The 51898-nt window shown below is 65.8% G+C and carries 51 protein-coding genes; 26 read left to right on the top strand and 25 right to left on the bottom strand.

Features of this window, described 5'->3' with window-relative positions:
* The first annotated feature begins 1 nt into the window (after nucleotide 1).
* Both VHL31_RS27105 and VHL31_RS25125 read left to right on the top strand, forming a co-directional pair.
* A complete protein-coding gene (locus VHL31_RS27105; protein WP_414653824.1) occupies nucleotides 2-172 on the top strand; it encodes a choice-of-anchor P family protein in 171 nt (56 codons plus the stop codon).
* Nucleotides 173-248: 76 nt separating this feature from the next.
* On the top strand, nucleotides 249-695 hold the full coding sequence (locus tag VHL31_RS25125; protein ID WP_329663998.1) for a hypothetical protein: 447 nt from the start codon (nucleotides 249-251) through the stop codon (nucleotides 693-695).
* On the opposite strand, the gene VHL31_RS25120 is transcribed toward VHL31_RS25125, so the two are convergent.
* The 5 genes from VHL31_RS25120 to VHL31_RS25100 all read right to left on the bottom strand — a co-directional run bounded on the left by VHL31_RS25120 (nucleotide 622) and on the right by VHL31_RS25100 (nucleotide 6744).
* The gene (locus VHL31_RS25120; RefSeq protein ID WP_329663997.1) at nucleotides 622-861 is read right to left on the bottom strand and encodes a sulfurtransferase TusA family protein; all 240 of its coding nucleotides are present in this window, start codon (nucleotides 859-861) and stop codon (nucleotides 622-624) included. The genes VHL31_RS25125 and VHL31_RS25120 overlap by 74 nt on opposite strands.
* 78 nt (nucleotides 862-939) lie before the next feature.
* Nucleotides 940-1347 (bottom strand): GFA family protein, encoded by a 408-nt coding sequence (locus VHL31_RS25115; RefSeq protein ID WP_329663996.1) that lies wholly within the window; start codon nucleotides 1345-1347, stop codon nucleotides 940-942.
* Nucleotides 1348-1519: 172 nt separating this feature from the next.
* Entirely contained in the window at nucleotides 1520-2395 is an 876-nt protein-coding gene (locus tag VHL31_RS25110; RefSeq protein WP_329663995.1) for an oxygenase MpaB family protein, read from the bottom strand.
* Between the two features lie 72 nt (nucleotides 2396-2467).
* Nucleotides 2468-5953, bottom strand: a complete 3486-nt coding sequence (locus tag VHL31_RS25105) for a PAS domain S-box protein (RefSeq protein ID WP_329663994.1) — start codon at nucleotides 5951-5953, stop codon at nucleotides 2468-2470.
* A gap of 65 nt (nucleotides 5954-6018) precedes the next feature.
* Nucleotides 6019-6744, bottom strand: coding sequence for a response regulator (locus VHL31_RS25100; protein ID WP_329663993.1), 726 nt, complete (start codon nucleotides 6742-6744; stop codon nucleotides 6019-6021).
* 370 nt (nucleotides 6745-7114) lie between these two features.
* Here VHL31_RS25100 and VHL31_RS25095 point away from each other — a divergent pair, with 370 nt between their 5' ends.
* The 11 genes from VHL31_RS25095 to VHL31_RS25045 all read left to right on the top strand — a co-directional run bounded on the left by VHL31_RS25095 (nucleotide 7115) and on the right by VHL31_RS25045 (nucleotide 20723).
* The gene (locus VHL31_RS25095; protein ID WP_329663992.1) at nucleotides 7115-9571 is read left to right on the top strand and encodes a PAS domain S-box protein; all 2457 of its coding nucleotides are present in this window, start codon (nucleotides 7115-7117) and stop codon (nucleotides 9569-9571) included.
* A gap of 3 nt (nucleotides 9572-9574) precedes the next feature.
* Nucleotides 9575-10312 (top strand): ATP-binding protein, encoded by a 738-nt coding sequence (locus tag VHL31_RS25090; protein WP_329663991.1) that lies wholly within the window; start codon nucleotides 9575-9577, stop codon nucleotides 10310-10312.
* A 151-nt stretch (nucleotides 10313-10463) separates the two neighbouring features.
* The gene (locus VHL31_RS25085; protein WP_329663990.1) at nucleotides 10464-11642 is read left to right on the top strand and encodes an ABC transporter substrate-binding protein; all 1179 of its coding nucleotides are present in this window, start codon (nucleotides 10464-10466) and stop codon (nucleotides 11640-11642) included.
* 47 nt (nucleotides 11643-11689) lie between these two features.
* A complete protein-coding gene (locus VHL31_RS25080) occupies nucleotides 11690-12781 on the top strand; it encodes an ABC transporter ATP-binding protein (protein ID WP_329663989.1) in 1092 nt (363 codons plus the stop codon).
* A gap of 5 nt (nucleotides 12782-12786) precedes the next feature.
* Nucleotides 12787-13677: an ABC transporter permease gene (locus VHL31_RS25075; RefSeq protein ID WP_329663988.1), complete on the top strand. Its 891-nt coding sequence runs from the start codon at nucleotides 12787-12789 to the stop codon at nucleotides 13675-13677.
* Nucleotides 13677-14492, top strand: coding sequence for a hypothetical protein (locus VHL31_RS25070; RefSeq protein WP_329663987.1), 816 nt, complete (start codon nucleotides 13677-13679; stop codon nucleotides 14490-14492). Before VHL31_RS25075 ends, VHL31_RS25070 begins: the two co-directional genes overlap by 1 nt.
* A gap of 48 nt (nucleotides 14493-14540) precedes the next feature.
* Complete coding sequence (locus VHL31_RS25065; protein ID WP_329663986.1) at nucleotides 14541-16052, top strand: GMC family oxidoreductase; 1512 nt, start codon at nucleotides 14541-14543, stop codon at nucleotides 16050-16052.
* Nucleotides 16053-16175: 123 nt separating this feature from the next.
* On the top strand, nucleotides 16176-17282 hold the full coding sequence (locus VHL31_RS25060) for a hypothetical protein (RefSeq protein WP_329663985.1): 1107 nt from the start codon (nucleotides 16176-16178) through the stop codon (nucleotides 17280-17282).
* 47 nt (nucleotides 17283-17329) lie between these two features.
* On the top strand, nucleotides 17330-18187 hold the full coding sequence (locus tag VHL31_RS25055; protein WP_329663984.1) for an SDR family NAD(P)-dependent oxidoreductase: 858 nt from the start codon (nucleotides 17330-17332) through the stop codon (nucleotides 18185-18187).
* Between the two features lie 15 nt (nucleotides 18188-18202).
* Entirely contained in the window at nucleotides 18203-19180 is a 978-nt protein-coding gene (locus tag VHL31_RS25050) for an aldo/keto reductase (RefSeq protein ID WP_329663983.1), read from the top strand.
* A gap of 109 nt (nucleotides 19181-19289) precedes the next feature.
* On the top strand, nucleotides 19290-20723 hold the full coding sequence (locus VHL31_RS25045; protein ID WP_329663982.1) for a radical SAM protein: 1434 nt from the start codon (nucleotides 19290-19292) through the stop codon (nucleotides 20721-20723).
* A gap of 14 nt (nucleotides 20724-20737) precedes the next feature.
* On the opposite strand, the gene VHL31_RS25040 is transcribed toward VHL31_RS25045, so the two are convergent.
* Both VHL31_RS25040 and VHL31_RS25035 read right to left on the bottom strand, forming a co-directional pair.
* A complete protein-coding gene (locus VHL31_RS25040; RefSeq protein WP_329663981.1) occupies nucleotides 20738-21019 on the bottom strand; it encodes a hypothetical protein in 282 nt (93 codons plus the stop codon).
* 57 nt (nucleotides 21020-21076) lie between these two features.
* Nucleotides 21077-21385, bottom strand: a complete 309-nt coding sequence (locus tag VHL31_RS25035; protein WP_329663980.1) for a DUF1127 domain-containing protein — start codon at nucleotides 21383-21385, stop codon at nucleotides 21077-21079.
* 375 nt (nucleotides 21386-21760) lie between these two features.
* Here VHL31_RS25035 and VHL31_RS25030 point away from each other — a divergent pair, with 375 nt between their 5' ends.
* From VHL31_RS25030 to VHL31_RS25015, 4 genes are read left to right on the top strand one after another with little or no spacing between them, the layout of a single operon-like run.
* Nucleotides 21761-22519 carry an ABC transporter ATP-binding protein gene (locus tag VHL31_RS25030; protein WP_329663979.1) on the top strand — a complete coding sequence of 253 codons (759 nt, stop codon included), beginning with the start codon at nucleotides 21761-21763 and terminating at the stop codon, nucleotides 22517-22519.
* Nucleotides 22516-23232 (top strand): ABC transporter ATP-binding protein, encoded by a 717-nt coding sequence (locus VHL31_RS25025; protein WP_329663978.1) that lies wholly within the window; start codon nucleotides 22516-22518, stop codon nucleotides 23230-23232. The genes VHL31_RS25030 and VHL31_RS25025 overlap by 4 nt, the downstream gene beginning before the upstream one ends.
* Nucleotides 23229-24143 carry a branched-chain amino acid ABC transporter permease gene (locus VHL31_RS25020; RefSeq protein WP_329663977.1) on the top strand — a complete coding sequence of 305 codons (915 nt, stop codon included), beginning with the start codon at nucleotides 23229-23231 and terminating at the stop codon, nucleotides 24141-24143. The genes VHL31_RS25025 and VHL31_RS25020 overlap by 4 nt, the downstream gene beginning before the upstream one ends.
* Nucleotides 24143-25090, top strand: a complete 948-nt coding sequence (locus tag VHL31_RS25015; protein ID WP_329663976.1) for a branched-chain amino acid ABC transporter permease — start codon at nucleotides 24143-24145, stop codon at nucleotides 25088-25090. The genes VHL31_RS25020 and VHL31_RS25015 overlap by 1 nt, the downstream gene beginning before the upstream one ends.
* Here the strand turns inward: VHL31_RS25015 and VHL31_RS25010 are convergent.
* The 7 genes from VHL31_RS25010 to rfbF form a co-directional block, all read right to left on the bottom strand.
* Nucleotides 25082-27223 carry a M10 family metallopeptidase gene (locus VHL31_RS25010; protein ID WP_329663975.1) on the bottom strand — a complete coding sequence of 714 codons (2142 nt, stop codon included), beginning with the start codon at nucleotides 27221-27223 and terminating at the stop codon, nucleotides 25082-25084. The two genes, VHL31_RS25015 and VHL31_RS25010, sit on opposite strands and share 9 nt — an antisense overlap.
* A gap of 63 nt (nucleotides 27224-27286) precedes the next feature.
* On the bottom strand, nucleotides 27287-28486 hold the full coding sequence (locus tag VHL31_RS25005; protein ID WP_329663974.1) for a glycosyltransferase family 4 protein: 1200 nt from the start codon (nucleotides 28484-28486) through the stop codon (nucleotides 27287-27289).
* A gap of 579 nt (nucleotides 28487-29065) precedes the next feature.
* Complete coding sequence (locus tag VHL31_RS25000; protein WP_349262546.1) at nucleotides 29066-30442, bottom strand: homospermidine synthase; 1377 nt, start codon at nucleotides 30440-30442, stop codon at nucleotides 29066-29068.
* Nucleotides 30443-30604: 162 nt separating this feature from the next.
* Nucleotides 30605-31786, bottom strand: a complete 1182-nt coding sequence (locus VHL31_RS24995) for a class I SAM-dependent methyltransferase (protein ID WP_329663972.1) — start codon at nucleotides 31784-31786, stop codon at nucleotides 30605-30607.
* Nucleotides 31787-31799: 13 nt separating this feature from the next.
* Nucleotides 31800-33026 carry a class I SAM-dependent methyltransferase gene (locus tag VHL31_RS24990; RefSeq protein WP_329663971.1) on the bottom strand — a complete coding sequence of 409 codons (1227 nt, stop codon included), beginning with the start codon at nucleotides 33024-33026 and terminating at the stop codon, nucleotides 31800-31802.
* Between the two features lie 2 nt (nucleotides 33027-33028).
* Nucleotides 33029-34066: an NAD(P)-dependent oxidoreductase gene (locus tag VHL31_RS24985; RefSeq protein WP_329663970.1), complete on the bottom strand. Its 1038-nt coding sequence runs from the start codon at nucleotides 34064-34066 to the stop codon at nucleotides 33029-33031.
* Between the two features lie 10 nt (nucleotides 34067-34076).
* Nucleotides 34077-34850: a glucose-1-phosphate cytidylyltransferase gene (rfbF, locus tag VHL31_RS24980; RefSeq protein WP_329663969.1), complete on the bottom strand. Its 774-nt coding sequence runs from the start codon at nucleotides 34848-34850 to the stop codon at nucleotides 34077-34079.
* A 399-nt stretch (nucleotides 34851-35249) separates the two neighbouring features.
* Here rfbF and VHL31_RS24975 point away from each other — a divergent pair, with 399 nt between their 5' ends.
* Complete coding sequence (locus VHL31_RS24975; RefSeq protein ID WP_329663968.1) at nucleotides 35250-35783, top strand: hypothetical protein; 534 nt, start codon at nucleotides 35250-35252, stop codon at nucleotides 35781-35783.
* 56 nt (nucleotides 35784-35839) lie between these two features.
* The gene (locus tag VHL31_RS24970) at nucleotides 35840-36382 is read left to right on the top strand and encodes an isochorismatase family protein (protein ID WP_329663967.1); all 543 of its coding nucleotides are present in this window, start codon (nucleotides 35840-35842) and stop codon (nucleotides 36380-36382) included.
* On the opposite strand, the gene VHL31_RS24965 is transcribed toward VHL31_RS24970, so the two are convergent.
* The 7 genes from VHL31_RS24965 to VHL31_RS24935 form a co-directional block, all read right to left on the bottom strand.
* Nucleotides 36354-36758 (bottom strand): hypothetical protein, encoded by a 405-nt coding sequence (locus tag VHL31_RS24965; protein WP_329663966.1) that lies wholly within the window; start codon nucleotides 36756-36758, stop codon nucleotides 36354-36356. The genes VHL31_RS24970 and VHL31_RS24965 overlap by 29 nt on opposite strands.
* Nucleotides 36759-37032: 274 nt before the next feature.
* The gene (flhB, locus tag VHL31_RS24960; RefSeq protein WP_329663965.1) at nucleotides 37033-38118 is read right to left on the bottom strand and encodes a flagellar biosynthesis protein FlhB; all 1086 of its coding nucleotides are present in this window, start codon (nucleotides 38116-38118) and stop codon (nucleotides 37033-37035) included.
* A 3-nt stretch (nucleotides 38119-38121) separates the two neighbouring features.
* A complete protein-coding gene (locus tag VHL31_RS24955) occupies nucleotides 38122-38892 on the bottom strand; it encodes a flagellar biosynthetic protein FliR (protein ID WP_329663964.1) in 771 nt (256 codons plus the stop codon).
* Between the two features lie 6 nt (nucleotides 38893-38898).
* On the bottom strand, nucleotides 38899-39171 hold the full coding sequence (gene fliQ, locus VHL31_RS24950; protein WP_329663963.1) for a flagellar biosynthesis protein FliQ: 273 nt from the start codon (nucleotides 39169-39171) through the stop codon (nucleotides 38899-38901).
* A 10-nt stretch (nucleotides 39172-39181) separates the two neighbouring features.
* Entirely contained in the window at nucleotides 39182-39493 is a 312-nt protein-coding gene (locus VHL31_RS24945) for a flagellar hook-basal body complex protein FliE (protein ID WP_329663962.1), read from the bottom strand.
* Nucleotides 39494-39534: 41 nt separating this feature from the next.
* A complete protein-coding gene (flgC, locus tag VHL31_RS24940) occupies nucleotides 39535-39942 on the bottom strand; it encodes a flagellar basal body rod protein FlgC (protein WP_329663961.1) in 408 nt (135 codons plus the stop codon).
* 44 nt (nucleotides 39943-39986) lie between these two features.
* Nucleotides 39987-40385: a hypothetical protein gene (locus VHL31_RS24935; RefSeq protein ID WP_329663960.1), complete on the bottom strand. Its 399-nt coding sequence runs from the start codon at nucleotides 40383-40385 to the stop codon at nucleotides 39987-39989.
* Between the two features lie 130 nt (nucleotides 40386-40515).
* On the opposite strand from VHL31_RS24935, the gene VHL31_RS24930 reads away from it, so the two are divergent.
* From VHL31_RS24930 to VHL31_RS24920, 3 genes are read left to right on the top strand one after another with little or no spacing between them, the layout of a single operon-like run.
* Complete coding sequence (locus tag VHL31_RS24930) at nucleotides 40516-40746, top strand: carbon storage regulator (RefSeq protein ID WP_329663959.1); 231 nt, start codon at nucleotides 40516-40518, stop codon at nucleotides 40744-40746.
* Nucleotides 40743-41246, top strand: a complete 504-nt coding sequence (gene purE / locus VHL31_RS24925; RefSeq protein ID WP_329663958.1) for a 5-(carboxyamino)imidazole ribonucleotide mutase — start codon at nucleotides 40743-40745, stop codon at nucleotides 41244-41246. The genes VHL31_RS24930 and purE overlap by 4 nt, the downstream gene beginning before the upstream one ends.
* 30 nt (nucleotides 41247-41276) lie before the next feature.
* Nucleotides 41277-42365 (top strand): 5-(carboxyamino)imidazole ribonucleotide synthase, encoded by a 1089-nt coding sequence (locus VHL31_RS24920; protein ID WP_329663957.1) that lies wholly within the window; start codon nucleotides 41277-41279, stop codon nucleotides 42363-42365.
* Between the two features lie 25 nt (nucleotides 42366-42390).
* Here the strand turns inward: VHL31_RS24920 and VHL31_RS24915 are convergent, their stop codons facing one another.
* The 4 genes from VHL31_RS24915 to VHL31_RS24900 all read right to left on the bottom strand — a co-directional run bounded on the left by VHL31_RS24915 (nucleotide 42391) and on the right by VHL31_RS24900 (nucleotide 46265).
* Nucleotides 42391-42600, bottom strand: a complete 210-nt coding sequence (locus tag VHL31_RS24915) for a YdcH family protein (RefSeq protein ID WP_329663956.1) — start codon at nucleotides 42598-42600, stop codon at nucleotides 42391-42393.
* A gap of 101 nt (nucleotides 42601-42701) precedes the next feature.
* Complete coding sequence (locus VHL31_RS24910; protein ID WP_329663955.1) at nucleotides 42702-43109, bottom strand: hypothetical protein; 408 nt, start codon at nucleotides 43107-43109, stop codon at nucleotides 42702-42704.
* Nucleotides 43081-44394, bottom strand: coding sequence for a M10 family metallopeptidase (locus tag VHL31_RS24905; RefSeq protein ID WP_329663954.1), 1314 nt, complete (start codon nucleotides 44392-44394; stop codon nucleotides 43081-43083). The genes VHL31_RS24910 and VHL31_RS24905 overlap by 29 nt, the downstream gene beginning before the upstream one ends.
* A gap of 185 nt (nucleotides 44395-44579) precedes the next feature.
* The gene (locus VHL31_RS24900) at nucleotides 44580-46265 is read right to left on the bottom strand and encodes a formate--tetrahydrofolate ligase (protein ID WP_329663953.1); all 1686 of its coding nucleotides are present in this window, start codon (nucleotides 46263-46265) and stop codon (nucleotides 44580-44582) included.
* A gap of 271 nt (nucleotides 46266-46536) precedes the next feature.
* On the opposite strand from VHL31_RS24900, the gene VHL31_RS24895 reads away from it, so the two are divergent.
* The 4 genes from VHL31_RS24895 to VHL31_RS24880 form a co-directional block, all read left to right on the top strand.
* Nucleotides 46537-47754, top strand: a complete 1218-nt coding sequence (locus tag VHL31_RS24895) for an efflux RND transporter periplasmic adaptor subunit (protein WP_329663952.1) — start codon at nucleotides 46537-46539, stop codon at nucleotides 47752-47754.
* Nucleotides 47751-49736, top strand: coding sequence for a MacB family efflux pump subunit (locus VHL31_RS24890; RefSeq protein WP_329663951.1), 1986 nt, complete (start codon nucleotides 47751-47753; stop codon nucleotides 49734-49736). Before VHL31_RS24895 ends, VHL31_RS24890 begins: the two co-directional genes overlap by 4 nt.
* A complete protein-coding gene (locus VHL31_RS24885; RefSeq protein WP_329663950.1) occupies nucleotides 49733-51121 on the top strand; it encodes an efflux transporter outer membrane subunit in 1389 nt (462 codons plus the stop codon). The genes VHL31_RS24890 and VHL31_RS24885 overlap by 4 nt, the downstream gene beginning before the upstream one ends.
* Before the next feature lie 212 nt (nucleotides 51122-51333).
* Nucleotides 51334-51898 (top strand): PAS domain S-box protein (locus VHL31_RS24880; protein WP_329663949.1); only part of this gene is annotated, 565 nt, incomplete at its 3' end.

Genomic DNA, 51898 nt, shown 5'->3' with positions numbered 1-51898 from the left:
CTTGCCGGGCCTGGGCTACGTGATCCTCAACGAGCAGATCATCCCCACCACCACCAGCGGCTATCCGCAGGTCAACGGCATCCACATCAAGGTCAGCACGCTCGGCAGCCTGAAGCTGCCGGTCAACTCCGAGATCATCGTCGCGCACGCGCATGCCTACGTGAAGAAGTAGGCGTAGTTCCTCTATCGATCGTCGGCGGGCTGGTCCAAGAAGGACCGGCCCGTCGCATCGTTGAGGATCCGCCGTCATGCCGCAGGCTTGGCCAAGCTGGCCAGACAACGAACAGCGCGCAGAGCGCATCGCCATCGATCCGGCCCGGCTGGAGCGGATCCTGGTCCAGGCTGCGGTCGAGCGGCATGCAGTCAGCTACCGCCAGGTGCTGGACATGTTCGGCCACAGGCTGGGCTCCGGCACCGTCGGCAATCTCTGCCGGATCCTGGGTGCCATCGACCGCGCTCGGCAGGAGGCTGGACTTCCCGAGCTTGCCTGCCTGGTCGTTCGCGAGGCTGACCGGCAGCCGGGCGCGGGCTATTTCTCGGCTGATGACCCGCAGGACCCGGATGCCCGTACGGCCCTGGTCGCAAAGCGGCAGGCTGCCGCCTTTGCGTGGGCGGCAGGTCTCAACCCTTCTTCCGCAGGACGATCAAGAACACGTCCTTCTCCCGGTCGCTCCGTTCCAGGGCATGGCCGCTGATCTCGACGAACTCTTCGAAGTCGCCTGGGGCAGCCGGATCGGTGGCGAGGATGCAGACGGTGGCGCCAGGGTCCATCACCATCAGGGCTTGGCGTGCCTTCACCAGGGGCATTGGGCACGCAAGGCCGCGGGCATCTACCAGCACGTCGTAGCGTCGATCGGACAATGGCGGCTCCATGCGGGATCGCCTCGGCGCACTACCCTGGATCGCGCAGGCAGGGAAGCCACGGCCTGTTCACGAAGCTCAAGTCGCAGAGGCTTGCTCGTGACGGGGCAGGTCGTCGCTCGTCTCGAACCAGGGCAACCGGCTGGACACCCAGGCATGATAGGTCGGCGCGGCGCGGGCAGGATCGTCCAGAGACGCGATCGTAAGGTCAATCTGATCCGGCTCGTCGTCCGCCTGGAAGGCCAAGGGCGAGCCGCATGCCGCGCAAAAGAAGCGCCGCGCCGACGCGCTGGACTGGTAGGAGGCGGGTGGCCTGCCGGTCCATTGCAGCCCGGACGTGGAGAGGGTCATCCATGCCACCACCGGCGTGCCCCCGGCACGCTGGCACATGCGACAATGGCAGTAGAGCAGTTCCCGCAGTTCCCCGGTGAAACGGTAACGTACCGCTCCGCAAAGGCATCCACCTTCCCAAGTCCCGGACGTCATCTCGGCCCTCGCCATCGCCTGCATGTTCAATGGTGGGACGCGCGCCGGGTTCCAGCTACTCGTCGGACACTGCTGGAACGGCGCTCTGACCAGCATGACACCGGCCTAAGATCTCCCTCCGGCACGATCCTCGTCGCCTCGCTTCATGGCATTCGCGCCTTCGGCGATGCCTTCAGCTGAATGCCCAGCGCAGCGTCCGGGCAATGCCCAGCGTGCCGGCGCGCACCAATGGACGGCTGGTGGGCGGCGCATAGAGCCTGTGCATCCGGATTGCCCAATCCGGCAGCAGGTCGGTCGCGGCATCCATCGTCAGAGTCATGAACCGGCCTGTAAGCGTTGTATGCGCTGGCCGCGTCAGGATCAGGCGCGACACGGCGCGGGTCCGCGAATCGCAGCGCAGTTGCGGCCGCATCGCCTCGATGAGCGCCTGCGCTTCGGAACGGCTCCGTGGTACGGGATGCGCGCCCAGTGCCTCGCCCACCTGCGCCATCTCGTCGAAATAGCGATCCTGGTCGGCGTCCGACATGTCGGGCTCGCTGTAGCGGATCCAGGCGTCGAGGAAGCTGATCGTCTCCGTCACGTGCACCCATGCCAGCAGTGCCGGATCGTTCGCCGCATACGCGGTGCCGTCGGGCAGGACACCCTGGACCCTGTCGTGAATGCCCCGGATGCGCGCGATCACCGCCATGGCCTCACTGCGCTCGCCGTAGGTGGTCAGCGCGATGAACCTGGCCGTCCGCCGCAGTCGGCCATGCATATCGGCCCGGAAGTTGGAGTGATCCCACACCCCCGCCAGCACGGCCGGGTGGAGCATCTGCAGCAGCAGGCTGGCAATGCCCCCGACCATCATGGAGGTGATGTCGCCATGAACCCGCCATGCCACCGAGTGCGGACCGAACAGGCTGTCCGGATGCCGTCCGACGGGCTGTTCCTGCCGCGACCTGTCGTTGAACAGAGCGACGACCCTTGCGGCGATCGCCTTCTTGATCGGCTGCGCGACGGCCTCCGGCAGGAGCGGAAGCGGTGTCGTTGCGGAAGCAGTGGTCATGGAGAACAAATAGGATCGATTGGGACGGGGGCAACTCCTGCACCCCTGTTCGTTCGCGCGACCAGCGACGTCTCAAGCGGTTTCGGCGGACAGCTCCCGGGCTACCGCGGAGCGCACATCCGCGGGCCGCAACGGCTTCTCGATGAGGGGCGACGGCAGCTCGCCGTTCGGGTGCTTGCCGGCCGACAGCGTATCGCCGGTCATGAACAGGAAGGGCGGCGGGTCGGGAAGCTGGGCTGCCAGCGACTGCAGCCGCTGGCCGTCGATCTCCGGCAGGCGCAGGTCGGTCAGCACCAGATCGACCCGCTGCCGCTTGAGGACCTCCAGGGCTTCGCGGCCGTTCGGCGCTACCAGGATCCGGTGACCGTCCAGGGCCAGCGCCTCGCTCAGAAGTTCGACGATCTCGGGCTCGTCATCGACGATCAGCACGACCGCCTGCGTAGCGTCCGGCCAGCCTTCGCTCGCCGGTGGGGCCTCGGCTGCCGCTTGCGCGCCAGCGGGCAAACGGATGACGAACCGAGCACCGCCGCCCGCCACATTCTCCACTGCAATCGTTCCGCCATGGCTGGTGATGATCGCATGGCACAGCGCCAGGCCAAGGCCCGTTCCCACCCCTATCGGCTTGGTCGTGAAGAACGGCTCGAAGATGCGGCTGCGGTTGGCTTCCGGCACGCCCGGACCATTGTCCTCGATCGTCAGCACGACCGCGGCAGCTTCCGCCTGCGCCGTGATGACGAGCCGCTTCGGGCCTTCCTGGTCACGCAGCGCCTGCTGGGCGTTGACCAGAATGTTGGTCAGCACCTGGTGCATCTGGTCCTCGTCGACCAGCACCGCCGGAAGATCGGGCGCGACCTCCTGGACCACCTCGACGCCATCGGCCTTGAAGCCATAGGCAGCCAAGCCGATGGCACCCTCGACCAGGCCCTCCACCGCGACGAGCTTGCGGTCGCGACTCTTCTGGCGGGCAATGGCCAGGAAAGTCCTAACGATGCGGGCACAGCGGTCTGCGTTGCGCTGGATGCGCTCCGCGCGCCGCTTGACCACGCCGTCCGTCGCCTCCTCGAGCAGCATCTCCGCCTGCCCGATCACGACCGACAGCGGGTTGTTCAGTTCATGGGCGACACCGGCCAGCAGCGAGCCCATCGCGGTGAGCTTTTCGGACTGGTAGAGGGCGTCCCGCTGCCGCTCCATCTCCTCCTCTAGGCGCTTCTGGTCGGTGAGATCGACGAAGCTGGACAGGACCACGTCGCGCCCGCCCAGCGTCGTCACCCGGCAACGCATCAGCGCCGGGAAGGTCGTCCCGTCGCTGCGGCGCAAGGTCACCTCGATGGCCTCGATCCCCCTCTCGGCCCGCAGGCGCGCATAGATGCGGGCACGCTCCTCGGGATCCGCGTAGAAGCGGCGGATGTCGCCCGTCCGCATGTCAGCGAGCGAGATGCCGAGGGCTCCCAGGAACGAGGCGCTGGCGAAAAGCGGCTGGCCCGTATCCATGCGCATCACGGCCAGCGGCATCGGGTGGGCCTCGACCAGTTCGCGAAAGCCTCGCTCGCTGCGGCGCAGTTCAGCCTCGGCGCGTCGCTCGGCGGTCACGTCTCGGCCCACCGACTGAAAGCCGACCAGGTTGCCGGTCTCGTCGAAGATCACCCGGTCCGTCCACTGCTCGTGGGCGGTGCTCCCGTCGGGCTTGGCGATGACGACCTCGGTGCTGACCGTCGGTTGGTCAGTCGTCAGGCTGGCGAGCCGGGCCCGATAGGCGTCGCGGTCGGCTGGAGCGATCAGATCCAGCATCCGGCGCGCCACGATCGCTTCGCGCGCCTCGCCCCGCTTGCGGGCGAACGCGGCGTTGACGAAGGTGATGGTCAGATTCGGGTCGAGGCGGATGATGTACTCGCTCTGGTCCTCGACGATCGAGCGAAAGAACGCCTCACTCGCGGCCATGCGCTCCTGCGCCATCTTCTGGGCGGTGATGTCGACGTCGAAGCCGGCGATCTCCATTGTCCGGCCGGCATGATCCTTGATCGGAAAGCGCAGGACCAGCGACCACGCATAGTCGGATACGTCCGGCAGGAACTCCTCCTTCGAGGACGTCTCGCCGGACTGGATCACTTCCTGGTCGTACTGCGCGATGAACTCGGCCTCGTGCGGGCCGAACACCTCGGCGGCCGTCCTGCCCAGCACGTTCGCCAGCGGCATCCCGAACACCCGCTCCATCTCCGGGTTGGCCATGAGGTAGCGGCCTTCCAGCGACTTCACGTACATGCCCACCGGCGCGTTCAGCATGAAGGCGGCCAGCCGCGCCTGGCTCTCGGCCAGCGCCGCCCGGGTTTCCACCTCGCGGGTGACGTCGCGCTTGATCGCGAGCGAGTGCGTAAGCCTGCCCGTGTCATCGAACAGCGGCGAGATGGTCGCTTCCTGGTGGATCAGCCGGCCCTCGCGGTGGCGGCTGACGATCCGGCCGTTCCAGGTCCGTCCCGCTTCCACCGTCCGCTCGATATCCTCATAGAAGGCACGGTCGTGCGCATCGGAGCGCAGCAGCGAAGCTGGCGTGCAGCCCAACGCTTCCTCGCTGGTCCAGCCGGTGAGACGGCTGAACGCGGGATTGACGTAGATCAGACGGTAGTCCTGGTCGCAGATCTCCACCGAATCCCCTGCCTGCTCGACGGCGGTGGCCAAAAGGCGCAGGCGCTGTTCGCGCCGCTGGTCCTCGGTGACGTCGGTCGTGAGGATCACGCGGCCGCCATCGGCCATGCGTCCTTCCTTGATCAGCACCCAATGGTCGTCGGCGTAGCGGACCAGAACCTCGCCCGACGCGGCCTCGTGCATGGCGAGGCGCCGGCTGACGAAGTCGCCGCCCATGTCCGCGTGATACACGGGCCCGGTGGCTTCCACCTCCTCCACCATCTCCCGGAATGTGCGGCCCAACTTCAGGGCGCTGCGGGCGTGCTCTGGAAGGAGGGCTACATGCCGATCATTGAAGAAGGTCAGGCGATCTTCGACATTGAAGATGGCCAGCCCTTCCTGCAGGGCCTGGGCAGCCGCGAGGAAGCGGCTCTCGGCTTCCTCCGCCCTTGCCAGCGCCGCCTCGAGAGCGGCAGTCCGCTCCGCCACCTTCCGTTCGAGCGTCTCGTTTGCCTCGCGGAGAACGCTCTCGATCTGCTTGTGCGGGGTCTCGTCGATCACGCAGCCCACCATCAACAGGTGGCCGGTCGACGGATCGACATAGGTTTCCGCAGCCTCGACCACATGGACGTAGCGGCCGCTCCTGATCCGCCCGCGATAGCTGATGCGGTAGGAGCCCTTCGATTCCATGACGCTCTGGATCAGCGCCACGTAGCGATCGACGTCGTCAGGATGGATGTGGGAGACGATCTGAGGATCCGTGCCCATCTCGCGCAGATAATCTTCGACGGTCCCCTCGTAGATCTGAGCGAGCTGTTCGGAGCACCACAGGCATTGTTGTGCCGTCAGGTCCCAGGTGAACGCACCTACGCCGGCCGTCGATGTCACCTGCCGATAGATCGCCTCCCGCTCGGCAAGGCTGGGTTCGCGATAGAGCATGCTGCTTTCCGGGTTGGAACGCGCCCATTGTGGCATCTTGGCGGGACCAGCCAAGCTTCCGCCGGTCAATCCGGCGATGCCTTCAGCTCGAAGACATAGCCGACGCCGCGCACGGTCTTGATGTGGGCTGGGCGGGCCGGGTCCACTTCGATCTTGCGGCGCAGCCGGGTGACGCGGATGTCGATGCTCCGGTCCAGCGGCTCCTCGTCCTTGTTGTGAGCAAGGTCGAGGATCTGGTCCCGGGAAAGGACCCGGCCCGGCCTGGTCGCGAACAGGCTGAGCAGGTCGAACTCCATCGCGGTGAGCGGGATATCGGTTCCGTCCAGCCGCCGCAGCCGTCGGGCCACCATGTCGATGACGAAGTCGCCGAAGCGGATCCGCTCCTTGCTCTTCGTGTCCGGGGCCGCCGGCTCCGAGGCCGCGGCGCGCCGGCGCAGCACGCTACGTACCCTTGCCAGCAACTCGCGCAGGTCGAAGGGCTTGGCCACGTAATCGTCGGCGCCTAGCTCCAGGCCGAGCACGCGGTCGGCAGGCTCCGCGATGGCCGTCACCATGATGATTCCGGCATCGCAGGTTTCGCGGACATGGCGTGCCAGGCTCAGCCCATCCTCGCCGGGCATGCGGAGGTCGAGCAGCGCCACGTCGACCTTGCTCTTGCCCAGCAGCTCACGCAGCTGGGCCGCGTTCTCCAGGGCGGTGACACGCAGGCCGCGACTCACGAGATAGTCGGTCACCGTCTCCCGGACATCGACCTCGTCGTCCACCACTACGATATGAGCGTCGTCATCCATGTTGTCGTCCGAGCAGACGAACCACCTGCCGTTGAGCTGTAGGAGCACTCGGCCCTGTATGCCACTACCGTGGTAGGATTTTTCTACAGCAACACGGTATCGGCCGTACATCGCAGCTTGAAGCTTCCTGAAGGCGCGCTGCGCTGGTCCGTGCCCGTTCCCGGCTGCTATCCGCCCCACCGCTTCACGACGATCCAGCCTCGTTGCCTCGCCGCCGTCACGGTCATGGCCCTGCTGAAGTAATGAAATGACGGAACAGCCCTCCGTTTCTCGACACGGACCGGCAATCGCGTGATGTGGAAGTCTTGACCTTCCTTTTCCCGGATGTCCTCAGTCGAGCACTTTTCGCCAGTGCCTGGAGACGACGCCGATGGCGGCGCAGCGAGGAGCGCATCTGGAGCGGCGATATCTCGTTCTGATGGCCCTGATCGGCATCCCGCTGCTGGCCCTGGTGGTGGCGGTGGGGCTGACGCAGTTCCATGCGCAGCGCACGGCGATCCTGGCCGAGCTGGCGCAGGCCCAGGACGAGCAGCGGATGGAGCTGGACATCCGGATCAAGTCGGCGAACGACCATGTCACGACGCTGCGCCAGATGGCAGAAACCAGACTTACCGGTGCCGTGACGCTCCAGCCGTCTCCACTTCGCGCTTATCTTGCGCCGGGAACACTGCAAACAACTGACGGGAAGCTGAGCGCGTTCGTGATGAACCCGGCCGAGGGAATGGCGGGGGCCGGCGCCATCGGCAACATCATCGTGACGAACGAAGCCATGGCCAGCGCCCCGCCCGGCGAGCTCGACATGACGATGGACCTGTTCGAGCCGATGCGGCTGGAGCACCTCGTCACGCCCTATCTGCGTTGGAGCTACTATTTCGCTGCCTCCGGCAATTTCATCTCGATCTTTCCGTTCGAGCCAGCGGATACGGTCATGGCGTCCGTGCGCAGCCGCGACCTGCGAAGTGCCATCCAGGAATGGCTCAGCTATGACGTGTTCGTGCTCGGCACGCCGGTCCGCAACGCCGCGCGGCAAGCCTACTGGACCACGGCCTACGAAGATGCAGCAGGGGCGGGCTGGATGGTCAGCCATGCGGCGCCCGTCTATGCTGGAGACCGTTTCAGCGGCGTCGTCGGCACGGACATCCTGCTGCATTTCCTGACCGAGACGCTGGAGCAGCTGCCGCTCCCGGCCGGGCGGGCCTACGTCGTCGACGAGTACGGGAACGTCCTGGCTGCGACACGTTCTGAGAACCCTGCGGACATGGGTGTGCGGCCACTAGCGGAGCAGGTGCCCAAAGAACTGGGCGTGCCTGCGAGCGATCTTCTGCGCTCCGGCATCGGCTTTCGCAGCTTCGGCGGCTTCGAGGCAAGAACCGAACGGCTGCGCAATGCTCCCTGGAAGATTCTTGTCCTCGTCCCCGGAGAGGAACTCACCGCACTGCTGTTGCCCCGTTTTGTACCCTACGCCGCGGTCATCGGCGCGGTGGTGCTGGCCTTTGCGATCATCCATCTGCTGCTGCGACAACAGTTCATCCGGCCGGCCATCGGTTTGGTCGACCATATCGAGAAGACCGCTTTCGGAGAGGCTTCCGATGCATCGCGCCTGCCAATGATGTGGCGGCCTTGGGCGGAGGAGGTGACACGTTCGTTCGACCGCGAACGCCGCTATCGGCAGCGCCTGGAGCGTTCGGAAGTGCAGTTCCTGGCTGCGGCGAACAGCATGCCGGACGGGCTGCTGATCACCGACGCGGAGGACAGGATCCGATTCTTCAACAAGCGCTATCCCGAGCACTTGGCGGACCCTTTGCGCAGCGTGCTGGCCCTGGGCAAACGGTTCGACGACTGGATCAAGGAAGGGGTCGCACGCGGGCCGGTCTATCATCCGGACATGGGACAGGACTTCGCCCAGCGCCGGCTGGCGCTGCGATCCTCGGACCAGAGCGATCATGAGTACCACCTGGCTGATGGGCGCTGGATGCGGCTGCGGGAGCACCGCATGGCTGACGGGGGCCGTGTGCTCGTGACGACCGACATCAGCGCACGCAAGCGCGCGGAACTGGCACTGCAGGAGAGCGAAGCTCGCCTCCGGGCAATCGTCGAGGATCAGACCGAGGCGATTGCCCGGTTCGATGCCGATTTCAGGATGGTGTTCTGCAACGAGGCGAGCGCCCGCATCTTCGGGGTCACGCCGGACGAGTTGATCGGCACAGATCTGTTTGCGAGTGTACCGGAAGAGGACCGTGAGAAGCTGCGCTCGGACCTGCTCGGGCTGACGCCGGACCTGCCTATCGTGAACGGCGAGGGATACAAGATCCTGCCGGACGGCAGCATGCGCTGGTACTTCTGGACCAATCGCGCCCTGTTCGACCGCGCTGGCAAGCTGCTCGGCTACCAGACCGTCGGCAGCGATATCACCGAGCGCCGAAGGACCGAGGAGGAGCTGGCGCGCCAGCGGAATGCGCTGCATCAGGCCGAGAAGCTGGGCGCGCTGGGATCGCTCCTTGCCGGCGTGGCCCATGAGCTGAACAACCCGCTCTCGATCGTCGTCGGTCACGCCGAGATGATCCGCGAGTTGGCGCTGGACGAGCGCACGCGTGTACGGGCCGAGAAGATCCATGTCGCCGCCGAACGCTGTGCCAGGATCGTGCGGACCTTCCTCTCAATGGCACGCAGCGAGCCCCGCAAGCCGGGGGCCGTGCAGCTGAACGACATCGTCGCCGCAGCCTTGGGCATCGTCGCCTATGCGCTCCGTACCGCCGAGGTAATGGTCGACGAGCATCTCGAGCCCGACCTTCCTGCGATTTGGGGCGACGCAGATCAGCTCCACTAGGTCGTGACCAACCTACTGGTGAACGCGCAGCAGGCCATGCAGGACATGCCGCCTCCACGGATCATCAGGATCTCCACGCGGCAGGCGCACGGTCGCATCGAGCTGGAAGTGGCCGACACCGGCCCAGGCATTCCACCGGAGATCCGGGCGCGGGTCTTCGAACCGTTCTTCACGACCAAGCCGGTCGGGCTCGGAACAGGGATCGGCTTGTCGGTTTCGCGCGGCATCATCCTAGCCCACCAGGGCAGCATGGAGATCCTGGATCGCCCGGGACCGGGCGCATCCATCCTGATCTCGCTGCCGCCGGCACCTGTGGACATGAAGGAGGGTCTGCCCGGAGAGCTTCCGGCAGTATCCCGAGGCAGTGTCCGGATTCTCGTGGTCGATGACGAGGAGGACATCCTGGAGATGCTGGTCGAGACGCTGGAGCGGGACGGGCATGAGGCGGTCGCGGTGACGAGCGGGCGGCAGGCATTGGAGCGGCTGAGGACCGAAAGCTTCGACCTGATCCTCAGCGACCTCCGCATGCCCGACCTGGATGGCGCCGCCCTCTTGCGCGAACTGGAGGAGCACCGGCCGGAACTCGTCCAGCGGTTGATCCTGATGACCGGCGACGTGCTGGGTGCCCGCCTGAGCGGCCCGGCCGCCGGCGGGGACGTGCCGATCCTGGAGAAGCCGGTGCAGCGTGATGTCCTGCGACGCGAGATGGCAGCGCGCCATGCCCGTTCCACGGACGCGTGAATAACCGGATAGCTGTGATTTACCCAATTGTGCAGCGCGAAGAACCACGTCAATCCTAGATGCACTTTCGACGATGCTTTGGATGTGAAGACGCCGGACGATCGCCCTCAAGCCGATCGCGCGAGCCCAACTGCATAATGGGGGAACGCTGATGTCGAACGTCGAGCCTGGGACTCTCCTCGGAAGGAAGCTGTCGCGCCGGTCGGCGCTGGCGGCCGGCGCTGCGGCTGGTGCCGTCATCGCGGCCCCCTATGTGCGCCGGGCGCATGCTGCGGGCGGCAACCTGCGCATGCTCATCTGGCAGGACTACAATATCGCGGAGACGGTGCAGGAGTTCGAAGCCAAGTTCGGCGCCACCGTGTCGCCCGCCTTCTTCGACGGCAATTCTGAGGCCTTTAACAAGATGAAGGCCGGCGGCACCGGCGATTTCGACCTGGTGATGGCGGATGGTTTCTGGCCGCGCTTGTACCTGCGCGATGGCCTGATTCAGCCGCTCGACGAGGCGAAGCTCCCCAACCTCGCCAACCTGTTCGCCGACTTCAAGCCTGGCGCTTACGACCTCCTGCTCGACAAGCCAGGCGGCCAACTCATCGGTGCGCACAATTGCTGGGGCAGCTACGGCATCACCATGAATACCGCGCACATCCCCGAGGAGGAGCGGGATTCGCTCCAGGTGATGTTCGACGAGAAATATGCGGGCCACCTCGCGACCGGCGCCCGCTTCGAAGAGAACATCGCGATGGCCGGCATCATGGCCTGCACGCAGATGGGTACGAAGGACAAGCCGCGCCCCGACGGGCAGCCGTTCAACCCGTACAAGCTGACCGACGAGGAGCTGGAGGCGGCCAAGCAGCTGCTGATCAAGCAGAAGGCCCTGCTGGTCACCCGTTACCAGGACTACGATTCGCTGCAGAAGCTGATGCGGCCGGGCCTGGTCTGGGCGTCGCCGGAGTTTTCCGAGATCTACCGCCGCCTTACCCGCGCGCGCCGTGCTGGCGAGATCGACTTCGACGTCGTGCACACGCTGCAGCCCAAGGAAGGCGGCCTCGGCTGGATCGACAGCTGGCAGATCAGCTCGGGCGTTACGGATCCTGCGCATGTCGACCTCTGCCATGCCTGGATCAACCACTACATCTCCAAGGAGAGCATGTTCCGGGTGGGCTCGAAGGGCGTGGCTCCTTGCTACGACGTCCGGGACATGATGCCGCCCGAGGAAGTGGCGCTGCTCATGCTCGATCGGACCGTGGAACTGCGCGGGCTGCACATGTTCGACCAGCCATCCTCGCCGGAGAAGTGGGAGCGTGTCTGGTCCGAGGTCGAAGCGGCCTGAGCCGGCCTAGCCGCATCCACGCTCGTTTCCTGATCGACGGGTAGGTCATGGCCGATTTTGTGCTCGAACTCGAAGGGGTGACGAAGCGGTTCGGCAGCGTCACCGCTGCCGACAATCTGTCGCTCAAGGTCGCGCAGGGCGAGTTCTTCGCGCTGCTGGGGCCGAGCGGCTCCGGGAAGACCACGTTGCTCCGGATCATCGCCGGCCTGGAACTGCCTGATTCGGGACGTGTGCTGATCAACGGCCAGGACGTGACGACCCTGCCGCCCTATGCGCGCCGGGTCGGCATGGTCTTCCAGAACTTCCTGCTGTTCCCGCACAAGACCGTCGGCGAGAATGTCGTGTTTCCCCTGCGCATGCAGGGCGTGCCGAAGGACCGGCAGCGCGAGCGGCTCGACTGGGCGTTGAAGCTCCTGCGGCTGGAAGGCCTGGCCGAGCGCTACCCCAACCAGTTGTCCGGCGGCCAGCAGCAGCGTGTGGCCCTGGCGCGCGGCCTGATCTCGGAACCTGCCCTGCTCCTGCTGGACGAGCCCCTCGCCAACCTCGACCGTGAACTCCGCAAGGAAATGGAGGTGGAGGTCCGTCGCTATCAGGTCGAGCTGACCACCCCGTTCATCTACGTCACCCACAACCAGGAAGAAGCGCTCACGATGAGCGACCGGATCGCCGTGATGTCTCACGGCCGGTTCGAGCAGGTGGCGCCCAAGCTGGAGGTCTACACTCACCCACAGAGCCCGTTCGTCGCGGCATTCGTCGGTCACTCGAACCGCATGCGGGGCAGGCTCATCAGGGTCGACGGCGAGATGGCCTGGCTGGACTGGAACGGCGTCGAGATCATCGTTCCGCGACCTGCCAGCGCGTCGGCCGGGAGCGCTGTCGACTATTTCGTGAAGTGCGAGAACCTGTCGCTCGCCGGACCGGACGATCCCGGTCCGGCTCTGCCCGGCAACCGGCTGCCCGGGACGCTGCAGGACGTGATCTTCAAGGGACCGACGGCCGACTACTTGGCGAAGCTCCAGAACGGCGCGGAGCTGACGATCACCGATGCCGTGTCGCTGCCGCGGATCGGCCGCGGAGATCCGGTGCATGTTGTCTGGTCGCCTGCAGCCGGTCAGTGCTTCCCCGTGACGGGAGGTTGACAACCTTGGCTTCCGACGTCCGCACCTCGCGCGGGCAACTCAGCCCACAGGCCCGCTTCCTCCTGATGGCGCTGCCCGGCGCGCTGTTCGTCGTGACCTTTCTGATCCTGCCGATGGTGTCGATCCTGGTCTTCTCGTTCTGGCGGACCGAGAGCTACAACCTGATCCCCGACTGGAACCTGCAGAACTACTTCACGATCTTCTCCACGCCGACCTACCTGACCTTTCTCCTGCGCTCGGTGCTGACCGCGGTGGCGGTCTCCCTGTTCGCGCTGATCTACTCCTGGCCCATCGCCTACTTCATGGCCAAGCATGGCGGGCGCTATCGCCTCCTGCTGAGCCTCGCGGTGGCCGCCCCCTTCTTCACCGGCGTGATCCTGCGCATCTCCGGCATCCAGGGCATCATGGGCCCGGTCGGCCTCATCAACATGGGCCTGATGAATTTCGGCATCCCGCCGGTCGAGATCCTGATGTACACGCAGACTGCATCGGGGATCGGCATCGCCTATCTGTTCATCCCGTTCATGGTCACCGCGATTTACCTGTCGCTCCTGAACTTCGACTTCGAGTTGCTCGAAGTTGCCAAGATCAACGGAGCACGGGCCTGGCGGGCGTTCATCGAGATCACCTTGCCGCTCAACTGGATCGGTACTGTGATCGGCTTGATCCTGGTCTTCGTGCCGGCTCTGGGCGATTCGATCACGTCCCGCTTCCTCGGCGGGCCGAATGCCGCCTCCTTCGGCCAAGTCCTGTCCATGCAGTTTGGCGAGAGCGGCACCTGGGCGCTTGGCTCCGCCATGGGCATCGTCCTGTTCGCGGCCTCCTCGCTCGTGATCTATCTGATGTGGCGCACCGTGAATCTGCGCCGCAGCGGCTTTACCGGCATGGAGGGCTAATGCGTGTGCGCGGTCTCGGCGACCTGGCGGCCAGGAGCGGCGGTGCCCTGCTGCTCGTGACGCTCTATGTCTTCCTCTATGCGCCCATCGCCTACGTCATCTACACGTCCTTCCAGAAGGACCTGAACTGGCCGTTCCCGCCCAGTTGGACGCTGACCCATTATGCGGACCTGGCGGCGGACCGGACCTACCAGGAAGGCTTGGTCAACAGCATCCTGCTGGGCCTTGGCAGTGCCGTGATCTGCACGCTGTTCGCGACGCTCGGCAGCATCGCCGTGCTGAAGTACCGCTCGCGCTGGCGGGCGCTGATGGTGATCATCTATCTCTGCCCGCTCTTCGTGGCGGACCTGCTGGTCGGCATCTCCAACCTGCTGTTCAACCGCCAGATCCTGAACCTGCCGGGCAACATGGGCTCGGCCATGATCGGCAACGCGGTCCACTGCACCTCGTTCGCCTTCCTGATCATGCTGGCGCAGCTCTCCCGCTACGACTGGCGGCTGGACGATGCCGCGATGGTGTTCGGCGCCAGGCCGCTGCGCTGCTTCTTCGAGATCACCCTGCCGCTGATCTGGCCCGCCATGTTTGGCGCCTTCGTGGTCAGCTTCATCCTCGCGTTCAACAATCTCGAGATCTCGTTCTACAACCTGGGCGCCATCCCGACCCTGCCGACCATCGCCTGGGGCTCGCTGCGCTTCGGCCTGGGCGGCGAGCTGTTCGCGCTGGCGGCCTTGGTGAACGGCGTGGTGCTGGCCGCCTTCACCGTCATGTACCTGCTGATGCGCTACCGGATCGTGAGCTTCGGTCACCGCGAATGATCCAGAACGGACAGGCGGTCGACCCGGATGGAAGGGAGAGAGGGAAGCATGCGCGTGATCGTCGTAGGGGCTGGTACCGGCGGCGCCACTTTCGCGGGGCGGCTGGCGAAGGAAGGACAGCACGAGGTCGTGCTGGTGGAGGCGGGGCCGGACTTCGGGCCGTTCGACGGGCATGGCTGGCCCTTCGAGATGCTCGATTCGCGCCGCATCCCGACCACCTATGACTGGGGCCTGGAGAACCAGGACCCCGGGTCGGACCGCTCCTACAAGCTGGAGCGCGCCAAGATCATGGGCGGCTGCTCGGCGCACAATGGCTGCGCTGCGGTGCGCGGCATCCGCAGCGACTTCGAGAAATGGTCGAAGGCGGGCGGCGCCGATTTCTGGAACCCGGACGAGTTCCTGGAAGACTTCGCCGCGGTCGACGAGGCGCTGAACGTGCGCACGCTACCGTTCGAGGAGTTCTCGCCCTACCAGCAGGACTTCTACCATGCGGCCATCGCCGCGGGCCTGCCGCATTCCAACAACATCAACGACATCGACGAGGGCATCGGCGTCTCGATCTGCCCGATGAACAAGAAGGGCGGCATCCGCTGGAACGCCGCCTTCGGCTTCGTCGACCCGGTACGCGGCCAGGACAATTTCTCGATCGAGGCCAATTTCGAGGTCACCGAGCTGCTGATGGACGGCAGGAGAGTGACCGGCGTGCGCGGCTTCAAGATGGGCGAGGCCCACAAGCTTTCGGGCGACATGGTGGTGCTGGCTTCCGGCGCCTATGGATCGCCCATGCTGATGCTGCGCTCGGGCATCGGTGATCCGGCGACGCTGAAGGAAGCCGGCATCGAGCTGCGCCACGACCTGCCGGGGGTCGGCCGCAACCTGCAGGACCATCCGGCGGTGGTCCTGAACTACCAGGCCAAGGGCCAGCTGATTGGCCGGACCCAGGCGCACGAGAAGCTGCGCCTGAACTATGACGAGGGCACCATCGTCAAGGTGCGCTCGCCGTTCGCGCGCGACCTGTTCGACATGCACATCTTCTCGGTGGGCGGGCGCACGCCCGACTTGGCCAACTGGTACTGGCAGGTCTACGTGGCCCTGCTCACCCCGCTCTCGCGCGGCCAGGTCCGCCCGGTGCGCAAGGACGGCAGCCTGCACTTCGCCATCGAGCACAGCCACGTCACCGATTTGGAACGGATGGACGTGCAGGCCCTGACCTGGGGTGTGGAGGAAGCACGCCGCATCACCAGCTTCGCGCCGTTTGCCACGGAACTGGAGGAGCGGACACCCGGGATCGGGACCAAGGGCCAGGCGATCCAGGACTGGATCCAGATTGAGCACCAGCATTACTACCACCCGGCATCGACCTGCTCGATCGGCCGGGATCCGTCGGCCGGCGCGGTCGTGGACGTGTACGGGCGGGTCCACGGGCTCGAGGGGCTGATGGTCGCGGATGCCTCGATCATGCCCTATGTCACGATCGCCAACACCAACATCCCCACCGCCGCCCTGGCCCATCGCCTCGCCAGAAATTTTGATGCTATCCTGGGAATGAATCGCGCCTGAAGCATGTTATAGCTCCTGCCGTGGTGCGTCCGAACCAGCCTGTCAGATGGTACAAGTGGGAAAGGCGGCCGCTCCACGACGCGAGCGGTAGTTGGAATTCGCCGGCTACCTGGGGCAGCGGACATGTATCAGGCTGGACATGGGAATGGTGATCTGCACGTAGCGATCACGCCTGCCGAACTGGATCTGCGCTACGGCGACCGGATCGAGCTCATGCTCGCCCACTGGCTGGACGACGAGCAGCTGGCAGCACGGTTGCGGCCGCCGGTGCTCTCGGCGCTGGCCAGCAGGCTGCAGACCTACCCGCCTGGCCAGGCGAACCTGGAGGACTGGGTATTCGGCGAGGCCCGCCGGGAGGCGCGGGAGTTCGTGCCGCCCGATCGGATCCCTGGCGTGATCCCGGTCATGCGCGGCTCGAGCGAGGACCACGACAGCTTCGAGGATGCAGAGGACTGGGACGAGCATCCAACAAGGTGGAGGCTCTCGGTGCCGCCGCGTTGGATCTGGTTCGGCGCCTTCATGGTCCTGATGCTGTCGGCCATCGGCTATGCGTCGCTCAACGTTTCCCAGAATGGCTACCGCGATGTCGCTCCGGTCCAGCGAGTACCCGTTGCGGAGATCATGCCCGCGGTACCGCAGGAGCCGCGCATCCGACCGGCCCCGGACCTTCCGATTCTCGATGCCCAGGCAGATAGCGCCCCACTTCCGGCACCGCGCTTCCCGGTGAGGCTCCAGGCCCTCGAAGCACCGGCACCCTTGCCTCCCGATCCGGCCCAGCTGATGGCGGATCTACCAAGGCCACCCGAACCGCCAGCGCCGCGTGCCAGTGGCACGCCTGACGACGAGTTGCTCCGGGTCGAGGTGGTCCCGCAGCCCGTCGAGCCGACCGTACCGGCCGAACTGCCGGGCTTGCCGTCGGAACCGCGCGTCTTCATCCATTACTCAGGGGTTGATGGCGTCTCCGCCGAGCGGGCCGAGCGGCTGGCGACATTGCTGCGCGCGCGAAACTACCCGCTGGTGGCGATCCGCCGGGTGCCGTTCCAGATCGGGCAGCCGAGCGTGCGCTATTTCTTCGAGGAGAACCGGGCGGACGCGAACCAGCTCGTTCAGCTCAGCAGCCGGATCCTGCCTCCCTATCTTCGGGGCGCCTATGGACGCCCGGCAGACTTCACCCATTTCAGCCCGAAGCCCCAGCCGGGCACGCTGGAAATCTGGCTGCCGACTGGTTGAAGATTTCCTCGCAGCCGATCCACCTGCCCATCCAGACGGAGAGATCGATGAGCCACCCCGCGCTCGTACCGGGCCGCGTCGCCGTCGTCACCGGCGCGGCCGGCGGCATCGGCCTCGCAGCCTGCCGCCGCTTCGCACAGCTTGGCATGAGGGTATGCATGGCTGATGTGGACGAGGGCCAACTTACCCATGCGCGGACGCAGGTCGAGAAGATCGCCGCCGGCGGTGCGAACGATGTGCTTGCAGTACCGACCGACGTCGCTCGCTTCGAGGATGTCGAGCGCCTGAAGGAGGCAGTGGACCGGACGTTCGGCGATGTCGCGGTGCTGATGAACAACGCCGCGATCGGCAAGGGTGCCGGGGCATGGCAGGACTATCCGCAGTGGCGCAAGCTGCTCGAGGTCAACCTGTTCGGGGTCATCCACGGCCTGCAGCTGTTCGTGCCCGACATGATCCGGCACGGGCGCCCTGGTGCGGTCGTGGTGACCGGCTCCAAGCAGGGCATCACCATGCCTCCGGGCAACGCCGCGTACAATGTGTCCAAGGCCGGGGTGAAGGTAGTCACCGAGCAGTTGGCGCATGAGCTGCGGCAGATCGAGGGCGGCCAGATGACCGCTCACCTGCTGATTCCCGGCTTCACCTTCACCGGCATTACCTCGCCCGGCAAGACCGACGACACGCCGAAGCCGCCGGGTGCCTGGACGCCCGACCAGGTGATCGACGTGTTGATCGACGGCCTTGGGACGGGCAGGTTCTACCTGTTCTGCCAGGACAACGAGACCACCCGCGAGATGGACGAGCGGCGGATGCAGTGGGCGGCCGAGGACCTGATCAAGGATCGTCCGGCCTTGTCCCGCTGGCATCCCGACTACAAGGATGCCTTCGCCGCATTCATGCAGGGCTGACGGAGTATCGCCACGATGGACTATGTGAAGCTTGGCCGCACCGGCCTGGATGTGTCGCGCCTGTGCCTGGGCTGCATGAGCTATGGCGATCCCAACCAGGGCTCCCATGCCTGGACGCTGCCTGAAGAGGAGAGTCGCGGATTCATCCGCAAGGCCATCGAGCTCGGCTTCAACTTCTTCGACACGGCGAACGTCTATTCGGCCGGCACCAGCGAGGAGATCGTGGGCCGCGCCTTGAAGGATTTCGCCAGGCGCGACGAGATCGTGCTCGCGACCAAGGTCCACGGCCGGATGCATCCAGGCCCGAACGGTGCGGGCCTGTCCCGCAAGGCGATCCTGTCCGAGATCGACAAGAGCCTGAAGCGGCTGGGCACGGACTATGTCGATCTCTACCAGATCCACCGCTTCGACTACCATACCCCGATCGAGGAGACGCTGGAGGCGCTGAACGACGTCGTCCGCGCCGGCAAGGCCCGCTATATCGGCGCATCCTCCATGTATGCCTGGCAGTTCGCCAAGATGCTCTACACGTCGGAGCGGCATGGCTTTGCGCGCTTCGTCACCATGCAGAACTACGTCAACCTGCTGTACCGCGAGGAAGAGCGGGAAATGCTGCCGCTCTGCGCGGCCGAAGGCATCGGGCTGATGCCCTGGAGCCCGCTGGCCCGAGGCCGGCTGACACGCGACTGGGCCGCATCGACTGCGCGCTCGGAGACCGACGAGTTCGGTGGGACGCTCTATGCGGCCTCCGCCGAGGCGGACCAGAAGGTAGTCCAGGCCGTGGCCGCGATTGCCGAGAAGCGCGGCGTGCCGCGGGCCCAGGTGGCGCTCGCCTGGGTCCTGCAGAAGCCACGGACGACGCCGATCATCGGCGCCACGAAGCCGAACCACCTGGATGATGCGGTGGCAGCCCTGCAGCTCCGGCTCAATGCGGAGGAGATCGCAGCCCTGGAAGCACCCTATGTCCCGCACGCGGTCGTCGGATTCAGCTGACCGGCTCGCAACCGGCAGCTTGCACTCCCATATGCCGTGCCGAACTGGCGGGTGAGACGGCTCACGCCGTCCCTCCCGCTATCACGCGTGCCGTGGCACAATCGGGCTCATGGACCTCACCCAACTCCTCGTCCGCCTGCGCAAGCGCACCGCGGCCATCGATCATTCGATGTTCGTTGCACCGGCCTTGTCGACGGATGTGGTCCCTCCTGATCCCATCGCGGCCGTTGCCGAGGTCGAGGACGAACTGGACCAGGAGATAGGTCCTGCGGAGTGGGCGTTCCTGGAGGAGGCGGCAGCCCATCCGGTACCGGGCAAGCCACTGCCGCGGGTCCTGCTGGTAATCCTCGCGCGGCGGGCGCTGGCGGCGGGAGAGGCTCGCAAGGGCATGGAGCACGCGCTGGCGGCATTGGCGCGTGAGCAGCGGGACATGGCTGCGCAGGACGTGTACCTGCGTGCGAGGCATGCAGCCGGCGAGGGACCGGCCCCGGTCGACCCGCGTGGGCGGTTCTGCGCCAAGCCATGGCGGGAATTGGAGCTTCGGCCCGACCTGAGCGGCCATGCCTGCTGCCCGTCATGGCTGGCCGTTCCGATCGGCATGGCCGATGGCGCCGGGGGTGCCGCCTTCTGGAACTCGGCGGCGGCCCAAGCCATCCGCAGCTCCGTGCTGGACGGCAGCTTCACCTGGTGTTCGCGGCTGCACTGCCCGCACATCACGGCGGAGAAGCTGCCGCGACGCGAAGACGTGCGCAACGCCGAGATGATGGCGGTGATGGCGGAGAAGCGGACGCAGGTCGACCATGGACCGGCACGCGTGCTGCTGAACTACGACCGGTCCTGCAACTTGGCCTGCCCGTCCTGCCGACGCGAGCGCATCGTCGCTGACCAGGAGGAGCGGGATCGGCTGGACGACGTGGCCGACCGCGTCGTTCTCCCGCTGCTGAAGGACGCGCAGGTCGTGAAGGCGACTGGGTCCGGCGATCCGTTCGCCAGCGCCCATTTCCGTCGGCTGCTCAAGCGGTTGGACCGCCAGTCCTATCCGCGCCTGCGGCTGCAGCTGCAGACCAACGGGCTGCTCTGCGACGAGCGTGCCTGGGAGGAGCTGGACCTGGAAGGTCGTGTCGACGCGCTATGGGTGTCGGTCGACGCCGCCGTGTCGGATACCTACGCGGTGATCCGCAAGTTCGGCAGTTGGGAGCGGCTGCGCGAGAACCTGATGTTCATGGCGAAGCTGCGCGTCCGCGGTGGTGTAAGGGAATGGCGCCTGGATTTCGTGGTTCAGGCACTGAACTACCGGGAGATGCCCGCCGCGACCGAGCTGGCGCGTGGATTGGGTGCGGATGGCATCCATTTCCATATGATCCGCAACTGGGGCACGTTTACGCCCCAGGCGTTCCGCGAGCACCTGATTGCATCACCGGACCACCCTGAGCATGCCCAGTTCCTGGAGACGCTGCGTCATCCGGCGCTGGACTGGCCACAGGTCGACTGGTCCGACCTTACGCCATTGCGCCGGCAGATGATGCCTGCGCGCGCGGCGTAAGGTCGAGCGAGCGGTCAGGCGCCGGCCATGCCCATGCGGCCAGCAACGGCGTGACCCTGCGGGCGCTGCTGCTTCGGCAGGCGCGCCTCGAACAGCCCGGTGCGGCGGTCGGCTTCGTCCAAGGCCAACTGGTCGATGTCAGCCGAGGAGATGCCGAGGTCGCTCGCCAGTTCGTGCGGGCGGTAGCTCAACAGCTCGGCGCGGGCGCGGGCGTGCGCCTCCTTGCGGAAGCGGGCGATCTCGAACCGGCGCCAGGCATCGGTCGAGCGGACGAGCGCGGTGAGGTTCGCAAACATGAGAAGTATCCTGTCGGCAGAAGGTGCTTAGTGCAGCTTCCAACAAAGAAGTTGATGTTACTCGACGGTAGCGAGACGCGCGGCCTTGGGGGTGCCGAGCAGGGCGGCCAGCGGCGAAGGCGTGGCAACGGCCTGACGCTCGGCCATGCGTGCGTCGACGGCCTCCTGGGCCAGCAGGCGGATCTCGCTCAGCGAGATGGTCCCGCGGTTGCGGGCAGCGGCCAGCGCCGCGATCTCAGGCAGGAGGTCACGTTCCATGCCGAGGTCAGCAAGGCTGCGGTCGCTCAGGCGGTCCAGCGAACGCCGGGTCTCGTAGGCTCGAAACTGGACAGCAAGGTTGTCAAAAAGCTGCTGCACGATACCCATTTTAGTCTTCCACTCCACTCGAACGCCATGCCTGCCGACTTCGTCACTACAGGATGGCAGGTTGTTTCAGACCTTCCCGATCAACGGATCTCTTGGTCGGACCCAACGAACACGAAGATAAGGTCGACCGGCGCCGTGAACTACCCGTCATGCTGCAACGCAGCACTGCATAAACAGATCGCTGCAATTTTTCATGCCAGTCGCGTGACATATCCTACGCAAAACAAAGAAACTGAAGTGAAAGCCGTGTGGCGCCGGGTGCACTGCAGCACAAGTTCCCTTGCTGCAGTGCACCCAAGTATCTCAAGTTGCCGCAGCCCGTGCTGATCGCTAATCAGCGTTGCGCCGCTACCATGCAGAATTCGGGCAGCTGACTTGCTTCAGGTACATGGACTGACAAAGAAATTCGGCGGCGTCGCTGCCGTCGACGGTATCTCGTTCACTCTTTCTCAAGGAACCATCACCGGCCTGATCGGGCCCAACGGTGCCGGAAAGACCACGCTCTTCAACCTGATCGCAGGGATGTACGGTCCTTCGAGCGGCACCCTGAGCATGAATGGCCAGCGTATCGAGCGGCGTCGGCAGGACGAGCGAACCAGCCTCGGCATCGGGCGGACCTTCCAGATCCCGCGACCGTTCCCGGCGATGAGCGTCGTCGACAACGTCATGGTCGCGTCCGGGGGCCAGTCGGGCGAACGTTTCTGGCGGGTCTGGACGAGCCCTCGTGCCGTGGCACGGGAAGAGTCGGACGTCCGCGCGCGGGCGCATGACTGGCTTCGCTTCGTCGGCTTGGACCATATGGCGGACCAGCCGGCGCGGACGCTGTCGGGTGGACAGCGCAAGCTGCTGGAGCTTGCGCGGGTCATGATGGTGGACCCCAGGCTCGTGCTGCTGGACGAACCCGGTGCCGGTGTGGCACCGCCGCTCATGAAGGTGATCGTGGACAAGATCCGAGAGCTCAATGCCCGTGGCGTCACGTTCCTGATCATTGAGCACGACATGGACCTCGTGATGTCTCTGTGCCGGCCAATCCTGGTCATGGCCCAGGGAAAGCTGCTGATGCAGGGCAGTGGCGAAGAAATCCGACGGGATGCCCGCGTGATCGATGCTTATCTGGGTGGAACTGCGCATTGAGCGCGCTGTCGGTCGAGCAGCTCGTCGCCGGCTATGAGCCTGGACTACCCATCGTGAAGGGAGCTTCGCTGCGGGTGGAGACGGGCGAGATCGTCGCCATCCTTGGACCGAACGGAGCCGGCAAGTCCACGCTCATCAAGGCGGTCGCAGGCTTGCTCCCGGTCGTCTCCGGCGCCATCCGGTTCCAGGGCCGCGACATGCGAAACGTGCCGGCGCACCGGCTGATCCGCGAGGGTCTGGCCTTCGTGCCGCAGACCGAAAACGTGTTCGCCAACCTCACCGTCGCGGAGAACCTGGAGCTCGCCGGGTTCTTCCTCGGGCGCTCCCGGTCATGCCGCCTGCAGGCCATGTACGCGCTGTTCCCCGACCTGGCCCGGCAGCGGTCGCTCCTGGCCGGTCGGCTCTCCGGCGGCCAGCGGCAGATGCTGGCGGTGGCGCGGGCGCTGCTCGTGGAGCCAGCCATGATCATGCTGGACGAGCCGTCGGCCGGCCTGTCGCCGAAGCTGGTCGCGCAGGTGTTCGAAAAGCTGGCCGAAGTGCGTGCCACCGGCATCACGATCCTGATGGTCGAGCAGAATGTGAAGGCGGCCCTGGCCCTGGCGGACCGTGCCTACGTGCTGGTGGAAGGCAGGGAGCGGCTGGAAGCGCCGGCAGCCGAGCTGAGGGGTTCGCGCGACCTTGCAGCCTTGTACCTGGGCGGTGCCGCGGCATGATCCTTCAACAACTGGCCGATGGCCTGATCCTCGGCTCGATCATCGGCCTCGGCGCCATCGGCGTGACGCTCACCTATTCCATCCTGCGCTTCGCCAACTTCGCCCATGGCGAGTACCTGACCTTCGGCGCCTATATGGCCCTCGTGGCGCTGGGCTACTTCCAGGCTTTCTCCGATGCCACGTTCGGCCCCCTCTCGTTCGGCTGGCCACTTCTGGCCGCGCTGGCCGTCTCCATGGGTCTGACAGCGGGACTGGCCCTTCTGCTCGACCGGTTACTGTTCACGACGCTCGGCCGCACGAGTACGGCCATTACGCTGGTCATCGCCTCCTTCGGTGCGGCCCTGGCCCTGCGCAACCTGCTGTTCTTCATGTTCGGCGGGCTACCCGCCTACTACAGCCGCGACATCCAGATCGCCCTGCCGCTGGTGCCGCGCTCGGTCCTGGGGGGCGCGCGCGTCACACCCGACCAGCTGGCGGTCCTGGGCCTGGCGATCGTACTGCTGGTGGGCATGCACCTGTTCCTCACGCGCACGACACTCGGCCGGGCGATGCGTGCCGTGGCGTACAACCCGCAGCTGGCGACCGTCACGGGCCTGGACGTGGCGGCCGTGGTGCGCTGGACCTGGGTGATGGGCGCGGCCCTGGCGGCAGTGGCCGGCGTCTGCTCGGGGCTGACAGTCCAGATCCGCCCGACCCTGGGCTTCGACCTGCTGCTCCCGCTGTTCGCCGCAGCGATCCTGGGCGGGATCGGCTCTTTCTATGGCGCAGTGCTGGGCGGCCTGATCGTCGGGCTGGCCGAGAGCTTGGCCGTTCCGCTGGTGGGTGCGGAGTACAGGGCGGCTGTAGCCTTCATCCTGCTGATCCTGATCCTGCTGGTCCGGCCGAGCGGGCTGTTCGGGGAACGTGCCTGATGCTCGACCTGCTGGGTGGCCTGTCCGCCTATCTCGTCTTCTTCGCCGTGATCGCGCTCTACTATGCGCTCGTCACACTGGGCCTGAACCTGCAATGGGGGTTCACCGGGCTGTTCAACGTGGGTGTCGCCGGCTTCGTGCTCGTGGGCGCCTATACCACCGGGATCCTGACCACGCCGGACGATCCCGGCCGTATCGGCGGCTTCGGCCTGCCTGTCCCTGTGGGCATGCTGGGCGCCATGCTGATGGCCGGCTTTTTCGCCCTGCTGGTCGGCATACCAGCCCTTCGGCTGCGCCACGACTACCTCGCGATCACCACGTTCGGGATCGCCGTCACCTTGCAGCTGCTGGCGCTGAACCTGCAGGTCCTGACCGGCGGGCCGTTCGGGATGAACTTCATTCCACGGCCGTTCCAGGACACGCTCGGTAGTGGCCAAGCCTGGAATATTCTCTATCTCCTGTTCGTCGCCATCCTCGTCCTGCTCGTCTGGCGCGGCTTTGCCGCCCTGACGGACAGTCCCTGGGGCCGCGTGCTGCGGGCGATCCGGGAGGACGAAACGGCTGCCTCTGCCTTGGGCAAGCATGCCTTCCGCTTCCGCCTGGAGGCCTTCGTCATCGGTGCGATGGTGATGGGGCTGGCCGGGGCCGTGTATGCCCATTTCATCGGCTTCGTCGCACCCGAAGACTTCCTGCCCATCCTGACCTTCCAGGTCTGGGCGATGCTGGTTGTGGGCGGTTCCGGCAGCCACAAGGGCGCCATCACGGGTGCCGTGCTCGTGTGGGCGATCTGGACCGGATCTGGAGCGCTGCTCGACCAGCTCGTGCCGCCGGAAAGCAAGGCCCAGGCAGCGGCCCTTCAGGTAGCGGCGATCGGAATGGCGCTTTGCATCGTCCTGCTGTTCCGGCCGCAGGGCCTGCTCGGCGCAAGAACGCGCGGCTCAGTCTAGGACGATTGGCACCGCGTTGCCAAACTTGACCAGCTCGATCTGGCTCAACTGGTCCAGGCCGTACCAGACCCCCGCAGTCGGCACGTGGCGCAGCTCGACGTCCCCGTTGGCGAGTTCACGGAACTGGTACTGGTCGATCGAGCCGTTGAATAGAGCGGTGTCCTGGCCGTCGCCACCAAGCAGCAGGTCGTTGCCGAACCCGCCGGCGAGGATGTCCTGGTCAACGCCGCCATCCAGCTGATCATTGCCGAACCCGCCGCGCAACGCATCGTCGCCGCCAGCGCCGCCCAGATCGTCGTCCCCGGCTCCGCCAACCACCTGGTCGTTGCCGTCGCCACCATCCAGCACGTCCCGGCCAGAGGCTCCGTCGACGGAGTCGTCGTCGGCACCAGCGTAGATCGTGTCGTCGCCAAGCCCGCCAACGAGGTTGCGGTCGGCGCCCTCGCCACCATAGAGCGTGTCGTCGCCAGGGGCGCCGAACACGATGTCGTCGCCATCGCCCGCCTGGATGGTGTCGTTGCCCGAACCGCCTCGGAGCACATCCGCGGCAGCGCCGCCGAAGAGCTGGTCTGAGCCCTCGCCGCCATCCAGCTTGTCCTCCCGGTTGCCGCCCACCAGCTGGTCATCACCCAGTCCACCGACCAGCCAGTCCCGGCCATTGCCGCCATCGATCAGGTCGTTGCCGGCCTTGCCGAACACCACGTCGTCGCCACCGAGGGCGTACATGGTATCGGGTCCGTCCGTGAGGATCAGCAGATCGGGGCCTTCGGTCGACGGTTGCACGGCCACCGGGGCGGCGGAGAACCTGCTGCCGTTCCAGGTGAACAGGGACGGCTCGTCCCTGAACTGCAACTGCTCCACGACGTTGCCCGCCAGCTGGTTGGCCAGCAGCAGGTCGAGCCCGGTCGATCCGACTGCCGACCGGACATGCAGATCGGGACCATCGATCGTGAAGAGAAGGTCCAAGAATGCCAGTTCCGGCCCGAACTCGATCCGGTCGACTCCCCCCGTGTCGATGATGACATCAGAACCGACGCCGGCCTCGGCCACATAGGTGTCGTTGCCAGCGCCTCCCTCCAGCCGGTCGGCCCCGCCCCTGCCGGCCAGCCGGTCGTCACCGCCATTTCCGATCAGCAGGTTCGCCTTGTCATTGCCTAGGAGCCGGTCGTTCCCGCTGCCGCCACGGGCGTTCTCGATGGTGCTGTTGCCGTAGAGGAAGAGGGTCGTCGCCAGCGACCCGCCATCCCAACGATAGAACGGACCTACCTCTTGCCACCCGCCATTCAGCTCGAGCCGTGCGGCGGTCGTCTGGTTCGACCAGTCGAGCGTGTCGGTTCCCCCGTCGTCAACGACCGTCTCGAAGATCGCCTCACCTGGAGCCCATCGATAGACTGTATCGGCGAGGTTGCTTTTGGCGGATCCGCCATAGACCGAGCGGATCCAGTCGACATCGAGTGCCATGGGGCCGCTCGGGTAGGTGCTGGCGGACGCGCCATTGCTGACCGGATCCGACGGTACGTCGCGATAGGACATCACGCTCGCACCCAGCCAGTCCTCGCTAGCTGGCAAGATCGTGGTGCCGCCCAGCGGATCGTGCGGATGCTTCGCCCCAATGGCGTGGCCGATCTCATGAACCAGCACCGCGTATTCGTATGAACCGGGCGCGTACTTGGCCTGCTCCGAGGCGAGATTGCTGCTCGGCTGATGATCGGTCGAACCCAGCCAGATGTCCCCGGCATCCGGGGCGCGGCCCGGCAGCCGCGATTCCGCTGTGAGCGGCAAGTCCGACACCCCGAAACGGATGTCGCCATCCGATGTCGCCGTTTCCTGGACCTCTACGAAGTCGATGTTGCCGATCTTCTCCCAGCTTGCGAGCGCGGCGCGCACGGCCGTGCGCTGACCCTGGGACAGCGGCTGGAAGCCGTTGTCCGGCTCTGCGTAGCCTTCGACCCAGCTGGAGCCGTACTCCGCGAAACTGTAGGTGACCGTGGCGCCGGTGCCCTGGGCCGTGCCCCACTTGGCGTGGCTGCTGATCGCGTCGACCTGCAGGTCACCGGACGGGCCCACGTCGGCAACAGGGCTTGAAGAGGCGGAGCGGGCGAGCGTCGACGAAGCGTCCAAGGCGCGTGCCATGCGGCGGTCCAGCGATCGGGGCTGATGTAAGGGGCCGGCGATCTGGTCGCCGGACGCCGAGAATCAGGCTGGGCTGTCGGCTACGCAGACCTGCCTGACGACATGACGGCCACCAGTCAGCCCGACATACACTTCCTGGCAGATCTGCGCTGTTCGTGACCAGGCGCATTCGCGGTCGACATACCGGAATGCAGCTTGGCCAAGCTCCTGGCGGAGGCGCGTCTCGTCGGAAAGCCGCAGGAGCGCCGCAGCGAAGGCATCGACGTCGCCATTGGGAACGACGAGCCCGTTGACGCCGTCCTTGATGACCTTGGCAGATCCGGCCGAGGCGACGATGGCCTTGCCGGCGGCCATGTAGTTCAGGAGCTTCTGCGGGATACCGTCGCAGACTGTGCGTGGCATCACGGCCATGGCTGCCTCGGCCAGCCGATCCGGCAGGCCGGCAAATACGTCCTCTTCGATCACGATGGCGTCGCGGATGCCGAGTTCCCGGGCCAGATCCTCGTAGCGGTCGAACGTGGAGCTGGCGACCACGACCAGCCGCATGGTCGGCCGGATGGCATGGGCCTTGGCGAAAGCCCTCAACAGCAGATCGAAGCCCTGATAGGCGGCAAGGGTCCCGGTGTAGATGATGCGGTCAGGCGCCAGGGGCATCTGGCCGACGGCGCGGTGGAAATGGCCGAGTTCCACCCCGTTCATGGCCACCGTGATCCGGTCCGGCGTCAGCTGGCCGCTTTCGAGGAGCCTGTCTCGAATGTCGGAGGTCACCGTGACCACATGGTCGGCCAGCGGCGGAAGCCGCGAGTCGAGCCAGCGCCCAGCACTGCCCATCAGCCGGCCGATCAAGCCGTCGCGGTAAGAGGGCAGTTCCGAGCCAAGCATTGTATGCGCGTCATACACCAGGGGCACCCTGGCGCGCCCACGCCCCCACCAAGCCGTCAGCAGACCTTCGATGTGGTGCGCATGGATGACATCGAACGGCTTGCTCGACATCAGTTGCCCGATCTTGCGGGCGAGCATCGGATCGTAGCGCAGCAGCTTCGCAACATTTGGGCCGGGTGCGATGGTCCCGATCTGCAATTTGCCGCCTGCGCGGTGAATCGGGAACAGCGGCGTACTGCTTGCCTCGCCGACAGGATAGGTAATCACCTCGACGTCGTGACCAAGCGCAGTGAGGGCCTCGGACAGCCGTTCGATGCGCAAGGGCGTGCCACGTCTCGCTGGAAACGGACAGGCAGCGACCATTGCGATACGAAGACTCATGAACACTCCTGGAACCGGACGACGATCCCCATACGGGTTCGTTCGTCCTCACTGCGAGTCGAACTGTACTGGATGATTACACCTTCGTCATACTCAGTTCGATCACTGCAACCGCAACCCGGCACACCCCGCTGCGTGTCTTAACCCTCGGAACACCGTTAACCAATATCGCAGATGCAGCATCGTTCCGCGAACGAGGTTCGTTAAGTCTGGCACGATGCCGCAGCCAGACAATGAGTTACAGCAACCTGCTGTAAGATTTCCTCATGTCCGTGTCGGTCCGCGCGCCAGCCCGCAAGCGTCACCTGACCATGGCTGATCGTCGAAATCAACTGCAGGTAGGGAAAAATCGGTTGGTGTTGCGCGCTGAACAACGGGTGGCGCTTCCCTGGCGAACCACCTGACAGGGAAAAAGAGCCGGGATCAGGCTTCATGGGCGTCGGCAGAGTGTGGGGGAGCAGCCCGCCGCGGGGAAATACGGCGTTCGCCCGAGCCATCTGCGATCCCGGCTTGTCGTTCAATCTGAGCTGATCTTCACGTTCCAGCAGTGACCTTTATCACCGTCAGGTTTGCCGCCTCTCAACGGACGAGGATATTCTTGAACTGCCAGGGATCAGAGGTATTGAGGTCTTCCGGAAAGAGGCGGCCGCGTCCTTCGAGTGGGGTCCAATCGCCCCATACGCCAACGACCGGACCGAGATAGGGCCGAGCCAACTCCATCACTCGCTCGTGGTCGAGCTGATCCGCTTCGACCAGGCCGGCATCGGGATGCTCGATAGCAGCCGCCATGCCGCCCAGAACACCAGCAGCTACCTGCAGCGACGTCGCACTGTTAAACGGCGCCAGCTCACGCGCCTCCTCGATCGAGAGGCGTGACCCATACCAGAAGACGCCCCTTGGGTTGCCCATGAGAAGGACCCCCAGTTCATCGATGCCGGACGTGATCTCGTCCATCATCAGACGCTTCTCGGGCTGCTCCTCCCAATTGCGGCCGGCCAGCTCGTGCACCGAGAGCACGGCATCGTCGGCGGGGTGATAGGCATAGTGGACCGTGGGCCGCCACGTCACCGTCTGGCCGTCGCGGCTCGTGAAGTAGTCGGCAATCGAGATCGCCTCGTTATGGGTGATCAGGAAGCCGTGATAGGGGCCGGCCAATGGCGTCCAGCTACGCACTCGCGTGGAGGCACCAGGACGGGCCAGGTAGATCGCGGCGTCGCTACCATAGCCATGCTGGTGGCCCTCGGCGGGCAGCGTCTTCTCGTGGGTTCCCCAACCGAGTTCAGCCGGCTGGCAGCCTTCGCCGATGAACCCGTCGATCGACCAGGTGTTGACGAACTCGCCCGGCTTCTTCGGATGACCTGCGGCGACCTGGGTGTCCCGCTCGGCAATATGGATTGCCTTGATCCCGAGGTCGCGCACGAGCGCCGCCCACTCCGCCTGCCCTGAAGGCTTGCTGTGCTGAAGCCCGGTCTCTGCGGCCATCTGCAGCAGTGCTTCCTTCACGAGCTGCGAGACGAGCCCCGGGTTGGCGCCCTGGGCGACCACCGCGGTCGGCCCCGGCCCGAGGGAACGCCCCAGCTCCAGCGCCGCGTGGCGCAGGCCATAATTGGAGCGTTCGGAGGCCGACTTCGACTGGTCGGTATAGCCACCTGCCCAAGGCTCGATGCAGGTGTCGAGGTAGAGCGCGCCTTGCTCGCGCGCCAGCCGGATCAGCGAGAGGCTCTCGACTTCAACCGACAGGTTCAGCAGGAAGTCGCCTCTGCCGAGCAGCGGCGAGATCACCTCGCGATAGTTCGAGCGATCCAGCGGAGTGACATGATAGGTCACGCCGTACTTCTCGGCCGCACTCCGTCCGCGCTCGTCGGCGGTGACGATGACGATCCGATCCGGAGCGGTGACGACATGACGGAGCAGCAAGGGCAGCACGGCGCGGCCGATCGAGCCGCAACCGATCATCACGAGCCGGCCGGCAAAGTCGACGTCTCTGGTCAAGGCAGGCTCCGTTCCACAACTCGATGTTCGTCGCGCCCTAGCCAGGGTTAACGACAGCTATGTGACAATCTCGACGAACTCGGACGGTGGAATGACCGTCAGGCCGAGGCGGCGGATCGACTACGCCTAGAGCGCGGTCAGTTCCGGCTCCAGCCCCATCGACCCGAGACCACGACTGATCTCGTTCAGGTAGATCGGATTGACCACTACGACCACGTCCGGCCGAATGTCCACCAGTGCCTTGGGCGACAGGATCTCGTTGCCGCACCCTGCCAGGAACTTGCCGTGTTTGTGTGGATTGATGTCAACCACCGCCTCGACCATGTCGGCGATCTTGAGCGTGGTGATCAGCGATACCGCCTTCGAGCCGGAACCCCACAAGGCGACCTTCTTGTTCTCGTGCTTCCAGCGGGCGAACTGGCCACGCAGATGCTCTAGCTCCGGGCCGATCACGGCCTTGAACTGCGCGACCTGCCCTTTCGTCTTCGCCAGATCGTCCTCCAGCTCCAGGCGCGGCTGGGTCGGACCATCCACGGGCTTGGCTTCCAGCATCAGATACTGGTCGTCATAGGCCTTCCACAGGTTGGTCACGTCGAACCCGGTGGAACGGAACAGGCGGCTGAGCGAGCCCAAGGTGAAGTACGAGCAATGCTCGTAGTAGATGTCCCAGAAGGCCGGCTCGGTCAGCACCCGCTCGGCATCGGGCAGCTCGAAGAATATGTCGACGTGCGGACGGTCGCCGATGCTCTCGCGCACCAGCTTCATGAATTCATGGACCTCATGGATGTGCTCGAGCGTGTGCCGGCACGAGACATGGTCCGCCTGCAGGTGGCAGTACTTCGGCCCGTAGAAGTCCTGAATGAATTGCAGGCGGTCCGCGGCCGGGCTCACCGTGCGCTCCGGCCGATAGCCGGGATCGATGCCGATGCCCGCCGCTCCCGAACGCTCGCACAGCGTTACCAGGAACTCGCCCTTGCCGCAGCCGATCTCCAGCGCGGTCTTGCCGGGCTTCAGGTCGAACTTCTGGATCTGGTCGTCGCAGATTTCTTCCAAAAAGCGGACGAAGCGCGGCGAGAAGGCCTGCGTCTCCTCGTAAGCCGGCGAGTAGTTCTGCGGCTTGGGGTCGAACTTGACGTTCTGAATGAACCCGCACTGGTTGCAGAAGCCCAGCTCAAGGTCGCCCTTGGGAAAATCCAGCGCCTCCTGGCGCGAATCCACCATCAGGCAGCTATGCACGGGGATCCTGTCGACCTTGTAGAACAGGTCGAGGTCCGTGCTGCCGCACGCCTTGCAGACATGATCCGACATACGGGAAGTACTCTCAGACGATGACGGGCGTCGGGATCGGAAGGATGAACTTGCCGCCGCGTGCCGCATGCGCCGACTGCTGGCTCATGATCTCGTCCTTGAAATTCCAGGGCAGGATCAGGAGATAGTCGGGCTTGGTCTCCTCGATGACCGACGGAGCCTTGATCGGCAGGCGGACACCGGGAATCCAGCGGCCTTGCTTGAATGTGTTGCGGTCAACCACGTAATCCAAGAGGTCCGGACCGATCCCGACATAATTGAGCAGGATCGTGCCCTTGGCGGCGGCACCGTAGCCGGCGACCTTCTTTCCCTGGGCCTTCAGGTCCAAGAGCATGGCGCGAAGGCTGCTCTTGATGTTCTCCACCCGGGCCGCAAAGCTCGCATAGTAATCGAACTTGTCGATCCCGAGTTCGCGCTCCTCGGCCAGTAGTCCGGTGATCGACGGATCGGGTCGATCGGTCTTCTCCACGAAGATCCGCAGCGAACCGCCATGGATCGACAGGCGCTCGACCCGGTTGAAGTACAGTCCGTGCTGCAGGAACAGCGCCTTCAGCGCCGTTGCCGAGAAGTAGCACAGGTGCTCGTGATAGATCGTGTCGAACTCGCCGTGGTCGATCAGGTCGCGCACATAGGGCGCCTCGATCACCGCGACGCCGTCGTCCTTGAGCAGCGTTGCGATGCCTTGCACGAAGCCGTTCGTGTCGGCGACGTGCGCCAGGACGTTGTTGCCGTGGATCACGTCGGCCTTGCGGCCTGATTCCGCCAGCTCCTCCGCAATGCTCAGGCCGAAGAAGGCCAGCCGCGTGTCGATGCCCTTCTTCCGGGCAGCCTCGACCGGCCCCGGAGCCGGATCGATCCCGAGCAGCGGGATCCCTGCCTTCTGGTAGTGCTGAAGCAGGTAGCCGTCATTCGACGCCAGTTCGACCACGAAGGAGGAGGACCCAAGCCTGCGCTCCTTGATCCGCGCCTCGACATTCTCGCGCGCATGGGCAACCAGCGCGTCGGTGAACGACGAGAAGTAGGGATAGTCGTGGCCGAACAGTTCTTCCGGCGGCACGGTCTTGAGGATCTGCACGAGCGTGCAGTCCTCGCAGAATGCCACGTCGAGCGGAAACCGCGGCTCCGTCTTGTCCAGGTCGCCTTCCGCGATGAAGCCGTCGGACAGGGGCAGGTCGCCCAGCGACAGGAAGGTCTTCAGGTGCGGCCGGCCGCAGGACCGGCAGCTCACGATCTCAGCCATGGTCAGGCGGCCGCCTTCAGATGCTGCAGCGAATGGTCGACGGTGCCGCCGGTGATCAGGTTCTTCACATGGGCCAGACGCATGTAGCGCGGGCTGAAGAACTCTTCCCGGGTGAGGCCAGCCTGCGTGTAGGCATCGTAGAGCTGGCGGATGCCGGCCTCCACCGTCCACTTCGGCTGATAGGCCGGAAGGGTGCGGGCGATCTTGTCGCAGTTCACCCGGTAGTTGCGGGCGTCGGGGCTGGCATCGCTGGCGAAGGTCACCTCGACGTCCGGCACGACCTTCGCCACCAGCTCGGCGACCTCGCGCACCCGGTAGTTCTCGCTCGTCCTACCCACATTGAACGCTTCGCCATGGACGAGGTCGCGCGGAGCTTCCGCCACGCACTTGAAGGCGAGTGCGATGTCCTCGATGTGGACCAACGGCCGCCAGGGCTTGCCGTCGCTCTTCATCTCCACCTTGCCGGTGGTCACGCCAAAGCCGGTCAGGTTGTTCACGACCAGGTCGCCGCGCAGCCGAGCGGACAGGCCGTAGGCCGTGGCGCTGCGCAGGAAGATCGGGCTGAACCGGTCGCTGGCCATCGGAGCGACATCGCGCTCGGTCCAGACCTTGCTCTCGGCGTAGGGCGTCACCGGGTTGAAGCCGGCCGATTCATCCAGATAGTTGTCCCCGGCAGCACCGTAGTTCGAGCAGGACGAGGAGAACACGAACCGGGCGACACCGGCATCACGGGCCAGCTCGGCCAGACGTACCGACGCACGCCAGTTGATGTCGTAGGTCGTCTCCGGATCCAGGTCGCCCAGCGGGTCGTTGGACAGGCCGGCCAGGTGAAGGACGGCATCCATGCCCTCCAGGTCTGGGCGCTCGACCTGGCGGAGGTCCTTCACGATCTGCCGGCACTTCACCCGCGGCTGGCCAGGGAACGTGCAGCCATCGAACAGGAGGCTGTCCAGGCCGGTCACTTCATGGCCGGCAGCCTGAAGCATGGGAACCAGGACGTGACCGATATAGCCGTCATGGCCGGTGACGAGAACGCGCATGGTAGTATCCTCAGTCCCAGATCTTCCAGGGGGCCTGGCCGGAATCCCAGAGTTCCTCGAGGCGGACCCGGTCACGGACCGTATCCATGCACTGCCAGAACCCTTCGTGGCGGTAGGCCATCAGCTGGCCATCCGCGGCGAGCCGTTCCAGCGGCTCGCGCTCGAAATGTGTCGAATCTCCATCGATGTAGTCGAAGATCCCGGGCTCCAGTACGAAGAACGCACCGTTGATCCAGCCTTCGCCCAGCTGTGGCTTCTCTTCGAACGCCACCACCTGGTCGCCCTGGATGTCGAGCTTGCCGAACCGGGCGGGTGGGCGCACAGCCGAGACGGTTGCGAGCTTGCCGTGCCGCTTGTGAAACCGGACCAGCTCGTCCAGGTCGATGGTGGACACGCCATCGCCCCACGTCAGGAGGAACGTGCCGTCCTTGCCGAGGAAGGGCTGCAGCCTCTTGATGCGGCCGCCGGTCTGCGTGTTGAGGCCGGTGTCGATAAGGTCGATCCGCCAGTCCAGCGATGATTCGGTGTGGCGCTCGACTACACTGCGCCGGAGATCCACCGTCAGATCACTGCTGAGTGAGCAGTAATCCGTCATGTACTTCTTGATATACTCGCCCTTGTATCCGAGGGCGATGGCGAAATCCTTATGCCCGTAATGGGCATAGTGCATCATGATGTGCCAGATGATCGGCTTGCTGCCAACCTCTACCATCGGCTTCGGCTTGCTGACCGTTTCTTCCGAGAGGCGGGATCCGAGACCACCCGCGAGAATTCCGACCTTCATGCTTTCCACCGATCGCCGACACTCTATCCATGGCCCGGATAGACCAAGTTGCCTTTACCGAGCCAGCAACAAGCTCACGAATGCGCCCTTTGGTACTGATGCATTCTGTCACAGTACCAGTCATGGACATCGTTCGCCTTGAACGGACGGCAGCGCATCTATGCGCGCGCTGGCAGTACAGCCAGCGAGGCGTCCCTGCCAGCGCCTTGACCCGAGCGCACGCAGCTGTGCTCAAGACGTTGCCACGGCGCAACATTAACACTGGTTCATGTTCGACACGGGAGTGGGTGGAAAGTTTCTCGCATTATTCCAGTTCAGCGTTCGTCGGCTTTCCCTGGACGCCATGGCGACATCTCGCTCCACTGTCGCCAATGACGGTTCTGTCGAGAAGGTGCGGTCATGAATGGCGATGTCACCGAGCGACTGGTCGATACTGCGCTGATCGGTGCGGTCTACGAGCGGGACCGCCTGTTCCCGCGTGCACTGGAGATGGTACGGGCACTCTGCCATCCTTGGCTCGAACCGAGCGACGCGTTCCTGGTCGCACGGGCAGAGGCGGGACTGCGGCAGAAATGGATGGTGTTGGCCCAGGCTGAGCGCGATCTTGCGGCCACTGCAGACGGAAGACGGTATTTCGAGGGAGAGTTGTGCCGCCCGCTCGGCCCTGCCTGCCATCAGCATCGCTTCCTGCAGGAACAGTTGCGGCTGTGCTTCATCGGCCAGTTGTCACCGCAACGGCGACTTCTCCTGGCGACCCAGATGCGCCAGGACCGACGGCGCTGCCTCGTCTGCCTCGGCACAAGATTGGAAGCACTGCCGGACGGGCCGGAACGTCGGCTTATCCGTGCGCGGCGCCAGCTCATGGAGGAGGAAGCGCTGGCCTTGGACAGGCGGCTCGTCGACCTGGGCGTGCTTGACCAGGTGAGACTGTAGCGCAGCCATTGCGAAGGCCATGTCTAAACGGTCGTGCAACGTCGAAAGGAGTGATCTTGTTGCTTGCAGCCCAAGCCTGCGCCCTCCTCGTGGTCGACCTGCAGGCACGGCTGGTGCCGGTACTGGAAGCGCCGGAAGACCTGATCTCGCGCTGCCGGATCGTACTTCAGGCTGCTGCCAGGCTCGACGTGCCGGTACTGGCGACCGAGCAATACCCAAAGGGCTTGGGCCATCTGGTGCTGCCCATTCGATCGCTGATAGCGCCGGAGCGGGTCGTCCCCAAGATTGCTTTCTCGGCCATGCGTGATCCAGAGCCGGCCGAGCGGATCAGCCAGCTCGGGCGGGACACCATCGTCGTGATCGGCGCGGAAGCCCATGTCTGCGTGCTGCAGACCGTGATCGATCTCCTGGCCCGTGGAAGGAAGGTCGCCGTGGTGGCAGACGGCGTTGGGACCAGGCGTGCACTCGACAAGGAGGTGGGGCTCGGGCGGATGGCACGCGCCGGTGCCCAGATCGTGACAACCGACATGGTGGTGTTCGAGTGGATGGAGCGAGCCGGCACGGAGATATTCAGGGAGCTGATCCCGCTCCTGCGGTGACCGGCGAGCCGATGTCCACCCCGAGTTGGCGCAACAGGAGAGGCCGCAGCTGGGCCTCGTCGACGACATGAAGGCGCGGCTCGCCCGGCAGGATCATGTAGCACCAGTCCCCGGCAGGACGCTTGGCCCATAGCTCGGCGGTGTAGATGTCGGCGGCGGCAGGGTTGGTGAGCCTCAGCCGCCTGATCCAATGGTACTCGACGCGGACCAGGGCATCGCCCGCGGACCAGCCCAGCACAAGCTCTCCCTCGGCCCGGCCCAGCCGCTGCCAGCGCTGCACTTCGCTGCGCGCCGGGCGGATGGTACCGAGCGGTTCGGGCAGGACGATACGGTCGGGCGGATCCAGGCTTGGCCTGACGGGTTCGGAGGACGGCATCACGCACACCAGATCGATGGCCTGCGCCAGCAACTAGGGCGACGCGGCTGGATGACCAGGGGCATCGCCGATCCATTCGGAACGCGGCTCGCGTCTCTCTGGCGTCACGTGGCGGCCAGGATGCACGTCATGACCCAGGTGCGGCGGGAGCGAGGTCCAGGCAGGGCCATTCGTCGGCCCGCTAGGCCAGATCAATTCAGCGGCCGGTCGGCCTGCACACGGTTCGTCTCTGTCTGATGGCGAGCAGTTCGTGGATTGGCTTCGGCGCCAGCAGCTAGGGAGCTGGCGAGCCGGCCGGCTGGCCGCGGCGCAATCTCATCACGGTTGCGATCACCTCGGCCACCGCACGGTAATGATCGACCGGAATCGGCTGGCCGACATCGGCCATGGCATGGAGTGCCCTGGCCAATGGCGGATTCTCGACCAGTGGAATGCCATGCTCGGCCGCCTTCGCACGGATGATCGCCGCCAGGTGATCGACGCCTTTCGCGACCACGACCGGTGCCGCCTGCTGGTCCTTCTCGTAGCGGAGCGCCACCGCGTAGTGGGTAGGATTCGTGATGACCACCGTCGCCTTGACCACGTCCGACAGCATGCGTTGGCGCGCTCGTGCCATCCGGATCGCTCGCAGGCGCTGCTTGATCACCGGATCGCCCTCGCTCTGCTTCATCTCCTCCTTCACGTCCTGGCGGGACATGCGCATCTGCCGCTGGAAGCGGAAGCGCTGCCAGACGATGTCGAGCATGGCACAGCAGCCCATGGTGATCGTGCACGCGAGCAGCAGCCGACCGAGCAGGCGGCCGATCTCCCCGCCGATCGTGGCGGGCTCATGGGCCACGGCCCCCACCAGCAGGGACAGCTCTCCCCTCAGCTGGATCCAGCAGACCACCCCGATCGTGACCACCTTGAACAGGTTCTTGGCGAATTCGATCAGGGCGGTGCCGCCGAACAGCCGCTTAAGTCCATCCAGCGGCGACAGCCGCTCTGCCTTCGGCATGAGGTTGTCGCTGCTCCAGAGCAGGCCCTGCTGGCTCACGGTCGACAGGATGGCGGCGAGCGCGAATCCTGCCGCGGGCACAACCATGACCGCCAGAAGCCCGAAAACGGCGGTGAGGGCATGGGAGCGTATCTCGTCGAGTTCACCGGCAGGGGCCCAGGCGTGCTGCAGAAACCAGCGCAGACTGCCCAGGACTTGCACGGCGAGTGCGGGACCCGCGAAGGCCAGCAACCCGGTCGCCATCCCCAGGATCAGCACGTGCGCCACATCCCGGGACAGCGGCACCTGACCCTTGGCGCGGGCGTCGTCGAGCCGCTTTTGCGATGGTTGCTCGGTCTTGTCGTCGTCGCGCTCCTCGGCCACGGCTCAGAAGTTCCCGAGCACGTCGGACCAGGCGACGGACAGCATGCGCAGCGCAAGGAGCCCGATCGATCCAACAGCGGCGGCCAGCACAATCAGGCTGACCATGATCTGCGCCGGTGCCGCCACGAACAGGACCTGCAGTGTTGGCATGAGACGGTTCATGACCCCCAGGACGCCGTTGAGCAGGAGAGTTGCGAGCACGACCGGGCCAGCTACCCGAAAAGCCAGATCGAAGGCTTGGCTGCCGGCACGGCTCATGGTTTCGGTCATGTAGGGCAGGTCGGGCAGGCTGCCGAACGGCAGAACCCCATAGCTGTGCGCAAGACCAGCGAGGAGCAGGTGGTGCGCATCGCTCGCAAACAGCACCGTCAGGACCATCATCGACAGCAGCGCCGACGGGATGGTGGACTGGGATGCCTCGTTCGGATCGAACATGGCGGCGACCTGCAGGCCGGAATGCATGGCAATGACGGTTCCAGCCATGTGCAGGGCCGCGAAGATCCAGCGGATCAACAGGCCGAGAAAGGCACCGATCGCCATCTCGCCGACGACGGGAAGAAAAAGGGACAGAGGGTCCGGCGTGGCTGGAGCCTGCACGCCAGAGCCGGGCACCAGGACGAACGACACGACCAGCGCCATCGCCAGCCGGGCGCGCGCCGTCAGCCATTGCTCGGCGAACATCGGCAGGATCATCATCGCGGTGCCGACGCGCGCGAAGACCAGGGCGCAGGCGAGGACCTCGCGGGTCACCAGATCGGCCAGGGCACCGGTCATGGCGGCTCAGTTCGTCCCGACCGTGATGATCCGGTCGAACAGCTGCTCGGTGAAGGCGCGCAGCTCGCCGAACATGAAGGGCAAGGTGAGAATCAGCGCCACGGACATGGCGACTACCTTGGGGACGAAGGACAAGGTCATTTCCTGGATCTGGGTCAGGGCCTGGACGAGGGAGACGACAAGGCCCACCACCAGCGCTGTCAGCATCATCGGGCCGCCGATGCGGATCATCAGCCAGAGCGCCTCGCGCACGAGGCCGATGACTTGTTCCGGTGTCATGGCAGGGACCCTAGATCGGCATCCGCATGATCTCCTGGTAGGCGGCGACGACACGGTCACGCACCGCGGTCACCGTCGACAGGCCCAGTTCCGCTGCCGTGACCGCTTCCACCACCTGCTGCAGGTCGGCCTTGCCGACCATCGCATCGGCGCTGGTCTGCTCCGCCAGGCGCCCGGCCTGCACCGCATCCTGCAACTGGCTCTTTACCAGTTCGCCGAAGCTGGGCATCGCCGTGGCGGCATCGCTGCCGCCGCCGGAGATCCGCTCGAGCGCCTTGCGGTAAGCGGCGGTGGCCGCCTTGGGTCCGATCTCGACTGCCATGGTTCTGCTCCTTCAGGATTGGGGCCGTTGCGGGATGTTCGTCAGCGCAGCAGGTCGATCGTTCGCTGCATCATCTTCTTGCTGACCTCGAAGGCGTTCAGGTTCGCCTCGTAGGACCGCTGTGCCTCGCGCATGTCCATCATCTCGACCAGCGGCTCGACGTTCGGCATCTGGACGTAGCCCGCCTCGTCGGCGGCGGGGTGGCCGGGCTTATATTCGGACTTGAACTCGGAAGGGTCGGTGCCGTAGCGGCGGACGCTGACCAGACCCAGTTGCTGCGCGCGGTCGAACTCCTCGCCGAACGAGATGGTCTTGCGTCGGTAGGGCTCGCCGCCTGGCGCCTCGGCCGTCGATTCCGCGTTCGCCAGGTTCTCGGCGGTGACCCGCATGCGCGAGCTCTGCACCTTCATTCCGGCGCCGGCGATCGTCAGCGATTGTTCCAGGTCCATCGGACTCTCCAGTAAGGTCGGCTAGCGGCGGCGTCGGGGGACCGTCATCCGTGACTGCCGCCGACGGCTGTGCGCCACATCTGGACGTATTTGCGGTACAGGTCGTTGCCGAGTTGATGGTCGAGCTGGGTCCGCGCCATCACCTCGGCCTGCTCTTCCAGGACGACGGCATTGCCGGACGGGGAAACTTCCCAGCCGCGCCCCGTGCGTGGCTTGGCGTCGTCCGCGTCGGGGCGACGACTGGCGGGCAGATGGGAAGCGTTCGTCGCGGCCATCAGGATCATCGGTGCCGGACGGACCGCGCGGGTGACCTTGCGGCGGAACTCGGTCTCCGAGAGATCCTTCGGCATGAAGCCAGGGGTATCGGCATTAGCGATGTTGCGGGCCAGCACGGTCTGGCGGTCACCCAGCCAGCCCTGGCGGGCCGACAGGAGCGTGAACAACCTTGAATTGACCGCAACTATGTCAGATCGCTCCTTGCGCGCACCATTCCGGCCTGCGACGGTTGCAGCTTAAGGTCGTTAAGGTTAACAAATCGTTGATGCCGTTGCCGAAACCCTCACCGGTGGACCCATGCTCTATCTGACGCGTCGTGCCGGTGAGGCGGTGATCATCAACAACGCGATCGAGGTCCGCGTCGTCGAGCTGAAGGGCCGGACCGTGAAGCTGGGCTTCAGCTTTCCACCCGAGGCGAGCGTGCTGCGCGAGGAAGTCTTCCTGCAGATCAAGCAGGCGAACGAGCAGGCCGCCGCCGACCCGATGGCCTTGCAGCCGAAGCCTGACGACGAAGGGCATGCACCTTGACAGGCGCCGATGCGGGGCCAGCGCCGAAGGTCGCCATCGTCATGGGCAGCCGTTCGGACTGGCCGACCATGCAGCATGCATGTGCGGTGCTGGACGAGCTGGGCGTACCGAATCTCACACGGGTGGTGTCGGCCCATCGCACGCCGGACCGCCTGTTCTCATTCGCCAAGGGTGCGAAGGCGGCCGGGCTGCAGGTCATCCTGGCCGGTGCAGGCGGCGCCGCGCACCTGCCTGGCATGATCGCCTCGCTGACGACCCTGCCGGTGCTGGGCGTGCCTGTGCAGAGCGCAACCTTGAGCGGTGTGGACAGCGTGCTTTCCATCCTGCAGATGCCGGGCGGCGTGCCGGTCGGCACACTTGCGATCGGAAAGGCCGGCGCCATCAACGCCGGGCTGCTTGCCGCCTCCATCCTTGCCCTGGCGGACCCGGACCTGGCGCTGCGGCTGGAACGCTGGCGGCAGGCCCAGACCGAGGCGGTGCCGGACGCGGTCGTGGACTGACGGGTTTTCGCGGAACTGGACCGGCGCGCCATGAAGACAATTCCTCCCGGCTCGACGATCGGCATCCTGGGCGGCGGGCAGCTCGGCCGGATGACGGCCCTGGCGGCCGCCAGGCTCGGCTATCGCTGCCACATCTATGCGTCAGAAGCGGATCCGCCCGCCGCGCTCGTGGCGGCAGCCCATACCGAAGCGGGCTTCGACGATGCGGCCGCGCTCGACCGGTTCGCCCAGGCCGTCGACGTGGTGACCCTCGAATGGGAGAACGTGCCGGCCTGGACAGTCGAGCGACTGGCGGAGCGGGTACCCGTGCGCCCGGGTGCCGGCGTGCTGGCGGTCTGCCAAGAACGCGTCGCGGAGAAACGGTTCGTGGCCGGTCTCGGGATCGGTGTCACCCGCTTTGCGCCGGTGCCAGACGAGCGGGCGTTGCCCGGTGCAATTGCCGAAGCCGGCCTGCCTGCCGTCATGAAGACCACGCGGCTCGGCTATGACGGCAAGGGCCAGACCGCGCTGCGCGACGCTGCCGGTGCTGGGGAAGCGCTGGATCGGATCGGCGGCGGCCCGGCCATCTTGGAAGCCATGGTCGATTTTGCCTTCGAGTTCTCGGTCGTGACAGTGCGCGGACTGGACGGCAGCGTCGCAAGCTTTGATCCGGTGGAGAACCGGCACGCCAACCATGTGCTGGCCGAGACGCTGGCACCGGCCCCTATCACCGCTGCACAACGCGTCGAGGCAGTCCGTATTGCAGAGCGGATCGCGGTGGCCCTGGACCTGGTCGGGGTTCTGGGCGTCGAGATGTTCCTGGCGCGCGACGGGCGGATCCTGGTCAACGAGCTCGCGCCCCGTCCGCACAATTCCGGCCACTGGACGATGGATGCCTGTGCTTGCTGCCAATTCGAGCAGCTGGTGCGCGCCGTCTGCGGGTTGCCGCTCGGCAGCACCACCCGCCATCACGATGCGATCATGACCAATCTACTCGGCGATGACGTGCTGGGGTGGCCTGCCATTCTCGCCGAGCCGGGTGCCCGCCTGCACCTTTATGGCAAGGCGGAGGCGCGACCGGGCCGCAAGATGGGCCACGTCAACCGGCTGTTCCCGATCGGTCAACGCCCGGATCGGTGACAGCGAGGCGATCACTCGACCGTGCTCAGGCGATGATGTCCGGGATGCGCTCGCTTTCCAGGGCCATGATCTTGTCCTTGAGCATCAGCTTGCGCTTCTTGAGGCGCTGGATGTGCAGCTGATCGCTGGAGCCCTCCGCGGTCAGCTGCCGGATCAGATCATCCAATGCTCGATGGGCCGCTCGAACACCTTCCAGTTCAGTGTCGATCTCGCGCTTGTCGATATCATCGGCCATCGTCCGGTCGATCGTCCCCTTGCTTATAGGGCATCATACCAGCTCGCACCCATCAGCGCAGCGGCAATGCTGCATCGAATGCGGCCATACTTTCAGGCCGATCAACCCAGTACGTTCCATGTGCCTCCGGACCAGCCCAGGGTCCTGTCGAGGAACACGATCTTCTCGATCGAGATGAACTGGTCGAGGCCCAGGTTCCCGTCGCCAGATGCGATGTCTACCAGGCGTCCACCCTGAACCGTGCCCTCGATCCGGTAGCCAGCGGAATGAAAGTGGATCATCAGCGTGTCTGACCCGGTACCACCGCTGATCGTGTCATTGCCATACCAAGCTGCGAGAAGATCGTTGCCGTCCTCGCCGTAGAGGGAATCGTCGCCGCTGCCGCCATGCAGCACGTCCTGCCCTGCTCCACCCCGCAACTGATCGATCCCGCCGCCGGCGAACAGCCGGTCATCGCCGATGCCGCCGTTCAGCTGGTTGTCACCCGTGCCGCCATACAGCCAGGTCACTCCCGGCCCCGCCGTCCAGCAGGTCGTCGTCGAGATCGCCATAGAGCCGATCGGCACCATCGCCGCCGGACACCATGTCCGCGCCAACTTCGCCATAGAGGCGGTCGTCGCCAGCAAAGCCATGGAGGGCATCATCGCCATTGCCGCCGAGGATGACGTCCATCCCGTGCTGGCCCGACACGAGATCGTCGCCGCTGCCGCCCTCGATCCGATCATCGCCATCGCCACCGAACAGGGCATCTGACCCGTCCCGGCCGAACAGGAGATCGTCGCCGCCGTGACCTTCGATCCGGTTGGCAAGTGCATTGCCGTCGATCCGATCACCGCCAAGTCCGCCCATGGCGTTTTCGATCAGGGTCCCGCGGGAGATGAACATCGTCCCCGGCAGGCTGCCGCCGCCATCGGCTCTCCAGCGGAACGGCTCGCCCAGTTCCGACCAGCTGTTCTGCCCCAGGCGGATCGTGGCGGCGGTTGTCTGGTTGGACCAGTCGATCGTGTCGATACCGCCGGAGTCCCAGATCGTCTGGTAGATCCGCTCCTCTTCCTCCCATCGCCAGACCGTGTTGCCGGCAAAGGCCGAGGAGGCACCATAGAGGGACTGCATGGCAGCCACATCCAGACCCATCGGCGTGGATGGATAGAGTTCCACCGCATAGCCCTGGCCCAGATCCTGGCCCGGGTAGGACCGATAGCTCATGATCGAGTTGCCGATCCAGTCGACCGCCGGATCCAGTGCCGAGCCCACGCCGTCGTCACCATCATGGGTGTGCAGCAGCCCCAGGGCGTGGCCCACCTCATGCATCAGGGTGAAGTAGCGCCACGTGCCTGGTGCGTAGACCCAGTCGACGATGTCGGGCTCGTCGATCCTGGGGAAGCGCTGCTGGCCGAGCCAGATGTCACCGCCTTCGGCAGCCGGATCCGGCAGGTAGGCCCACGCGGTCGACGGCAGCGTGGATCGACCGAAGCGGAGATCGCCTGCCGCCGTGTCCGATTCTGCGACTTCGACGAAGTGGATGTCGGCGACATCAGCCCAGGCGCCCAGCGCCTGACGTACGACCGCCTTCTCGGCTTCGGAAAAGTCACCGGCCCAAAAGCCCGGTTCATCGTTGCCATAGCCGCTCCGCCAGGATGAGTCCCCCGCGGCGAAGCTGTACTCGATGACCAGACCGGTCTCGCCGGGCTGCCAGCGCACGCCGGAGATGAGCGAATCGACGGCGGCATCACCCGTGGCAACGGCGCTCGTCGGCGATGAGCCGATGGCGGGCGTGGCGGCAACGGGATCCATCCCGGTCCTCGCACTGCCGCCAGCCGCGCCGTGCGAACCATCGTTGCCGAGCCAACTCATCGAAGCGGGCATGAACCACCGTCCCCAGGATCCTGAACGGATCCGAGGGTACGGGTCTCGACTTAAAACAAGGTTAACGGCTCGTGTGGCATGGGCTTCGAGCCGCTATCTTTGCGAGCGGTCGGTCAGAAAAGGCCATCGATCTGCCCACGCTCGTCGATGCGGATGCTCTCGGCCGACGGCTTCTTCGGCAGACCCGGCATGGTCATGATCTCCCCGCAGATCACCACCAGGAACTCGGCTCCTCCGGACAAACGTACCTCGCGAATCGGCACCAGATGGCCGGACGGTGCGCCGCGCAGGGTGGGGTCGGTGGAGAAGCTGTACTGCGTCTTGGCCACGCAGATCGGGAAGTGGCCATAGCCCGCCGCCTGCAACTCCTTGAACTGGTCCTGGATCTTCTTGTCGGCGACGATGTCCTGGGCCCCGTAGATTTCGGTGGCGATCGTCTTCACCTTGTCCCAGAGCGGCATGTCGTCCGGATAGAGATGGACGAAGCCACGGCCGTCCAGCGAATGCGCCTCGTCGCACAGCTTCACGACATGCTCGGACAGCGCGGTGATGCCGGCAGAACCTTCCGCCCAGTGCGCGCACACGAACGCCTCGACCCCTAGCTCCTCCCGGCAGAAGCGGAGCACGAACTCATGTTCCGCCGGCGTGTCGGTGACGAAATGGTTCAGCGCCACGACGGATGGCACGCCGAACTTGCGGACGTTGCGGACGTGGCGGGCGAGGTTGACGATGCCTTTCTTAAGGGCGTCCAGGTTCTCCTTGCCGAGATCTTCCTTGCTCACGCCGCCATTGCTCTTGAGCGCGCGGATGGTGGCGACGATCACGGCGCAGTCGGGGGTCAGGCCAGCCTTGCGGCACTTGATGTCGAAGAACTTCTCAGCTCCGAGATCGGCCCCGAAGCCCGCTTCGGTCACCACGTAGTCGGCAAGCTTGAGCGCCGTGCGCGTCGCCATCGCCGAGTTGCAGCCATGCGCGATGTTCGCGAACGGTCCGCCATGGACGAAGGCCGGGTTGTTCTCCAGCGTCTGCACCAAGTTCGGCATGAACGCATCCTTGAGCAGGACGGCCATGGCACCCGAGGCCTTGATGTCCTTGGCCGTGACCGGCTTGCGGTCACGGGTATAGCCCACGATCATCCGGCCGAGGCGCTGCTCCAGGTCGTACATGCTGGTGGCGAGGCAGAACACCGCCATCACCTCCGACGCGACGGTGATGTCGAAACCGTCCTCGCGCGGGAATCCGTTCGCCACCCCGCCCAATGAGCTGGTGATCTGGCGCAGTGCACGGTCGTTCATGTCGACGACTCGGCGCCAGACGATGCGGCGCTGGTCGAGCCCGGCCTCGTTGCCCCAGTAGATATGATTGTCGACCATCGCCGCGAGCAGATTGTGGGCGCTGCCGATGGCGTGGAAATCGCCGGTGAAATGGAGGTTGATCTGCTCCATCGGCACGATCTGGGCATAGCCGCCGCCGGCAGCTCCACCCTTCATGCCGAAGCAGGGGCCGAGCGAGGGCTCGCGCAGGCAGATCATCGCCTTCTTGCCGATCCGGTTCAGCCCGTCGCCCAGGCCCACGGTCGTGGTGGTCTTGCCTTCGCCGGCCGGCGTGGGGTTGATCGCCGTCACCAGGACCAGCTTGCCGTTCGGACGCTCGGCCATCCGGTCGAGGACGGACAGGTCGACCTTGGCGATGGCGCGGCCATAGGGGTGCAGCTCGTCCGCCGTGATCCCGACCTTTTCCGCGATCTCCACGATCGGCCTGGTCTTTGCCGCCCGGGCAATCTCGATGTCGCTCGGCATGAACTGGTCCTCCATCGAAGCCGCGCCGGCAGCCCCCTTGGCCGCAAGGTAAGAGCACGGCAGAGGGTGGGCACGATAGCGTGGGAGCGACCTGATCTTGCATCAGGCTGCCGGCTGATGGCGCGGCACGGAGCAGCAGCATCAGGGCTTCCTCTTGTAACCGACCGTTACATCGCAGCACATAATGAGGAAGCGAATCGGTCCTAGTCGTTTGTCGGCGGGTGGCTACTCCGTACCCTCGGAGCCGTCCGGGAACCTGCCGCGGAGATCCATGAACGAGCTTGCTCCCCCGTCCACCGAGACGGGCGCCTCCGCCCGGATGCGTCCTGCCCGGCGTCGTCGCCGGAACCGGTGGGTCCTGGCCCTGGCCTGCCTGGTCCTGCTGGCGGTGGCAGCTGTCGCCTACACCTGGTGGCCGAGTGACGACGGCGAGGCCGTGGCGGTGCGCACGGTCGAGGTCGTTCGCGGCGATGTCGCCGACGTGGTCAGTGCCCTGGGTACCTTGCAGCCGGCCAGCTATGTCGATGTCGGCGCCCAGGTGTCGGGGCAGCTCACCAGGCTGAATGCGGCCATTGGCGATCAGGTGACCCAGGGGCAGCTCCTGGCCGAGCTGGATGCCAGGGTCCTGCAGTCGCGTCTGTCCACCGACACGGCCGAACTCGCGCGCCTCAACGGCGTCCTTGCCCAGCAGGTGGCCCAGCGCGAGCTGGCCGAGGCTCAGGCCAACCGCCAGCGCGCCATGTTCCGCGGCAATGCCACCAGCCGCGACCAGCTCGACATCGCGGAGGCGCAGCTGCGCGTGCTGGACGCGCAGATCCTCCAGACGGAGGCCGAAATCTCCGGCCAGGAGGCGACCATCGCCGCGGATCGGGCCAACCTGTCCTTCACGCGCATCGCGGCACCGATGACCGGCACGGTGATCTCCGTGACGGCCGTGCAGGGCCAGACCCTCAACGCCAACCAGTCCGCGCCGATCCTGCTGCGCATCGCCGATCTCGCGACCATGACGGTCGAGGTGCAGGTTTCCGAGGCGGACCAGCCGAAGCTGCGGCTGGGCATGCCCGTGCGCTTCAACACGCTGGGTCGTCCGGACGAGCCGCGCAACGGCACGCTGCGGCAGATCTACCCGACGCCGGAAGTCGTGAACAACGTCACGCTCTATACGGCGCTGTTCGACGTTGCCAACGCGGATGGAGAGCTGCTGCCGCAGATGAGCGTACAGGCCTTCTTCATCCGGGCCGAGGCGAAGGATGTCCCGATGGTGCCGCTGGCCGCCCTCTCCCGGGATGATGGCACGGCGGAGCGGACCGTCCAGGTGCTCGATGCTGAGGGCAACGTCTCCTCGCGGCAGATCCGGATCGGGGTGAGCGACCGGGTGCATACGGAGGTGGTCTCGGGCCTGGAACCAGGAGAACGGGTCGTCCTCAAAGGTGTCACTGCGCCCCAGGACGCTGCGAGGCCGCGGCCGGCGATGGGACCGCGCCTGTGAGCCTGCTGGTCCAGACCAGGCCGCCCGCCGGCGGTACCGCGCCGCTGGCAGCGCCGCCTCCCCTCATCAGCCTGCGCGGGATCGAGCGCAGCTTCGCGCGAGGAGAAACGGAGGTGCTGGCCCTGCGTGGGGTCGACCTGGACATCCGGCGCGGCGAATTCGTCGCGATCATGGGCCAGTCGGGGTCCGGCAAGACGACGCTCATGAACATCCTGGGCCTGCTGGACCGGCCGAGCGGTGGCAGCTACCGGTTCGACGACGAGGAGGTCGGCGACCTCGACCCGACCGAGCGGGCAGGCTTGCGCCGCGATCGGTTCGGCTTCGTGTTCCAGCAGTACAACCTCCTGGCCAACGAAAGCGCGCTCGAGAACGTGGAGGTGCCAGCGGTCTATGCCGGCAAGCCCAAGGCCCTGCGCGAGGAACGGGCGGCCGAGCTGCTGACCATGCTGGGCCTGGGCGAGCGCCTCGACCACCGGCCGGCCCAGCTCTCGGGTGGCCAGCAGCAGCGCGTCTCGATCGCGCGCGCGCTGATGAACGGCGGGGAAGTCATCCTCGCCGACGAACCCACCGGCGCTCTCGACAGTGCCAGCGGCCAGGACGTGATGCGCCTCCTGCGCGAACTGCACGGGCTCGGCCATACGGTCATCCTGATCACCCATGACCGCGGCGTGGCCCAGCAGGCGGACCGGCTGGTCGAGATGCGGGACGGCCGGATCATCGCTGACAGCGGAGCGGTGCTGCCGGCACCGCGCACGAGGTCCGGGACGCCGGCGCCCGCCCGCGCCTCGGCCATGCCGGTCGCGGGCGAGATCCTGAAGACCGCTGGCCGTGCCTTGTCGGCCAATCTGTTCCGCACGGCCCTGACCCTGCTGGGTGTCGTGATCGGCGTGGCGTCGGTCGTGGCGATGCTGGCGATCGGCAATGGCGCCAAGAAGGAGGTGCTGGACCGTATTTCCGCGATGGGTCCGGACCTCCTGCTGGTGCGGCCTGGCGCCCGAAACGTCCGAACGACCGATGGGACGGTGGCGACCTTGGTGGATGCGGACCGCCTCGCCATCGAGCGCCTGGAGAATGTCCGGGGCGCCATCTCCGAGTACACGTTCAACGCGACGGCCCGGGCGGAGGGTGCCGATGCCGTCACGCAGACGGATTCCACCGTGCCATCCTTCCCGGATGTCCGTGCCTGGCCGGTCGCCTCGGGCAGCTTCTTCACCGAGCGCGACGTGAAGGAGTTCGCAGCCGTGGCGGTGATCGGGCAGACGGTCGCCCGCAACCTGTTCGGCGAGGCCGATCCACTCGGCGCCTACATGCTCCTGAACAACGTGCCGTTCCAGGTGATCGGCGTGATGGCGGCCAAGGGCGCCACCCCGTTCGGCTCCGACCAGGACGACGTCGTGTTCGTGCCGCTGACGACGGGACAGCTCCGCCTGCACGGCAAGCCGTTCGTGCGCTCGATCACGGTCCAGGTCGCCGACACCAGCCGGATGGACGAGACGGAGGCGGAACTGACAGCACTCCTGCAGGCGCGGCACGGGGCCATGGACTTCCAGATCCGCAACACGGCGGCGATCCTGGACATGGCCATGGAGTCGCAGAACACGCTGACCGTGCTGCTCGGCGCCATCGCGCTGATCTCGCTGCTGGTCGGCGGCATCGGTGTCATGAACATCATGCTGGTGAGCGTGACCGAGCGGACCCGCGAGATCGGGGTGCGGATGGCAACCGGTGCCCGTCCACGCGACATCCTCCTGCAGTTCAACGCGGAGGCACTGGCGGTCTGCCTCGTGGGTGGCCTGGTCGGCGTGCTGCTGGGGGTAGGGAGCGCCCTTGCCTTGGGCGCGTTCGGACGCCCGATCCTCCTGACCACGGGGCCGATCCTGCTGGCGTTCGCCTGCGCGGTCCTGACCGGACTGATCTTCGGGTACCTGCCGGCGCGCAAGGCGTCCCGGCTGGACCCGGTAGCGGCACTGGCGGCCGATTGACCCAAGCGCGAATCGCCCTGGTGCTGGCGGCCCTGGCAGGGCTGTCGGCCTGCGACATCAGCCAGCGCCTCGCCACGGCGCCGACCGATCCCGGCAACCGGTTCATGGCCCTGCCGGCCGACGCGGCCGCAACCTGGCCGGATCCTGACTGGTGGCGTGCCTTCGGCAGCGAGGAACTGGATGCGCTGATCCTGGAGGCCGCGGCGAACAATCGCGATCTGGAGGCAGCCGTCCAGCGCGTGGCACAGGCGGAGGCGCAGACCCGCATCACCCGCGCCGCCCTGTTCCCGGTCATCGACGCGGACGGCGGGCTCAGCCGCGGCCGGAGCTCCAGCACGAACGGCAACAGCCGGACCCGGACCAGCTATAGCGCCGCGATCTCGGCTTCCTATGAGCTTGACCTGGCGGGGGAGCTGGAGAACCTCGCGAACGCGAGCGACACGCTGCTGCTCGCGACCGTGTACGATCGCGACGCGGTCACCCTCACCCTGACCGCCGATACAGCCAACGCTTACTTCACGCTGCTGGCGCTGCGTGACCGGCTGGCGCTGGCCAGGGACACGTTGGACGCGGCGCGGCGCGTCCAGGGGATCGTCCGCGTTCAGGCCACGGCCGGGCAGGCTTCGGAGCTGGAGGTGCAGCAGCAGTTGTCCGCGGTGAAGAGCCAGGAAGCGGCCGTGGCCGGCCTGGAGGGCGACGAGCGGCGTCAGGCCAATGCCCTGGCGCTCCTGCTGGGCAGGCGCCCTGAAACACTGTCGGTGGCCGTCCCTACCCTCGATCGGCTGCAATTGCCGCCGATCATGGCTGGGCTGCCCTCGGAACTGTTGCGCCGCCGGCCGGACCTGGCGCGGGCGGAAGCGGACTTGGCGGCGGCAGGTTTCGATGCCCAGGCCGCGCGGGCGGCACGTTTTCCGGTAGTCGCCCTGACTGTGTCCGGCGGGCTGCAGAGCACCGAGTTCAGCGACCTCATGTCAGCCGACGGAGCGATCTGGTCGCTGGCGGGCGCGGTCACGACACCCATTTTCGACGCTGGCCGGCTGGAAGCAGGCGAGGACGAGGCTGTGGCGCGCTATCAGGAGCTGGCGGCGGTCTACTCCCAGTCCATCCTCGCGGCGCTACAGGACGTCGAGAACTCCCTCATCGCCGTCCAGGCGGCGGAACGGACGTTCGCGCTGCGTCGCGACGCCTACATCGCTGCGCGTGAAGCCTATCGCATCGCCGAATTGCGCTGGCGCACCGGTGCGACCGATTTCGTCTCGGTCCTGCAGGCACAGCAGACCAGCTTCACGGCAGCCGACACGCTGACCCAGGCGGATCTGGCCAGATTTACCGCAAGCGTCAGCCTGTACCGCGCCCTGGGCGGTGGCTGGAACCAAGCCGGATAGGCCAAGCCTGGCGCAAGTCGCCTGCTGGTCGCGGGCGCGGCTATCCTGCAGCTTGAAGCCTGTCCCCTGATATGCTCGTGCGACTGGCTATGTTGCATGAATCTGCGAAACTGGTCACAGATGATTGGAATGGCCGAGATTTCCGGTGACTGACGTTGTTTACTAAAGATGTCTGCTTATTCTCTTCGATGATGGAACAGGCAGCCATTGGCATGGTTGTCAAAGATTCCAATGGTAGTACGCTATATGCGAATCCAGCATTTGCGAACCTGTTGGGATACCGTCCGGACGAAGTAGCCGACTTCAACCTCGAAACGCTGCTTCATCCCCATGATCTGATCGAGGTACGTGAACGCACCGCGCGGATGCGCGGGGGCCATTTCGAAGCCTATCGTGCGGAGCGACGCTACCGGCACAGGAATGGCTCGTTCGTCTGGGTGACGGTGCACGTCTCCGCCTTGCGCCGGGACGACGCCGGACGGATGACCCACTACCTGGTCCAGATCGTCGACATCGATCGCCAGAAGGCCGTTCAGGCCGCACTGATCGAGACCGAGCGACGCGCCAGCTTCGCCCTGACGAGTGCGGGCCAGTGGGTGTGGGATCTGGACATTCTCGGTCGGCGGGTCTGGCGGTCGCCGCAGTGGAAGACGGCGCTCGGGTATCGGGACGATGAACTGCCCGACGATCCTGAGCCTTGGCGGATCGTTCATGCGGACGACCGCGCCAGTGTCGAAGCCGCGTTCGAGCGGGTCGTCACGGGCAAGTCGGAGGTGT

The organism is Geminicoccus sp. (assembly GCF_036263595.1).
In the GTDB taxonomy this organism is placed as follows: Bacteria; Pseudomonadota; Alphaproteobacteria; order Geminicoccales; family Geminicoccaceae; genus Geminicoccus.
The sequence above is the reverse complement of the archived record's forward strand: the minus strand, read 5'-3'. Positions and strand labels throughout refer to the sequence as shown.

What these genes read in the sequence shown, in the direction of transcription:
- VHL31_RS24995 (WP_329663972.1), bottom strand. Translation starts at nt 31,786, where the DNA reads ATGTCGGATCATGTCTGCAAGGCGTGCGGCAGCACGGACCTCGACCTG.
- VHL31_RS24900 (WP_329663953.1), bottom strand. Translation starts at nt 46,265, where the DNA reads ATGCCGAGCGACATCGAGATTGCCCGGGCGGCAAAGACCAGGCCGATC.
- VHL31_RS25125 (WP_329663998.1), top strand. Translation starts at nt 249, where the DNA reads ATGCCGCAGGCTTGGCCAAGCTGGCCAGACAACGAACAGCGCGCAGAG.
- fliQ (WP_329663963.1), bottom strand. Translation starts at nt 39,171, where the DNA reads ATGACACCGGAACAAGTCATCGGCCTCGTGCGCGAGGCGCTCTGGCTG.
- VHL31_RS25105 (WP_329663994.1), bottom strand. Translation starts at nt 5,953, where the DNA reads ATGCTCTATCGCGAACCCAGCCTTGCCGAGCGGGAGGCGATCTATCGG.
- VHL31_RS24895 (WP_329663952.1), top strand. Translation starts at nt 46,537, where the DNA reads ATGAACGAGCTTGCTCCCCCGTCCACCGAGACGGGCGCCTCCGCCCGG.
- VHL31_RS25110 (WP_329663995.1), bottom strand. Translation starts at nt 2,395, where the DNA reads ATGACCACTGCTTCCGCAACGACACCGCTTCCGCTCCTGCCGGAGGCC.
- VHL31_RS25080 (WP_329663989.1), top strand. Translation starts at nt 11,690, where the DNA reads ATGGCCGATTTTGTGCTCGAACTCGAAGGGGTGACGAAGCGGTTCGGC.
- VHL31_RS25020 (WP_329663977.1), top strand. Translation starts at nt 23,229, where the DNA reads ATGATCCTTCAACAACTGGCCGATGGCCTGATCCTCGGCTCGATCATC.
- VHL31_RS25070 (WP_329663987.1), top strand. Translation starts at nt 13,677, where the DNA reads ATGCGTGTGCGCGGTCTCGGCGACCTGGCGGCCAGGAGCGGCGGTGCC.
- VHL31_RS25035 (WP_329663980.1), bottom strand. Translation starts at nt 21,385, where the DNA reads ATGGGTATCGTGCAGCAGCTTTTTGACAACCTTGCTGTCCAGTTTCGA.
- VHL31_RS25050 (WP_329663983.1), top strand. Translation starts at nt 18,203, where the DNA reads ATGGACTATGTGAAGCTTGGCCGCACCGGCCTGGATGTGTCGCGCCTG.
- VHL31_RS24930 (WP_329663959.1), top strand. Translation starts at nt 40,516, where the DNA reads ATGCTCTATCTGACGCGTCGTGCCGGTGAGGCGGTGATCATCAACAAC.
- VHL31_RS24920 (WP_329663957.1), top strand. Translation starts at nt 41,277, where the DNA reads ATGAAGACAATTCCTCCCGGCTCGACGATCGGCATCCTGGGCGGCGGG.
- VHL31_RS24975 (WP_329663968.1), top strand. Translation starts at nt 35,250, where the DNA reads ATGAATGGCGATGTCACCGAGCGACTGGTCGATACTGCGCTGATCGGT.
- VHL31_RS25095 (WP_329663992.1), top strand. Translation starts at nt 7,115, where the DNA reads ATGGCGGCGCAGCGAGGAGCGCATCTGGAGCGGCGATATCTCGTTCTG.
- VHL31_RS25055 (WP_329663984.1), top strand. Translation starts at nt 17,330, where the DNA reads ATGAGCCACCCCGCGCTCGTACCGGGCCGCGTCGCCGTCGTCACCGGC.
- VHL31_RS24955 (WP_329663964.1), bottom strand. Translation starts at nt 38,892, where the DNA reads ATGACCGGTGCCCTGGCCGATCTGGTGACCCGCGAGGTCCTCGCCTGC.
- VHL31_RS24915 (WP_329663956.1), bottom strand. Translation starts at nt 42,600, where the DNA reads ATGGCCGATGATATCGACAAGCGCGAGATCGACACTGAACTGGAAGGT.
- VHL31_RS24905 (WP_329663954.1), bottom strand. Translation starts at nt 44,394, where the DNA reads ATGGATCCCGTTGCCGCCACGCCCGCCATCGGCTCATCGCCGACGAGC.
- VHL31_RS24985 (WP_329663970.1), bottom strand. Translation starts at nt 34,066, where the DNA reads ATGCGCGTTCTCGTCACCGGCCATGACGGCTATATCGGTCACGTCCTG.
- VHL31_RS25005 (WP_329663974.1), bottom strand. Translation starts at nt 28,486, where the DNA reads ATGAGTCTTCGTATCGCAATGGTCGCTGCCTGTCCGTTTCCAGCGAGA.
- VHL31_RS25060 (WP_329663985.1), top strand. Translation starts at nt 16,176, where the DNA reads ATGTATCAGGCTGGACATGGGAATGGTGATCTGCACGTAGCGATCACG.
- rfbF (WP_329663969.1), bottom strand. Translation starts at nt 34,850, where the DNA reads ATGAAGGTCGGAATTCTCGCGGGTGGTCTCGGATCCCGCCTCTCGGAA.
- VHL31_RS25015 (WP_329663976.1), top strand. Translation starts at nt 24,143, where the DNA reads ATGCTCGACCTGCTGGGTGGCCTGTCCGCCTATCTCGTCTTCTTCGCC.
- flgC (WP_329663961.1), bottom strand. Translation starts at nt 39,942, where the DNA reads ATGGACCTGGAACAATCGCTGACGATCGCCGGCGCCGGAATGAAGGTG.
- VHL31_RS25010 (WP_329663975.1), bottom strand. Translation starts at nt 27,223, where the DNA reads ATGGCACGCGCCTTGGACGCTTCGTCGACGCTCGCCCGCTCCGCCTCT.
- VHL31_RS25040 (WP_329663981.1), bottom strand. Translation starts at nt 21,019, where the DNA reads ATGTTTGCGAACCTCACCGCGCTCGTCCGCTCGACCGATGCCTGGCGC.
- VHL31_RS25115 (WP_329663996.1), bottom strand. Translation starts at nt 1,347, where the DNA reads ATGACGTCCGGGACTTGGGAAGGTGGATGCCTTTGCGGAGCGGTACGT.
- VHL31_RS24990 (WP_329663971.1), bottom strand. Translation starts at nt 33,026, where the DNA reads ATGGCTGAGATCGTGAGCTGCCGGTCCTGCGGCCGGCCGCACCTGAAG.
- VHL31_RS25065 (WP_329663986.1), top strand. Translation starts at nt 14,541, where the DNA reads ATGCGCGTGATCGTCGTAGGGGCTGGTACCGGCGGCGCCACTTTCGCG.
- VHL31_RS25000 (WP_349262546.1), bottom strand. Translation starts at nt 30,442, where the DNA reads ATGATCGGTTGCGGCTCGATCGGCCGCGCCGTGCTGCCCTTGCTGCTC.
- VHL31_RS25045 (WP_329663982.1), top strand. Translation starts at nt 19,290, where the DNA reads ATGGACCTCACCCAACTCCTCGTCCGCCTGCGCAAGCGCACCGCGGCC.
- VHL31_RS24965 (WP_329663966.1), bottom strand. Translation starts at nt 36,758, where the DNA reads ATGCCGTCCTCCGAACCCGTCAGGCCAAGCCTGGATCCGCCCGACCGT.
- VHL31_RS25100 (WP_329663993.1), bottom strand. Translation starts at nt 6,744, where the DNA reads ATGGATGACGACGCTCATATCGTAGTGGTGGACGACGAGGTCGATGTC.
- VHL31_RS24945 (WP_329663962.1), bottom strand. Translation starts at nt 39,493, where the DNA reads ATGGCAGTCGAGATCGGACCCAAGGCGGCCACCGCCGCTTACCGCAAG.
- VHL31_RS25085 (WP_329663990.1), top strand. Translation starts at nt 10,464, where the DNA reads ATGTCGAACGTCGAGCCTGGGACTCTCCTCGGAAGGAAGCTGTCGCGC.